This is a genomic window from Clostridium celatum (assembly GCF_021412605.1).
GTDB classification, from domain to species: Bacteria; Bacillota; Clostridia; order Clostridiales; family Clostridiaceae; genus Clostridium; species Clostridium celatum.
Genome location: NZ_JAJKGM010000026.1, coordinates 1 through 51,190 on the forward strand (window position 1 = coordinate 1; position 51,190 = coordinate 51,190).

Sequence of the window (51,190 nt, forward strand, 5' to 3'; positions counted from 1 at the left end):
TAATATTAAATTTTATCCACAACTAATAATAGAAAAACCCTCTGTTTTTAAACAGGGGGTTTTTCAACAAACTGATATATATTTGTATAATAAACAAATATATATATACTCTATTTTTAATTGTGATTAACAATCATAATCATTTTCTTTTTCAGTAGGAGCTTCGATTAAAGTTGCAAAGATAAATCTATGATGGTGTCCATCTACTGTTGTGGTATATCCAGTAACTAGATGAACATGCTTGCCTTTTCCTACATATATTGCAGGACCAGTAACAGCATAAATTCTATGATGATGGTCTACAAAATCAGTATTAGTAGCTAATTTATGAACATGAGAGTTACCGTACCTTATAGCCTCGCCTGTAACTCCAGCAAAACGATGATTGTGTTTATCATCACATTCTTCTGCAAACATTGTTGAGCCAAGGAATTCATGAACGTGCTTCATAATAGTTGTATTTGAATTTTCTTCATATTCATCAAAAAGATTTCCATAATTATCATATCTATTTTTCATAACAATACTACTCCTTATTTATTTATATAATATATGTTATGAAAGTAAGGTGAGATTTGACATAACTTTTGATATATTTTTAATAAATAATTAATATAGTTTTTTTCTTTGAAGCATAACAATAGAAGAACTAATACTCAGGATTTGTTCCATAATCTAGCCAAGAATTTAAAGTATTACTTGTAAGTTTAGCGTCTTCTTCAGAATTATAAGGAATGGCAATAGAGTCTATTATTCCATCTTTTTTTTCGTAATATATAACAACATAATTTGATGAAGAATTCTTATTTTGACCTTTAGTATTAATTATGATATCTAAATTATCCTTAACATATTTTCCGGTTTCTATAAGATTAATAGAATCTTTAAAAATCATTTTATCTTTAAACGTAAGAAAAGTATCATTAATTTCCAAATTACCAGCAGTACTGTATATAATCATAAGTACCTCCTAAAATATATTTATAATAATATAAAAACTTAATAATATGTATACGAAAAAATTTTAAAATTATGATATATTCTTTTAATATTATATAAATGATATAATATAATGATAATTTAATGAGATATTGTATAAATAAATATTGAGAGTTTTATTAGAAAATGAATTGCATTAAGGAATGATAAAAGATGAACAGTAAAATAGATTATAAAAGATTAAATTTTAAAGTTGCTAGAGAGATTTTACAAGGAAAAAACATTGTTTTTACAGGAAGAGGATTTTTAGTTAGAGGGGAACTGATGAGGCTTGCAAGGCAAGCAGGTGCTAATGTAGATAGTGTTGTAACTAAAAAGTGTGATATTTTAATCGTTGGTGAAAAGCCGGGAAGTAAGCTTAGAAAAGCTAAAATTTTGGGATGTGAAATAATTACTACAGATGACTTTAAAGATATTTTAGAAGGAAAAATTCAGGAAAGTAAACTAGTAAATAATAATGAAGATATATTAGATTTTAATTTAATTAATGAAACTAATATTTTAAATATTGGTTTAGACAATAAAAATGAGGAAAGAATTAATATTGAAAACAAAAATATAGCAGTATTTATTAAAAATGAAATATTAAAGCAAAAGACTATACTAAATGTTAAAAAGTATGGAGGAAATCTTTTAGAAACATTAGATGAGGAAATTGTGGATTTGGTAGTATATCAACCACATTCAGATTTTGATTATTTAATAAAAAGAGCAGAAATGTTAAATATAAAGTTATTTACAGTAGGAAATTTTAATAAATTAATTATGGCGTAGTCTAGAGATTATATATAAATAAAATATGGTTTAGTATTATTATATGGTGTGTTTGAGTTTTATATAAGTTAAAAGTATTGGAGGAGTATATGAGAGGAAACCAATTTAAAAACATAACATTAGGGATTATAATAACAGCAAGTGTTATAAGTATTTATGGATGTACAGAAAATAAAAAAAGTAATAATCAAAATATTATAGAGGATACTAATCAAAATATAAATGAAGATGATAGTAATAAAAATATTATAACTGAGGAAGATAAAGAGATTAATATAGAGAAAACAGAAAATAAAGATTCTAATAAAGAGTATGAAATTTTTTCTATATATACTATAGATGTAAATACTGATGAAAAAGTTATTTTAAAAAATATAGAATTAGAAAAAAAATTAAGTGTAGAAGAAAAGTTAGTAGAGTTGGCAAATGAGGTAAGTAATGATTTATTTAATAGTTTACCTCTTGAGCTTATAGAGATAAAGGATATTGAAGAAAAGAGTATAGCTGTATTTAATTTTGAAGAGGTGGGAAAAAATGCAGAAAAAGCTACTTTATTTCAAGATTATGAAGGAGATAGTTGGTTTCAATGTTTTCAAGGATCTGCAGGTGGAAGGGTTACTGAATATACTTTGATAGAAACTTTATTACAAAGGAATTATGAAGGTGAATGGATTGATGGTATAAATTTTACGTATAAAGGTGGAAGTGTAGAATTTGAACATACGCCTAAGCTTTCAGAAATAGTATATAGATAAAAATATAGCTATTTTATAAATTGAAATTAAGTATAGCTTTTAACTAATATTTTTTATAAAATATTAAATAGGTTTCTTCATTAGTTAAAACTAATAACTAAAGGCTCTTAACTTATTTAAAGGTTGCTTTTATATTATAATTTAAGTAAAATTAATTTTGTTAGTAAAAATAAGAGGTGATAATAATGAGTAGTATAGCAGGACATGGTTGTGAAAGAATAGTACCGGAAGAAGCCAAAAAGACTCTTGAAGAAATAGAAAGAAGTATAGTTAAAAGATATAGAAAGCCAATTTGGTCAAAATTTATAAAAGCAGTAAAGGATTATGCTCTTATTGAAGAAGGAGATAAAATAGCTGTAGCTATATCAGGTGGGAAAGATTCATTGCTTATGGCTAAATTATTTCAAGAATTAAAAAAGCATGGACAAGTAAATTTTGATGTTGAATTTATTGCTATGGATCCTGGATATCATCCACAAATAAAAGAATTACTTATAGAAAACTGTGAGCATTTAAATATACCAGTACATATTTATGAATCAAAAATATTTGAAATAATAGATGAAAAAGCAAAGGAATATCCTTGTTATCTTTGTGCAAGAATGAGAAGAGGCTCTTTATATAATAAGGCAAGAGAACTTGGGTGTAATAAACTTGCACTTGGGCATCATTATAATGATGTTATTGAAACTACAATGTTAAACGTACTTTATGCAGGAAACTTTAAAACAATGTTACCTAAATTACAAGCAGATAACTTTGAGGGAATAGAACTTATAAGACCACTTTATTACATTGAAGAGGAAGCTATTAAAAGATTTATAAAATATACAGGATTGTGGCCTCTTAACTGTGCATGTATGGTTGCAGCAGAGAAAATCGGAAATAAAAGACATGAAATTAAGGCTATGATTGCTGAACTTAAAAAGACATTTAATGATGTTGATAAATCAATATTTAAATCAGCTACCAATGTAAATATGAACTCAATACTTGGGTGGGAAAAAGACGGAAAGAAATATTCATTCTTAGACCCTGAAAATGAAATAAAAAAATAATATATTTTTAGAAATTTTACCTAAAAAGGGACAGTATAAATACGGAGATATAACCAATACTAATGATGTAGATTAGTGGAGGTGATATTATGGCAAAAAAAGGCCAAAGAGCAACTTGGGAAAATGATCATTTTAAAGGTCCTAAAAAACCAGCAGCTGCAAGAGTACCAGAGGTAAACAATATAGGAAAAGATAAATAATAAAATTTGATTAAAATATTATGAAAAAATTAAGCTAAAGTGCAAAAATGTATGTACTTTAGCTTAATTTTATATAAAATATAATTATAAGAAAATTTTAGTAAAACTAAATTTAAAATTTTATTTCAGGTTTAATAAAGAGAAATAAATATTTTAAATAAAATTTAGAATAAGTTAATATGAAGATATATAATCCTTTAAATATAGATTATAAATGGCAAAGTGTTAGAGGAAATATATAATGGATAAATAACTATAAAAGTAAAAAATAATAGGAGGATAAAATGGATAAGGAAACATTGTTAAAAATGGACCCACATATATTAGTTAGTATGGTAAATATGAAGTTAAGGGATTTTTACGGAAGTTTAAATGCATATTGTGATGATTTAGGAATAAATAGAGATGAGATTGAAAGTAAATTATTATGTGCAGGTTATAAATACAATAATGAATTAAATCAATTTAAATAATATATAAAAATAAATTAATTTATATATTTTAGATTAGAAATATTTATGAATAAGGTAAGAGGTAGAGTGATGAAAAAAATAAAAGTAGGAAAATTAATAATATTAGCGACAGCTTCAGCGGCATTAGTTACAACTTTAATAAAGGATAAGAAAAATACTAAGGACAACTTAGAAAATTAGTAAGAGATTGTGGATATAAATAATTTTTTGAAAGAATGATATTACTTTTGTAATATCATATTTTTTGCTGTTTATACTTAAGAATATATATAATCATATGTTTTTATAATAAGTGATATAAAAAAAGCAATTTAATAATTTTAAAACACTACTAAAAAGTAAGTAAAGTGCGCTAAGTGATAAGAAAAGGGGAGGTAAAATGAAGAAAAAGGTTGATTTAGTTTCAGGGAATATTTTAAAAACGTTAGTAACATTATCATTACCTATATTAGGAACAGCTTTTATTCAAATGGCATATAGCCTAGTTGATATGATTTGGATCGGGAGGGCTGGAAGTGCTGCAGTTGCAGCAGTAGGAACAGCAGGATTTTTTTCTTGGTTTGGAAATTCGTTAGTAACCATAAGTAAGACGGGGGCAGAAGTTGGTGTTTCACAAGCTATAGGCAAAAATAATAGTAAAGAAAGAAATGAATATGTATATAGTAGTTTGTTTTTATGTATAACTATGGCAATTATATATGGAATACTATTAATAGTGTTTAGAGATGGATTGATTGGCTTTTTTAACTTGGGAGATGAAACAATAATAAGAATGTCTAAAGAATATCTTATAGTAATTGCACTTGGTATGATTTGTGCATTTATAAATCCGCAATTAACAGGGATTTTTACTGCATCAGGAAATAGTAAAACTCCGTTTATTGTGAATACCATAGGGCTTGTAATGAATATAGTTTTGGATCCGATTTTAATATTTGGGATGTTTAATATTAAACCATTAGGAGTTGTTGGAGCTGCGCTTGCTACGGTATTTTCACAATTAATAGTAAGTTTAATATTTATATATACTTTTATTAAGCATGGTTATAATATTAGTTTTAACAATAGAAAGTACATAAATAGAAAAATTATTAAGAGAGTATGTAAATATGGTGGGCCTACAGCTATTCAAAATTGTCTTTTTACATTTTTCTCAATGCTAATTGGAAGAGTAGTAGCTATGGCAGGACCAGTATCTATTGCAGTTCAAAAAGTTGGTTCACAAATAGAGTCTATTTCATGGATGACAGCAGGAGGATTTTCAAGTGCTTTAACTGCTTTTGTTGGACAAAACTATGGAGCAAAGAGAAATGATAGAGTTTTGAAAGGGTATGTAAGCACATTATTTATTTCTTGTTTAGTAGGAGTTTTTGCAACAGTTTTACTAGTTTTTGCTGGAGAACAGCTTTTTAGATTGTTTATAAATGAAAGTGAGGCAATTATTCAAGGAGCAGATTACTTAAGGATACTTGGATATTCACAACTTTTTATGTGTTTAGAAATAACTACAGCAGGAGCCTTTTATGGTATTGGAAAAACAATGACTCCTTCGCTTATAAGTATTATATTTACAGGTCTTAGAGTACCAGTGGCTATAATTTTATTTAAACCTGAACTGCTTGGAATTAATGGAGTTTGGTGGAGTATTAGTGGAAGCAGCATTATTAAAGGAATAATTTTAGTAATATTATTTTATTTTATGTTCATAAAAAAATAAACAAATCTATAGCTTAAAAAAGAAAAAATACAAAATTTTAACTACTTATATTTAAATAAAAATGTACTCTATAGAATAGATAATCTAATATTCTATAGAGTAAATTTTATTACTTTATAAAAGATTTTTATTAAATTTTATGTTTGTAATTATAATTTGTAAATATAATTTAATACTTACAGATTATAAAATAATAAAGTTTATTTTCTTGTAACTTTATAAATCTCAGGAGTATCAATTGTTATTTTTTTGAAGGTATAGCCTTGGCTTTTATAATATTTAATTATACTTAAAAGTGCAGAGGCAGTATTTTTATTGGCAGGAGCATTATGCATTAATACAACAACATTATCTTGTGTTGAAATAGCTCTATTTAAAATTATATCTGGTGAGGAATGGGGATTAGCTCCATCTAAAGTATCTTGTGTCCAATCATATATTTTAAAATTATTAGCATGAACAGTATCTACCATTTCTTGAGTTAATCTATAGGTACTATTATTAGATCCAAAAGGAAATCTTAATATATAGTAATTTTCGCCAGTAACATCATAAAGAGCCTGTTGAGTCTTTTTCATTTCACAAATAAAATCAGAACTAGAACCATAAAGTTTGGATCTTTCATGAGTAAAACTATGAAGTCCAATAGCATGACCTTCATTTTTCATTCTTAAGATAATATCTTCTTGTCCTTTAATTTGTTGACCTATAATAAAAAATGTTGCAGGAACTCCTTCTGATTTTAAAATATCTAAAGTTTTTGATGTAGTATCACCACCAGGTCCATCATCAAAAGTTAAATAAACAACTTTTTCTGGAGTAGCATTATCATTAAAGGTAGAGCATCTAACCTTTGTACCGCTAGGAGAAAGTAAAAATATACACATAAAAAATAAGAAGAATCTTGAAAAAATTTTGTTCATATTAACAAGTTCTCTCCTTTCTTAAAAATTATAGTAGCTTTGAACACTAAATATAGTATGTACATATATTAAAATTAATATTAATACATAAAATGACAATGTAAATTTTTAATATATATGAGATGTAAAATATAATTTTTTAAACTTTAAAAAATTACGTATTGAAATTGTACTATTATTGATATATAATAGCTAAGAGCTTTAAATCGAATCAGAGAGTTCGGTAAGTAAAATAATGATGATATTAATATAGAATATAGTTAGTATATATTATCATTAAAGATTATAAGAAGTTTATAGTCTCTTACCGAGTGTAAGAGGCTTTTTTATTTACCTTTAATAACAGTCCAGAGAGGCTGAAAAGGGAGAAAGTTAAGTTTCTCCTTAATAAAAATTTAGGAGGATGTATTATGACACAATTTACAGGAAGTTTATCTCAAGAAAAAACTTCAACAAGAGCAATTAAATCAGGGATTTTAAAGGGAGTTTTAGCACTTCAACATTTGATTGCTATGTTTGGTGCAACAGTATTAGTTCCAATCCTTACAGGATTAGACCCATCAGTAGCTTTATTTTCAGCAGGTGCGGGTACATTAATATTCCATTTATGTACTAAAGGTAAGGTGCCAGTATTCTTAGGTTCATCATTTGCATTTATTCCTGTTATAACTGCAGTTGCTACTCAGTATGGAGATTTAAGATATGCACAGGGTGGAATAATGGTAGTAGGTGTCATTTATGTTGCAGTATCATTTTTAATTAAAAAGATTGGATTAGACAAAATAAAAAAGGTATTACCAGCACAAGTTGTTGGACCAATGATAATAGTTATAGGATTAAATTTAATTCCAACAGCATTAGATATGGCAGGAGTTAACGCATTATTTGCAGGAACAGAAGGTGCTATATTAAATGTAGGTATAGCTTTAATAACCTTAACAATTGCATTAGTGATAAAGAAGTTTGGTAAGGGATTTTTATCACAAGTTTCAATACTTATAGCAGTAGTTGTTGGATATTTAATAAGTTTAGCAAGTGGATTAGTTTCAATATCTGAAATACAAAGTGCAAGTTTAGTTGCAATACCACACTTCACACTTCCAAAATTTGATATGGGAGCAATTATGATAATAGCACCTGTAGTATTGGCAGTATTTATGGAACATGTTGGAGATATTACAACAAATGGTGAAGTAGTAGGTAAGAACTTTATTGAGGATCCAGGTTTAAATAGAACATTATTAGGAGATGGACTAGCTACATTAATAGCAGGATTTGTAGGTGGACCAGCCAATACAACATATGGTGAAAACACAGGTGTTTTAGCAATGACTAAAAATTATAATCCAGCAATATTAAGAATTACAGCTGTATTTGCGATTATATTAAGTTTTATTGCAAAATTTGGTGCTACAATTAGAACTATACCACAATGTGTTATGGGTGGAATAAGTTTAATATTATTCTCAATGATAGCATTAGTAGGGTTTCAAACTATCAAAAGAGAAAAGGTTAAGTTTAATATAGTAAATACATTAGTAATAGCAACAATATTATTTATAGGATTATCAGGCAATTTTTTTAACAATCCAATAGGAATAAAAATAACAGAGACAGTTAGTATTTCAGGATTAAGTTTAGCAGCACTTATAGGTGTAACTCTTAACATAGTATTAGGGTGGTTTGAAAATCTAATAAAAAATATAAGAAAATAAGAATATGATAGAATCATACTATTTAATTTTGTCAAATAGTATGATTTTTTTTATTTATTAATATAGTAAAATTTTCATAAAAATATGTTTAATTTTTCAAGATTATGATACAATTAATATATTATATAGGGAATTTTGGAGGAAATATTTAGTGGATAAATATTCAGAAGAACGATTAAAAAAATTAAGAACATCCATGAATATTTTTATTGTTGTTAATTTACTTATAATTTTATTTTTAAATAAATTAATAGTACTAAAAATTATGATAGCTATATATTTTGTTATATTTATTTTATTTTCAAAAGAAAACTATGATGAATACTTAAAAATTAATAAAGAACATAAATATAATGAAGATAGATATATATCTTCCATAGAAGCTATGAACGGTAGTGTATGGGAATGGAATGAAAAAAATAATACTATCCACATTTCTAATAAAATTAGAAATAGATTAGGAATTGAAAAGAATGAATTAACTTTAGATGAATGGTATAGCTATATTCACGAAGATGATAATAATAGGGTAAAAAATTATTTTAATGATATATGTTTAAATAAGGTTTGTGGTAATGCTAATATTGAATATTCAGTTATTAATACAAAAGGAGAAAAATTATATTTAAGATATAGCGGTAGGGGAATAATTAGAGATGATATATATCATTTGGCTGGAATTATTAAAGATATAACAAAAGAGAAGCAAAATGAGTTAAAGATTCATTTTATGAATTATTATGATAATATAACAGGTGTACCAAATAGAAGAATGTTTAGTGAAAAATTTGGTGAACTAATAGAAACCAATAAGAAAGAGCAAACAAAGCTTGCATTAGCTTTTTTTGATATTGATAACTTTAAGAATATTAATGATACATATGGACATGAAATTGGTGATAATATATTAATGAAAATTTGTGAAAGAGTTTATGAAGCCTTAGACGAAAGATGTGCTTTTGCAAGGTTTGGTGGAGATGAATTTGTTATTGCTGTTTCAGATGTAGTTGATGAATTAGAGATAAAGATATTTTTAGAAAATATTTTAAATAATATAAGAAAGCCATTTGCTATAAATGATAAAATAATTTATAGTTCAATTAGTATGGGGGTAAGTGTTTATCCAAACGATTCAGAAAATTTAAATACATTGCTAAAAACAGCAGACATGGCTATGCATAGTGCAAAAGAAGAGGGAAAAAATAGATATAAATTTTTTGATGAAGAAATATCAAAAATGTTGAAGAGACAATATGATATAGAAAAATCACTTAGAATAGCCTTAGAAAAAAAAGAGATATTTATGGTGTTTCAACCCAAAGTAACAATAGATGGTGAAAATGTACAAGGGTTTGAAGCTTTAGTAAGATGGATAAGTGAGGATTTAGGATTTGTATCACCTGCAGAATTTATTCCAATAGCAGAGTCTTCAGGGCTTATAATAGATTTAGGGAAATATATTATTGAAGAAAGCTTTAAAAAATGTAAGGAATTAAAAGAATTAACAGATAAAAAGTTTAATATTGCAATAAATATATCAGATATTCAATTAAGAGAAAATGGATTTATTGATTTTATTAAAGAGTCACTAGAAAAGTATGATATATCACCAGAATATATTCAGTTTGAAATAACTGAAGGTGTTATAATGCAATCTGTAGCTCGTAATATAGAACTATTATTAGAATTGAAAAAGTTAGGGGTAACTATAGCATTAGATGATTTTGGAACAGGATATTCATCTTTAAGTTATTTAAAAAGGTTACCAATAGATGTTTTAAAAATAGATAAAAGCTTTGTAGATGGTATTGGTGTAGATGAAAAAAGTGAGTGTATTGCAGAAAGTATAATTAAATTATCACATAATCTAAATTTAAAAGTTGTTGCAGAAGGGGTAGAAACTAAGGCTCAACTAGGATATTTAGAAAAAATGAAATGTGATATAGCACAAGGATATTATTTTAGTAAGCCAGAAAAATTTGAATTTATAAAAGAAATGATATAATTATAAAAAAATTATCACAAAAAACCGCTTGAATCATATTATGTAAATATATGATTTTTGGAGGTTTTTTATGCGTATTAGAATAGATGATCAATTTGATGATAAAACAGAGTTAGAGTATGATACAGTAGATAATGATTCTATTATAGGTAATGGTGTATTAGGAAATGATTGTAGTATTATAGAAGTTAAAGACTTTAAAGAAGTCAAAGAGGAGAATAATGATTCTATACATGAAGATAATAAGTATAATGTCGTTATTGAAGGTGGAACATTTGTAGATGGAAGTTCTGATGATATTGTTAAGGTTGAAAAAAACAAAACTAATATAAAGGGTAAAAATAAAGAAAATAAAAAAATTAATGGTAAAATTATTGTAACTTCAAGGCTTGGTGGAGAAAATGGAACTGTGATATCATCAGCAAGAATAAATTTATACGCTTTAAATGGAATATCCCCTAAACTTATACATTCTAAATTGACTGATACAAATGGTATTGTTATATTTGATAACTTATCAAAAGGAAGTTATAGAGTAATAGCTATTGTTGATAGAAAATATTTTGAAAAGCCAACATATATAGAATGGAATGAAGTAACTATTAATGAAGATTTAACAGAAGAAAATATAACTGTTATAAATAAAATAAAAGGTTTTTCAAATAAATAAAATATGGGATAAATAATAAAAAATTATGATATAACCTATTAATACCTAAAATGTTATATCATAATTTTTTTTATTTAACTTCAAATTTATTTAATGGACATAGATACGTATTTAAGAAATATATGCTAAAATAGTAAAGTTGAAAATAATAAAAATGGAGGTATTTTATGAATACATATGATTTAAAAATAGTTAAAATACATGAGGATGCAATAATACCTAATTATGCCCATGAAGGAGATGCTGGATTAGATGTATATTCTGTTGAAGAAAAGACACTAGAACCTGGGGAAAGAGCTTTAATTAAAACAGGAATAAAAATTCAATTACCAAAGGGAACAGAAGCTCAAATGAGACCAAGAAGTGGATTAGCAATAAAAAATGGTATTTCTTTAGTAAATAGTCCTGGAACTATAGATGAAGGATATAGAGGTGAAATAGGGGTTATTGTTATAAATCATGGTCAAGAAACATTTAAAGTTGAAAAGGGAATGAAAATATGTCAAATGGTTATTAAGCCAGTTTGGAGAGTTAATGTAGAAGAGGTATCTGAACTTGATGATACAGAGAGAGGAACAGGAGGGTTTGGATCAACGGGTGTTTAATTTTTAGAAAATAAAAGGCAAAAATATGTTAATGAACTTATTGTAATTAAATGTAATTTGTGGTAAAATAAACAATATAGAAGGGGTTAAATGCACTATTTATGGAAAGAGTGGGGAACATATGAAATATATTGATTTATCACATGAAATAAAAAATGAAATGCCAATTTATCCAGGCGATGTTGAAGTCAATTTAGAACAAGTAAATAAGTATGAAGAAGATGGTTATAATGGATATTCTTTATTTACTGGAATGCACGCAGGGACTCACATTGATGCACCAAAGCATATTTTACAAACAGATAAATATATATCAGATTATCCTATAGAAAGATTTGTAGGTAATGCTATACTTTTAGATGTAAGAGGAGAAAGTATAATTGAAGTTAAAGATGAATACTATAGGTCTATTAAAGAGAATGATATAGTACTTTTATTTACAGGTCATGATAAAATTTATGGCACAGAAAACTATTATACAGATCATCCGGTAGTTAGTGAGGAGTTAGCAGATTTATTAGTTAAAAAGAAGATAAAAATACTAGGGATTGATGCACCATCACCTGATAAAAATCCTTATAATGTTCATAAAAAATTACTTGAAAATGATATTTTTATATTGGAAAATTTAACGAATTTGAAAGAGCTATTATATAATGAAGGTATTCAAATCTTTGCTCAACCTCTAAAAATTCAAGGAGAGGGTAGTTTAGTAAGAGCAATTGCTTTGTATCAAGGTTATTAAAATTCTATAAAAATTATAATTTAAAGTTAAAAGAGATATACGTATAAAAATTTAATAAAAATATAGATGCCTAATAGGGAAATAGAGTCCTATTAGGTATTTTTTATTGAAAATATAAGAATGGATTTTCTGATTTATATAATTTATTTTTACTTAAAAGTAGAAGAAAGTAAATTATTATGGTAAAATATAACAATGTGTAAAGCGAAAAAAATAATTTAATAGTAATCTATATTATAAGAGGGAAAATAATGAGAGAATCAGAAATAATTAAGCAAACTAAAATACCAAATACGGTTAAATCTATAAGCGAAGGATTAAGAAAGATAGGGGTTAAAGAAGGGGATGTAATAATTGTACATTCATCACTATCTAGTTTTGGATGGGTTTGTGGGGGCGCACAAGCAATTGTAGAAAGCTTGTTTAATGTTGTTGGAAAAAATGGAACAATAGTAATGCCATCACAAAGTGGAGATTTGAGTGATCCTATAAATTGGTGCAATCCGCCTGTACCTAAAGAATGGATTGACACAATATATAAGAACATGCCAGCATTTAATAAAGAAATGACTCCAAGTAGGTCTATGGGGAAGGTTGTAGAATGTTTTAGAGCATTAAAGTCAACAGAAAGATCAGAACACCCTCAAGTTTCTTTTGTTGCAAATGGAGTTTTAGCTAAAAGGATTACAGAAAGTCATCCATTAACACCACAGTTTGGAATAAACTCACCTTTAGGCAAGCTATATAATTTAAATGCAAAAGTGCTTTTACTTGGAGTTGGATATAATAATTGCACAAGCTTCCATCTTGCAGAATCATTAATTGATAATATGCCTAAAAATAAGGTAGGTACTTCTATTATGGAAAATGGTGAAAGGGTCTTTAAATATTTTTATGATTATGAATATGATTCAGATGATTTTGATTTAATAGGTGAAGAGTTCGAAATTAGATATAATATTAATAAGATGCAAATTGGAAATGCTCAATGTAGATTTTTTAATATGAAATTAGGTGTAGATTTTGCAAGAGATTGGATTTTAAGGAATAGATTTTGCAAATATAAAATAAATATTAATTAAGTAATAAATAACTTTGGGGGAAGTTATGAATAATAGAAGTGATGAAAATAAAATCATAAGAATAATTTTATTAATTATATTAAGCATATATAGTGTTTTTTTTATTTTATTAGTACCTGAATTTTATAAAGTTGGTGGAATAAAATTAATTTTAATTATAATTGCTATGATTTTAAGTATAATTGCCATAATTACTATAATTAATGATTTTAATATTAATAAAAAACTACATAAAAAGAAGAAATAGCTAATATTGTAATATTATAATTAAAGTGATAGAATTAAATAGAAAATAAAGCTGAATTTTGTAGAGAAATACAAAATACAGTTTTTTTATTGTATTTAATAATGAAAAAATAAGGTATAGAGGGAAAATTTATGTTACAAAAGATAATTAAGAGAATATATATTGTAATATTTATAATTGGGTTATTAATATCAAATTATAGTATTAAAGTAGAGGCAAAGGAACCAATAAATTTTAAAAATATTACTATAGAGGATGGATTAACACAGGGAACTGTAGAGGCATTGTTTCAAGATAGTAAGGGGTATATATGGATTGGAACTAATGATGGCTTAAATAGGTTTAATGGATATAAGTTTAAAGTTTATAGTGTGGAAGAGAATGAGAAAAATAGTATAGTGAATAATTATATATTAGACATAAAAGAAGATGCAGAGGGAAATATATGGGTTGCAACAGCTAATGGTTTAAGTAAAATCTTAAATGATGGATATTCAATTACTAATTATATAGAAGGAATAGATAAAGGGAATTTAACTAATTCAAACACAACTAGTATTCTTATAACAAAAGAAAATAATATACTGGTAGCAACAGCAGAAGGGTTGAATATTTATAATAAGAAAACAGATAGCTTTGAAAAAATGCCTAATCAAGGTATTCTAGCTACACAATATATTAATTCAATTACAGAAGATGATAAAGGGAATATATGGGCAGGGTGTAAAGAAGGCCTATATAAACTAAACATGAATTCTTTAGAAATAAAGCAAATTTTATCCAGTGATGAAATAGAGAAATATGAAGTATACAAGGTTTATTATGATAAGGACGGTTATATTTGGGCAGGAACCTATGGGAAAGGCGCCTATAAGATAGATATAAAAACAGAATAATTTACAAGATACTATAATGAGAAAAATAATGAAGAAGAAATAGGTGGAAATTATATAAAGAATTTCTTGAGAGATTCTTCAGGAGTCTTTTGGATTGCAACTGAAGGTGGATTATCAAAATATGATGAGAAAAATAACACATTTATAACATATAGAAATAAAATTTATGATAGAAATTCATTAGTAGATAATAATATATACTCTATGATTGAGGATAGAACAGGATTAATATGGTTAGGAACTTATGCGGGTATTAGTCTTTTTAATCCTAAAATAGCAATTCAGCATTTTAAAAATGATCCTTTTGATGAAAGAACTATTAATGATAATATGATTTCAGCGTTATATGAAGATAAAGATGAGTTAATATGGATAGGAACTAGAAATAATGGAGTAAATATATTTGATAGAAAGACAGATGAAGTTATACATATTATTACAGATGATGAAGAGATTATTGAAAGTGATGATATATTAGATATAACCGGAAATGAAGAATCTATATTTATAGCAACAGCTAGTGGGGTTAGTATAATAAACAAGAAAGAAAAAACTATAAGAAATTATAATGAAGATGATGGAATAGCAAATAATATAGTAAGATCATTATTATATGATGAGTTGGGGTGTTTATGGATAGGAACAACTAATGGACTAGTTATACTAAATTTAGAGACAAGTGAGATAATTGACTTAACATACTTATTAGATAAATATTTACCTAAAGATAGATATATAGGTGAAATTTATAAGGATAAAGATGGAGAGTATTGGATAGGAAGCTTTGTAAAAGGTGGATTATTGAGAATAAACCCTAAATTAAATAAAATCACTGTATATAAAAATAAAGAAGGTGATGAGAACTCTATAAGCAATGATTCTATAAGATGTATAGTAGAGGGACAATCAGGTGAAATATGGATAGGGACAAGTTTTGGACTTAACAAATTTAATAAAGAAGATGAAAGTTTTATAAGCTATACTACAAAAGATGGAATTGCAAATAATACTATATATGGTATATTAATAGATTCTTATGGTAATCCTTGGTTTAGTAGTAATATGGGAATTTCTAAATTAAATTTAAAAACTGATACTATAATAAATTTTGATTTAACTGATGGATTACAAAGTAATGAATTTAATGGAAATTCATATTTTAAAAATAAAAATGGAGAATTTCTATTTGGAGGGATAAATGGATTTAATATAATAAATCCAGAAAGTATAACAAAAGATGAGTATAAAGAAAAAGTAGTATTTGATAGGTTTGAAATAAATGGTAATGAAGTTGGAGAACTAGAATCTAAGAAGTTACAGTATTTTGAAAATAATATATACATAGAAGTTTTTGTGCCAATCTATAAAAATACAAAAAACATACAATATTATTATTTACTTGAAGGTGGATCAGATGAGTGGCAGCTTATGAATAGTAATTCTATAACTTTGAGCAATCTTTCTTCAGGCAAATATACTTTTAGAGTTAAAGCTAGAAGTAATAATGGAACTTTTATTGATGAAGCGGTGGTTAATTTCACTATAAAACCTCCAGTGTGGTTTAGTAATATTGCATTTTTAGTTTACATAATAGCAATACTGTTATTAGTTATACATAATAAAAATAAAATGAGAAAATTAGATAGAATGGTTAATTTAAGAACAAAAGAATTAAATGAAGAAATGGAACGAAATACTGAATTATTTGATAAGGTAATTAAGCTGGAACGAAGAAAAAACAATTATTTAATTAATTTATCTCACGAGCTTAGAACTCCACTTAATGTTATTTATTCAACAGAACAACTAATTAGAGAGCTTAATAAAGGTAAAAAAGGTTTAGATAAAGATAATATAGAGAAGTATATGCTTATTATAAGAAATAACACAAAAAGGTTATTAAAGATAATAAATGACTTAATAGATACATCAAAGATAGAGCATGGAAGTTATAAAATGAATATAAAAGAAATAAATATAGTCTATGTTGTTGAAGAAGCAGCTCTTTCTTTAAGGCAATACATAGAAAGTAAAGGTATTACACTTATTATAGATCCAGATATAGAAGAAAAAATAATAGAAGCTGATGAAAATGAAATTGAAAGATGTATAGTAAATATAGTAAATAATGCATATAAGTTTACTAATTATGGTGGATATATCAAAGTAGAAATTAAAGATTTAGATGATGAAGTAAAAATTGAAATTTCAGATAATGGTATTGGAATTGATAAGGAGAATTATGAAGTTATATTTAATAGATTTAATCAAATTGTAGATCCAAATTCAGAGATTAAAAAGGGAAGTGGATTAGGACTAACAATAACTAAAAAAATAATAGATCTTCATCAAGGGAAAATATATGTTGAAAGTCAAGTAGGAAAGGGAAGTAAATTTATTATAATACTACCAACTAAACAAAATAATAATATATAAAAATAAAATTTTAGGCTAAACATTTTTTTGTTTAGCCTAAAATTTTATGATCTAATTACTTCTACTTTGTAACCATCTGGATCTGTAACGAAGTAATATTTAGGAGGTTCCCCAGGAAGACCTTTAAGATCTGTAACTTCGTATCCCATTTCTATATGTTTTTCTCTTAAACTTTCAATATCAGTATGTCCTATAGCAATATGGCTAAAGCCATTACCAAGCTCATAAGGAACTTCAGGATTATAGTTATAAGTAAGTTCAATTTCATATCCATTAGGAGTATTTGATAAATAAACTAAAGTAAATTTATGCTCTGGAAAATCCTTTCTTCTTGTTTCAACTAATCCTAAGGCATCTTTATAAAATTTTAATGATTTTTCTAAATCCATAACTCTTATACAAGTATGTAACATTGTAACTGACATAATATACCTCCAATATAATTTGTTAGATAAATTATATCAGATACATAAAATTAATACAATAATATGGAAAGATATGAATAAATTTAAAATATAAATAAACTTATTTTGACTATAGTTAAATAGTAGTTATATTTAGTAATATTTTTCTATTTAATGATATAATAAGTATAAATATAATATATAGTAAAATATATATGAGATGAATATTTAAAATAATAAAAGGTTATAGCAACACAATATAAAATTTTTAAAAATATTTTATATAATAAATATAGTTGGGAAAGAGAGTGGTTTAGATGAATTTATGGGAGGAGTTTATGTTACATAATATTGATTTAATGGAGTATAGTGAATATTTAATTAAAGCAAAAGAAGAGGAGTTGCAATTTATAAATAAATTATATAATCAAGGGATATTATTAGAGGACGGAAAAGAAATAATAAAAAATATAGATGATGAAAAAAATGTACTTGTAATAACTGCAACTAGATGTAAAGATTCAGCAACTATTTTACCGTTTTTATTGAAACTTGCAGAATTAAATGAAAATATAAAAATAAAGTTTTTATTAAGAAAAGAAAATAGAGAACTTTTAGAACAGCTTTCAGGAGAACTTAAGGTACCTACAATGATGATTTTAGATAATAATGGACAAGTAATTAGAAAGTTTATAGAGTTTCCCAAGGGAGTAAAGGAAATTTTAATTTCAAATTCAAAAGAAAAAAGTCAGGAAGTAATTGATGAAATGAGAAATGGAAAATATAATTCTTTAATTCAAGAGGATTTAATAAAATTTTTAACTGGAGATGAATATGAGTATATAAGCTTTAATAGATTAGATAATTAGTATATAATGCATGTTTTAAATTATATTATAACATGGTATAAAATCGAATTAAAAAAAGTAAAAATGGCAAGCAAAATTAATAAATAAAACAGAGTAAATATTACTATAATTAGAAAAATAATTTTTAATTGCCATTTTTATTATAATAAAATTAACTATTACTCTTCGATAATAGTTAATTTTAAGTTATTACGTCTATTATCAAGTGGATTATGATTTATATGTTCTGTTTTTTCATTTTCAGCTGGAGACATAAGTAAATCATGAAGATATAATCTACCATTTGGAGTATTAGCAACTACTGAAACTTTACCGTGAGTTTTATAAAGTACCCAACTATAGTGATCATTAATTACACAATTTAGGTCCTCTTTTGATATTAAGGCTACCCCTTCTTTTTTGCCAAGCTTATCCTTAAGTATAATAGCAATAGTATCATTTTCTTGTTCTTCATACTCATTTGTAGTATTTCTTTCTACTATTTCCAAATTACATTTTCTATTATCTAAAGTATCACCATTTTTATATTTTATTGGAGCCTTGGGATTAACATTTAAAATTACACTCTGAAGACTTTGTTTTAATGGTTTAGATTTTTTATTTTTTTTAGTGGAGCTAATGTTTTGTGCAATATAACTATTATAATCCTTATTCCATTCAGCAAACCAAGTTCCCATATTAGTAATAGTATCTAAGTAAGAAACATCAAACTTTGTTATAAGCTTGGTACCATCTTTTTTTAGTATTACCATATTAACAACATTTTCTTTAATTTCATATGTATTACCTACATTTTTATAAATAGTATTCATTTAAATACACCTCATTATTTTTATTGTTTAGAAGAGTATAACAAAGTATAGTATTTTATGCAAAAAAATAATAACCATATCTTCTTTAGGGAAAAGCTTAGTAGTCTTTATTAAATGGTATATCTATTTAAAAAAAAGTTGATATAATGATATAAGAATCTATAGCATATGAAATATTATATTACAATAAAATATAGATAAATAAAATTAAGTATAGGTTGTTCATATAAAAAGGAGAATGCGGAAATGACAAGATTTAAAAAGGTATATATAGAAATAACAAATGTATGTAATTTAAGCTGCAATTTTTGTCCAAAGACAAATAGAAAATATAAGTTTATGGGAAAAGAAGAATTTTTACATATTTTAAAGGAAGTAAAACCATTTACAGATCACATATATTTTCACTTAATGGGAGAGCCCTTACTTAATGAAAATATAGATTATTTTTTAGAGGAAAGTTATAAAAATCATTTAAAAGTGAATTTAACTACAAATGGAACATTATTAAAAAAAGTAGAGGATAAGCTTATAAATTCAAAAGCATTAAGACAAATTAATATTTCGCTTCATAGTTTTGAAGCTAATGAAAAAACTGTTGAGCTTGAGGATTATATAAATAATGTTACAGATTTTATTACAAAAGCTAGATCTAATAGTGATATAATTTGTGCCATAAGATTGTGGAATATGGATAACAATGATTTAAAAGGAGCCAATGGCCTTAATAGTGATATTCTAAAAATGCTAGAAGAAAACTTAGAGTTAGATTTTTCAATAGGTGAAAAATTACAGGAGACTAATAGAATTAAACTAAAAGATAAGGTTTATTTAAATATGGCAGAAAAGTTTGAATGGCCAGATATTCAAATAGATAGTCTAGGAGAAGAAGTATTTTGCCATGGTCTTAGAAATCAAATTGGAATATTAGTAGATGGAACAGTAGTTCCATGTTGTTTAGATAGCGAGGGAAATATAAATTTAGGCAATATTTTTGAAAAGTCGCTGAAAGATATAGTAGAAGATAAAAGGGCAAGAGATATTTATGATGGTTTTTCAAGAAGAAGAGCTGTTGAAGAATTATGTAAGAAGTGTGGTTATGCAACTAGATTTAAAAAATAAAAATTATTAATAATGAAAAAGAGGCTAAATCAAAATTAAGAATAATAGATTCCGAAAACTTATTTCAAAATTAGGAGTTTATAAATATTTTGATTTAGTCTAAATAAAATTTAATGTTTCTACATAATAATATTTAAGATGAATATAAAACTATAATTTTACAAGGATATATTAATATAAAATTTAGTAATTCAGCATAGTCATAATATTAATTTTTACTAATAAATTTTAAGATAGTTGGCATATAAGTTTTTAGAAGGTTATAATTTTCAGCTAGTTCCTTTCTAATATAAAAAAGATAGCTATAATTATGATGATATGAATGACAGTGATTACTACATGCTTCATACTTAGCCTTCCAAACTTCACAACCTTGGAATGGATTAGCTGTTCCGATATAAAGATCATTTGATGAATTTACATATAATAAACGACCTCCATAATTATATTTATTACAGAATCCGTTTAATAACACTGGAGTAAAGTGTATACCATCAGTTGACTCATAAAGATCAAATCCGAATGGATATTTTGATTCATTTAATAATTCAACAATATTTTTATATATTTTTATAATAGTATTAGTTGCAAGCTTGCCAATTAAATTTTGAATTTCTATTTTATTGTAGAGAAGAGTATCTAAAATAACCTCCATGTTTATAGAATCATCAAAGGTTGAAATTAATAATTTATCATTATATTGCTTTATTTGCCATGCATACACATTAAATGGATTATTAAATCCAGAGTATAATCCAGATAAGCTTTTATTTCTAACACCTTTTGTTGGTATAGAAGGAATCAAAGCTGGACCACCGACAACTAAATCCCATCTATCAGTTTTTGAAATTCTTATAATATCACAACCAAGTGGAATTAACCAAGCAAGTGGTAATTGTTTAGTTCCACTTACATAAAGATAATTTTTATAAACACCAATACTTAAGATATACTTGTTAGCTGCATCTCCAAATCCTTTATCTACTATTAATGTCCAGTCATTTAATTTTGGTTCAGGACCATTTGTTCTCCAAACAGCAGCACCGTCAGAGCTACTAGTAGCAACATAAATTTTATTATTGAATATAGCCATATTACTAATTGAGCCAGAAGGATTTAAAGAAGGATTAAAATTAGGTGCTGTATTATCTATAACAGGTTCCCATGAATAATATTGAGGATCAACACTTCTATAAAGTTGAGGATAAGGGCTTGGATTAGCCTCATCAATAGTAGCTATATAAAGCTTGCCAAGATGGGTTAACATAGCTCTTGAAGAAGTACCTTTAAGAACTGTATCAGTTAATGGAAACCAGTTTACACCATTGGTAGATTTAAATACTATAACATTAGGTCCGCCATAACTAGCTGCATAAAGAAAAGTGTCTCTATTAAAAGGCTTGTGAGTAATCATATATCTAAAGCCAGATATATTGGTAAAGTCAGGGGCAGTATATACTTTTTCCAAAGGTAAAGAGCAATTTTTACGATATCTCCAGATTTCCGGTAAATTATCTACTGGATTAGGAGTAATAGAGTTAGGAGGAATTATAGAAGAGTTAATTGATTTTAAAATATTATATGGGATATTACGTCCAGTACCAATATAAATATATTTGTCTAACTCACTTATAGACCATGCATAATTATTTTGTTGTGCATTATTTAAATTGCTTCTGTCAAAACCATTAGTAAGAGTAGTATTTTTAAAGTTATACATCAAAAGGCTCCTCCTTTGTTATTTAATATATAAAGGATGTTGACTTATGATATATTATATGTATGATATGTTAAGGAGTTACAATATGTTAAATATAATAGTAAAAATAAGATATTTTGTAGATGAAAATAGATTATTTAGATATTATGTTAAAAAGTATTTATATTAAAAGCTACTATAATTGTTGACTTTAAAGAAAAATTTGTTAGAATATTTATGTATAAAAACACAGAAATTAAGTATAAATTTTAATAATTATAAATTTAACTTGATAGTGTAATTAAATATTCGGGTAAAGATAGAGGTTGCAATATTAAAGAGTAATATTATGGAGTTAAGCACGATGAATTAATATAAAAGGTAGTATTGCCGAAGTATATAGAGGATGCTTTAAATCTATATGCTGGGGTTGCATAAAATATATGCAAAACTGTCACAATAATAATTGTGGAGAGCTATCTTTGTGTTTGTTTATGTGTAAGTACAAGCTCAAAGATTAGCCTTTTGGGCTTATTTTTTTACCCCAAACTAAGGAGGAAAAAATGGAAAACAAAAGTTTAAAACGAGAAATTAGCCTTTTCATGGCTACTATGCTTGTTTGCGGTAACATGATTGGTTCTGGTGTATTTATGCTACCATCAACACTTGCTCAAGTGTCAGGACCAGGAGCTACAATAATAGCATGGATTTTAACTACAATAGGTTCAATTTTTATTGCAATATCATTTGCAAATATGGGTACTAAATATCCATCAACAGGTGGAGCGTATTGTTACACTAAAGAGGCATTTGGGGATTTTGCAGGATTTTTAAGTGCGTGGCTTTATTGGAATGGTTCATGGATTGGAAATGCAGCAATAATAGTTGCAGTTACAAGTTATGCATCAGCAGTATTTCCACAACTAAATAATCCAATAGTATCAATAATATTCTCAAGTTCAATTTTATGGATATTTACATTTATAAATGTAGCAGGAGTAAAGAAAGCAGGTAAAATTCAGGCTTTTACAACAGTATTTAAAATAGTATTTTTTGCATTATTTGTTATAGTCGCATTTTTAAATTTTGATTCAGCAAATATATTTCCTATGTATCCAGAAGGAAAGGGATTAAGTACAGTTCCACTTGCAGCCACATCAACTTTATGGGCATTTATAGGACTTGAAAGTGCAACAGTTACAGCTGGAGAACTTAAAGATCCCGAAAAGAATGTAAGAAAAAGCACAATTTACGGATTGATTATTGCGGCTATTATATACTTAGCAATAAGTATAGCAAGTATGGGGGCAATGGATAATGTTTCACTAGCTCAAAGTACAGCACCACTTACTGATATACTTACTAATGCTTTAGGAAGTAATATTGGAAAGATATTAACAATTGCAGTAGTTATTTGTATTTTAGGAACAGTAGTAGGATGGCTTTTATCAACAGCTAGAGTTGCTTATGCAGCAGGTGAAGATGGAGTATTCCCTAAGTTTTTTGGAAAGATTAGTGAAAAAACAGGCACTCCTGTAAATTCATTAATATTTGGTTCTATATTAGTTAATATTTTATTGATTATGAATTTCCAAAAAGGGATGGTAGATGCATTTACATTTATAACTATCCTTGCAACGTTATCATATTTACCAGTTTATCTTTTAAGTGTTTCTGCAGAAATAATGCTTACATTTAAAGAAGAAAAAGAATTTAACTTTAAGTTATTTATTAAAAAATCAATATTACCACTATTAGCATTTATATATTTAATATGGACTATATACGGTTCAGGAGCAGAAACTGTAATGTGGGGCTTTATATTAATGTTAATAGGAATTCCAGTATATATATATAATCATCATAAAAATAAGATAGATTAATATAAAATAAATTTATAGGTAAAAATGGCAAATAACATAATTAATGTTATTTGCCATTTTTTTATATTAAAAATTATTAAGATATACTATAATACAAGAGAAATATATGGAAATATAAAAAGTAGGAGAAGAATTAAATTATGTTTTATGATGATATAAAAAGGGGAGATATGGAAAATAATATAGTTATAAGGTTAATAGGAGATAGTATTACAGCAGGAGCAGGGAGTTTAGATGATAATAGGAATGGAGAAGTAATTATAAATATAGATGGTATTTGCTACAAAAGACAATTAGGAGAAAAATGCTGGGCATCACTTTTTAAAAAATATATTAATGAAAGATTTAAATATAGTAAAGTAATAAACAATGGATGTAGTGGAATAAATTCTAGTCAAGTAAAAGATAATTTAAATAAGTTATATGATATAAATGACAATATAATAATTTTAATGATTGGAGCTAATGATAGAAAGGTAAACAATGGAATGAAAATATTACATAGCAATCTAATAAGCATTGTTGAAAATCTATTAGAAAAAGATAAAAAAATAATATTAATGACACCAAATCCAGTTACAGCCCAAGATGACAATTATGATAATCGTTTATATAAAATGAATGAAGTTGTAAATGTTATTAGAGAAGTAAGTAAATATAAAGGAATAAAGTGCATAGATAATTATGAGTACATTAATATGTATTTAAAAAATAGAGGACAAACTATAGAAGAATTAATGAATTTAGAAAATGGAGATGGGTTACATCCAACAGATACTATCCACAAATTAATATTTAAGAATATAATTAGAAATTATTTTTGAAATTTTAACAAATAGAGTTATAAAAATATGATAAAATAAGAAATATTAGTTTATGAACTATATTTTGAAAAATATAAAGTAAATGGAGGAGAAAAATGAAAATAGATTGGAATAATAGATATGCTACTATAGCAATTTATGCATTTTTTGTTATTTGTGCAAGTATACTGCTGTATTTAGGTATGTCACAAATAAGTGAAATAAAAGCAAGCATAAGTAGCATGATAGGAACATTGCAACCATTTATTATAGGTGGCACATTAGCGTATATTTTAAATTTTATTTTGAAATTTTATGAGGAGAAGGTTTTATCTCATGAATATTTTAAAAATGTTAAAGAAAAGGCAAAAAGAGGTATAGCATTAGTATTTACATATATTACAGCAGGAATAATAACATACCTATTCATACAATTTGTTTTACCACAATTAGTAGAAAGTATAGTAGGTCTTGCAAATAATATACCTCAATATGTTAATGATGCAAGCAACTTTGTTAACGATCTTATGCAAAATTTAAATTTGCAACCTGAGTATTTAAATCTTTTATCAAATAAGTTTGATGAAATGGTAAGTTATATTATAACAATAGTAACTAATATGGTTCCTGTAATAGGAAATTTAGTTGTTACTATAACTTCAAGTATTTTAAATATAATAATAGGAATAATAGTTTCAATATATATTTTAATAGATAAAGAAAAATTTATGGCTTTAGGAAGAAAAATTACATGTGCAATATTCTCTGAAAGTAAGGCAAAATTTATATTAAGACTTGCTACTCAAAGTAATAGAACATTTAGTAGATTTTTAGGTGGTAAGATATTAGACTCATTTATAATAGGAATATTAACATTTGTAATATTAACTATATTTAAAATGCCATATATATTACTTATTTCTGTAATTGTTGGTGTTACTAATATAATTCCTTTCTTTGGACCATTTATCGGAGGAATTCCTGCAGCTATTATAATTTTATTTGTTTCTCCAATACAAGCTTTATGGTTCATTTTAATAATAGTAGTTATACAACAAATAGATGGTAATATAATAGGACCTAAGATTCTTGGAGATTCTATTGGAATATCAGCATTTTGGATATTATTCTCACTACTTGTTGCAACTAAATTTATGGGCTTTGCTGGAATGGTTATAGGTGTTCCGTTATTTGCAATATTCTATTCAATAATAAAAGAGTTAATAGAAGATAAACTTGCTAAGAAGGGATTACCTATAGAAACTGAAGAGTATGGTAAAAAATTTATTAAATAAAAAGTATAAAAACATGTATATTATTTTAAATAGTGCTAATAATACTATATGTAAAGCACGAAAGGAATAAAATAAGAACTAAGTATTTTAAGTTATCTTTGTTTATTATTTTGGGTAACCTTTCATCGGATATGGAGGAATTGCAATGTCAGAAAAAACATTAACATGTAGAGATTGTGGAACAGAATTTGTTTTCACAGAAGGAGAACAAGAATTCTACAAGGAAAAAGGTTTCGAAAATGAACCAACTAGATGCCCAGCTTGTAGAAAAGCTAAGAAACAACAAAATAATAGAAGATAATTATAAGGTATGTTTCTTAAGAGTTATAGAGTTTATCTATAACTCTTTTAATTTTATTAATAATATATTTAAGACAATATTATACTTTAGTTAAAGATTTAAATATAACTCTATTATAGGCTTGCTCTATATCTTCGAACTTTACTAAAGTTATAAGAGATTGGTTTAAATTCTGAGCTTTTTCTAAAAGTTCTTTAGCTTTATCAAAGTTATTATTTTTCGTTTCGATTAAACCTAAGTAATAAAAAGGTTCAACAAATTTTATATCTTCATTAATAAGATTATAAAAGATTTTAGAAGCTTCATCATAATTACCTTCTTTAAATTTAATTTCTCCATTATTAGATTTCAAAATGTTACTATCCTTATTAAAAGCTAAAGCAGTGGATAATACACTTTTTGCTTCTTGAATATTTCCATTACATATTAAAATTGATGTTAATGTTTCATAAAGAAAGGCGTTTTTATTTTTCTCTAAAAGATTTCTTAATAAGGAAATAGATTCTTGCCTATTATTATTTTTCCATAAAACTATTGATTCTGTAATTTTTAAATTTAATAAATCATTAGGTTTAAAATTTCTTTTTGTAAAAATTTCTTCTATATATTCATTTGCAATGGATGCTTTTCCATATTTAAGCTCACAAACTAAATAATCTATTATTATATTTACGCTACACCATGGTGAAATAATAGCACTTCTATAATAATCTAACGCTTTACTATAATTTTCAGATTTATAAGCTTTTGCACCCTTATACACTTTAATCATATAGAGATTTGTTGCTAAAATGTATATGAATAATAAAGTAAGTAATGTTGTTATTCCAAATTTGAAATTAACAAATATTGATGATAATAAAGAAATAATAACTATAACACATAGAAATAAAGTTTTTTTGTCTAAAGTTTTTTTCATAAGTTTCCCTCCCATACCTTTTTAAAATAAATTAAAAATATAAATGTAATAAATAACATATTGTAGATAAATATACTATTATTATACAATATAACATTAAATAGACAAGTAATTAATAATAAATTGGTAGTTTAAACTTATTTTTAAAAGGAGTATAATTAATAAAAAGTAAATTTAGTACATGAGGAGAATGACAATGAGAGTTATGTCTTTTAATTTAAGAAGTGATTTTATTTTAGACTTCAAAAATAGATGGGATAATAGAAGAGAATTAGTGTATGATATTATAAAGAAGTATCAATGTGATATTATTGGAGTACAAGAAGTAACAAATAAAATGTTTGAAGATATAACTGGAAATGTAAAGGATTATTATATTATTGGAAGTGCAAGAAGTAAGAGGTTTTTTTCTGAAAGAAATAATTTATTTATATCCAAAAAACATGATATAGAAGAACATAAAACTTTCTGGTTATCTAAAAGCCCCGATAAAGTGGGAAGTCAACTTTGGTACTCTTTATATCCTAGAATATGTACAACAGCAGTTATACAATTAGAAGATAATAGAAGAGTTAGAGTCTATAATACACACTTAGATTGTTTATTGCCACAAGCTAGAGATTTTGGATTAAAAAAACTTGGGCAATTTATTGAGAAAAATCGTAAAGTAGAAAATTTACCTGTAATTGTAATGGGAGATTTTAATGCAACTCCTAATAGTAAAGTAATAAAAAAGTTTGCTGCAGGAGAATATAGCACAAGTAGATTTGTAGCAGTTCAAGAAATAAAAAAAGAGCTTTATGAAAAATCTACTATGAGTAGTTTTAAAGGTAAAGAAAATGGGCTTCATATAGATTATATATTTGTAAGTGAAGAATTAGAAATTGTTGATGTAGATATAGTGAAAGACAATATAAATGGAAAGTACCCATCAGATCATTATCCGTTAATTGCAGATATAAGAATAAAAAAATAACGTTAAATAATATTTTAATATAGTGATGTTAATGTAAAAGGTGTGTTCAAATTATTACATTAACATTACTTTTTTTATTATATTTATTTAATAAAATGTGAATTTTTTTTAAACATAAAAATATAAAGAAAAAAGTTGTTTAGGAAAATAGCTAGTTCCTTGATGTAAAATTTAAACATTAAAGATAAATAAAGGATAATAAACTTTGTTAGAGTATACTAAATCTAATTTGATTATAAGATAAATTTATAAATTAAAAAACAAAAAAAGCCTTAAAACGGACTTTGTAAAAAAAATATAAAAATATTAATATTGAAGGAGTTGAAAGAGGGGGGAAATAAAAATGAGGGGTATATCACAAAAAATAGCTCAAAGTAGAATAGTAATATTAATTATAGCATTTATATTATTAATACCATCAGTAATTGGTTATTTTAATACAAAAGTAAATTATGATATATTGAGCTATTTGCCTAATGATTTAGAAACAAGGCAAGCACAAGCAATTTTAAAAGATCAATTTGATTGTGGATCTTTAGCTATGTTGATTGTAGAAAATATGGAAAGTAAAGATGTAGCTAAATTAAAGGAAAAAGTAGAAGAGATTGAGGGAGTAAATGAAGTTATATGGACTAATGATGTACTTGATATATCAGTTCCAGATCAAATATTACCAGAAAGTATACGAGATATGCTTTATTCAGATAATTCAACATTAATGATAATTAAGTTAAAGGAAAGTGATGCAGATATTCAGACTGAAGAGGCAATTTCTGAAATTAGGAAGGTAGCAGGAAAACAAGCATTTTTGAGTGGGATTGCAGGAGTAATTAAAGATACAAAAGATTTAGCTGATAAGGAAACTCCTATTTATGTTTTAATAGCAGTTATTTTATCAGTTATAGTCTTAAGCCTAACAATGGAATCATTTATAATACCATTAATATTCCTTGCAAGTATAGGTATAGCTATTATTTACAATATGGGAACCAATATTATTTTTGGAGATATTTCTTATATAACAAAAGCATTATCTGCAGTTCTGCAATTAGGGGTTACAATGGATTATTCAATCTTCTTGCTTCATAGATATGATGAAGAGAGGGAAGTAGTAAATAATAAGACAGATGCCATGGCTACAGCTATAGAAAAAACAATAGAGTCTATTTCAGGAAGTTCACTTACAACAATTGCTGGATTTTTAGCTTTATGTATTATGGATTTAGCTTTAGGAAAAGATATAGGACTTGTAATGGCTAAAGGAGTAGTTTTAGGAGTAATTTGTACAATAACAGTACTACCAGCTTTGATATTAACATTTGATAAAGTAATTCATAAATTTAATCACAAAACATTATTACCTAAGTTTGAAAAAAGTTCAGATTTTATAATAAAACATCATAAGATTTTTGTATTAATAGCCATGTTAGCATTAATACCGGCTATTATTGGATATAACAAGACAGAAGTTTATTACAATTTAGATGAATCACTACCTAAAGATTTACCTTCAATAGTATCTAGTGAAAAGCTTAAAACCGATTATGATATGATGTCTACCAATATTATATTAGTTAGTGATGAGTTAGAAAGCTATAAAGTCAATGAGATGATTGATGAATTAAAAGAAATTGATGGTGTAACATCTGTAATTGGTCTTGAAGATATATTAGGTTCAAGAATACCTCAAAGCTTTATACCAAGTAGTTTATTAGAAAAGATAAAAAGTGGTGGATATGAAGAAATAATGCTTAATTCAAAATATAAAGCAGCATCAGATGAAGTTGCCAAACAATTAGATGAAATAAATTCAATAGTGAAAAAGTATGATTCGGAAGGTTTAGTTGGAGGAGAAGCACCTTTAACTAATGATTTAATTGATATAGCTGATAATGATTTTAAAAGGGTAAGTGTAGCTTCAATATTAGCGATATTTTTAATAATATTAATCATCTTTAAATCACCAATAGTACCAATATTATTAGTTTTAGCTATAGAGCTTGCAATTTATATAAATCTTGGAATTCCATTTTATATGGGAACTAGTATTCCATTTATATCTTCCATAGTAATTGGAACTATTCAATTAGGAGCAACAGTTGACTACGCAATTTTATTGACATCAAGATTTAAAGAAGAATTAGCAAAGACATCTGATAAGATAGAAGCAATGAGAATAGCACTTAAAAGTTCATCAAGATCTATAGTTACAAGTGCATTGACATTTTTTGCTGCAACTGCAGGTGTTGGAATAGTATCGGATATGGAAATGATAAGTTCATTATGTACTCTTATGGCAAGAGGTGCAATTATAAGTATGTTTGTAATTTTATTTGTGTTACCAGGTATATTGCTAATTTTTGGAAGATTAGTAGTTAAAACTAGTAAAACATTTGTTGAATGTGGTGAAGGGGGAAATAATAATGAATAAAGCATTATCAAAAAAGCTTATATGCTTAGTTGCGTTAATTACAACTACAACATCTACAGTAGCATTTGGACAAGATATTAAAAAGGATGAAACAGTTTATGTTATATTAGACGAAAATGGCAATCCTACTGAACAGATAGTAAGTGATTGGATTAGTGGTGATAAGGTATTAGGTGAGTTTAAAGATAATTCTAATTTGAAGGATATAAAGAATGTAAAAGGTGATGAAGAGCCTTCAATATCAGGTAATGAATTAACTTGGAATATAAGTTCAGAAAATCTTTATTATGAAGGAACAAGTAATAAGGACTTACCATTAAGCTTATCAGTAAATTATGAGTTTAATGGAAAAAAGGTAAATCCTAGGGATGTAATTGGAGAAGAAGGAAGTTTTAAAATTACTTTAACTGTTAAAAATAATGAAAGTAAAGTGAAAAATATTAATGGAAAGTCTAGAAAGTTATATGTACCATTTTTAAGTGCAATAGAATTAACACTATCAAATGATAATTTTAAAAATATAAAGGTAAGCTCTGGTAAAGTTTTAAATGATGGAAATAACTCACTTATAACTTTTATAGCACTTCCAGGACTTAAGGAATCTTTAAATTTAGATGATGTTTTAGGAGAGTTATTAAGTGATAGCAGTATCAATTTAGAAGATACAATTGAAATTACGGGAGACACAACAAGTTTTGAAGTTCCTGCTATAATTATGATTGCAACTACAGCTAATGAAGAACTTGAAGAATTAAAGGGTACAGATAAAATAAGTGATTTAAAAAAATCATTAAACGAATTACAAAGTGGAGGAGAAGAATTATTAAGTGGTAGTAAAGAATTATTAGATGGACAAACTGAATTAGCTACAAATTATATAAAGTTTGATGATGGAGTTAATAGCTTAAGTAGTGGAGCAAATACGTTAAGAGATGGTATAAATACTTTAAGGGATAATGTACCTACATTAATGAATGGTGCAAATCAATTAAATAGTGGAGCAGGTCAAATAAAAGATAATTATGCTATTTTTGACAAAGGAGTATCATCTTTAGCTGGTGGAGCAAATACGTTAAATAATGGAATAAATAAATTAAATAATAGTGTTCCAGAACTAGCAAGTGGAGCAAATGAATTAAATACTGGATTGGGACAAGTAAAAGAAAATTATACTGTTTTTGATGAAGGAATATCTTCATTAGCAGATGGAGCAACTAGTTTAAATAGTGGTATAAGTATTTTAAGTAGTAATGCACCTAATTTGATAAATGGAGCAAATGAATTAAATAATGGATTAGAAAAAGTAAAAGAAAATTATACTGCTTTTGATGAAGGAGTATCGTCATTAACTAATGGAGCTAGTACTTTAAATGATGGAATAAATACTTTAAAAAATAGTGCTCCTAGCTTAAGTGAAGGTGCAAATACTTTAAATAGTGGACTTCAAGCTTTAAGTAATTCCCAAGCTCAATTTACATCAGGAGTTCAAGCATTTATAAGTAATACTGAAAACATTAGGGCAGGATATGCTAATTTAGATGGAGGAATAGATTCTGCATTAGCTGGAGCAACTGAGTTAAATAATGAGTTAGCTAATGGTAGTGGAGCTGTTAATGAACTTTTAAATTCGGCAGTTAATCTAGAGTCAATTGCTAGTAATCTTGATGTAATAGCTGGTATATTAGCAGCTAGTGATGATGAAACAAGTAAAGCTCAATCTACAGAAATTTATAATCTAAGCCAAAGTATCAAAGATATTTCATCAGCACAACAAGGTGGAATTAGTAGCTTATCAGATTCAGTGAACTCAGCAGCTAATGGAGCAGCTTTATTACAACAAGGCTTAACAAGTACATCATCAGGATCAAAGGAGTTATTAGGAAACGTTGATGCTTTAATATCTGCAGGATCAGACTTATCTAATGGGTCAATTCAAATAGGTGATGCAATAAATGCATTATATGGAGGAAGTACAGAACTTGTAAATGGAGCAAAGCAATTAACTACTGGCATTGATAGTTTAGCAAATGGAAGCAGTACATTATTAAATGGAGCAAATGAGTTAAATGAAAATTCAAAGAAAATAAATTCAGCAGTAGGGTTATTATATGAAGGAAGTACAAAATTATCAAAAGGAACAAGTGATTTAAGTGAAGGAACAAGCGTATTAGCACAGGGAAGTAATACATTAGTAAATGGAGCAAATGAATTAAATACAAACTCAAAGAAAATAGATTCAGCTGTGAGCAAATTATATGAAGGAACTTTAGCTTTAGTAAGTGGTGGAGAAACATTAAGTAGTGGTGTTGAAGAACTTGCCAATGGTGGAAATGAATTAGCAGATGGAGCAAGTACTTTAAGTGAAAATTCAGCTAAAATATTGGAAGGAACAGAGCAGTTAGAAAATGGAACAAATGAGCTATATGATGGAGTTACAAAACTTAAGGAAGAAGGTTTAGATAAATTAAATGAAGAAGGAAATAAAGCTATAGATGATATTGATGGATTAGTGGAAGTTAAAGATGAATTAGTAGAAATGGCAAAAGAGTATGGTGTATATTCAGGATTATCAGATAATATGACAGGTACTGTCAAATTTATAATGAGAAGCGATGCTATTAAGAGCACAAAAGAAGAAATCAAATCAAAAGATGAAAAAGAAACAGAAGTTTCAGGGGTTAAAAAGGAAAGTAAATCAATATTTAATAAAATAAAGGAATGGTTTAATTTAGAATAAGGATATATAATAAATTAAATAGCTTAGAATAGATAAGAGAAAATAGCATATTAAAAAGGGAGTTTATGATATAACTTAAGTGAAATAGTAGATTTTAACTGAAATTTTAAAGTTATTATTTAGTTAAATTTAAATACAATAAATTTAAGAATATTATAAGATCCCTTTTTATTTTTTATAAAGAAAGACTACATAAGAATAAGGAGAGAGAAAAATGAATTTTGGATATTTTAATTCGCCTATAGGAACTATAAAAATTGAAGCAGATGATGAATATATTACAGCAGTCTATTTTATTGATAAAAATAGTACTTTAAATACAGACGTAGAAGAGGTAAATGATAGCATAATTATCTGTAAGAAGCAGCTACAAGAATATTTTAATGGTATAAGAAAGTGCTTTGATATAAAGCTTAAATTTTTAAAAGCAACAGAATTTCAAAAAAAGGTATGGAAAGAACTACAAAAAATCCCGTATGGTCAAACTGCTTCTTATAAGGAAATAGCTGAAAGAATTAATAATCCTAAAGGATGCAGAGCTGTAGGAAATGCAAACAATAAAAATCCTATAGCTATCATAGTTCCATGTCATAGAATTGTTGGATCAAATGGAAAAATGGTAGGTTATGCTGGAGGAATAGATAAAAAAGAGTTTCTTTTAAGTTTGGAATGTGAAAATTAATTATAAATGGCAAAATAGAGGATATATTATAACAATTTAATCTCATATTTGCCATTTATAAAATGTTTATATATTAATTTTCATATAGTTATATTTTTAAAATAAATATTATACTTTTTTATTCTTTTTCATTAACTTTAAAGCATTAGTTAATTTTATAGGATTCCCATACATTAAAGTACCAAGTCTGTAAATTTTAGCTGCACCTAAAGCGATTAATATGGTGGATATAGCTAGTATTATAAAGGAAATAATTATTTCAATATTAGCTACAGTCCCCATAGCTACTCTTATTAGCATTGTCATACATGAACTAAAAGGTATAAATGATGCTATTTTGATAAGAGGGCTATCACTATTACTTAAACCAAACATACTGATAAAGAATACAACAACAAAAATCATAGTAATAGGACCAATACTTGAACTAATTTCTTCAGTTTTAGAAACAAGAGCTCCTAAAGCACCGAATATAAATGCATAGAATAGGAAACCGATTCCTCCAAATAAAGCAAAAGTAATTAAAAGGTTACTAGGAATGTTAAATACACTATCCAATAAACCATTCCAAGCATTTCTGTTTATAGAATAAGTAACTAATCCAGAGGTAAGAATAATTCCAACTTGAATAAATATGGAAATGCTAGCTGCTAGTACTTTACCGAAAATAAGACTATTGCTACTAGCACTTGTTATTAATACTTCAATAGCACGATTGCTTTTTTCAGATGTTACAGAAACAGCAATAAGTTGACCATATAATAAAATTAACATATATAATGCAAAAATAAGTATATAAACATAGAAAAAGTTACTAGCTTTATCTTCGCCTAATACTGTTACATCTGATTCTACAGGTGAATTAATTATTGATTGTAATTCATCAAAATTTAAGTTGTTAGTATCTGCATAAGATTTTTGATTTAAGGTTGTTAATATATTTTCAAAAACCATCTGATTGTGGTCAGCAAAGTTAGAATTATTAACTAAATATGTGTATTTGCTTAAGCTATAAACAATAAATCCAGCTTTAGCATCACCATTTTTTATTAGATTTTCACACTCTTCAGTTGTATCAACCTTATTCCAAGAAGAATTAGGAAAAGAAAGTTCAAGTATAGATAAATCTTCAAATATATTTTCATTATCTATAATAATAAAAGTTTCTTTATCTTCTTTTTCAGAAATATCGTTAGTATCTATAGTATCACTTATATTGCTATTATTACTTAAACCAGGAATAATATTAGACATATCAAAAAATGATGGGATTGATAATCCGATTATAAGTAATGCTGAAACAAGAATTGTTGTAATTAAATATCCTTTAGATTTAAAGTAATTAGTTATTTCAAAGCTTAATACGGCTAAAAATTGTTTCATTATTCATCACCTGCCTTTAATACAAATATATCTGTTAATGTAGGTTCATAAACTCCAAAATTTTCTATATCAATATCAGAATTTATGATTGCACTTAAAAAATCATTTTTTGAGCAATTTTCACATAGTTCTAATATTAAAAAATCTTTTTTTACTTCATAAACTTTCACAAAATCAGAAAAATTGTTTATACAAATATCATTAAGTTCTTTTAGTGAATAATTATTTGCACTTAATATAAGTCTATTTTTCCCAAATTCCTTTTTTATGTCTTTTAAATTACCTGATAAAGTGATATTTCCTTTATTTATAATAGCTATATCTTCACAAAACTCTTCTACATAACTCATTTGGTGGCTTGAGAATATTACTAATTTGTTATCAGCAATTAATTCATTAACAACATCTTTTAGAATTTGAGAATTTACAGGATCTAAACCACTAAAAGGTTCATCTAAAATTATTATTTCAGGATTGCAGACTAAAGTTTGAGCTAATTGGACTTTTTGTTGATTACCTTTAGAAAGTGTATCAAGTTTTCGATTTTCATATTCGTCAATACCTAATCTTTTAAGCCATTTTTTCAAGTTTTCTTTCGCTTCTTTTTTACTAATACCTCTTAAACTAGCAAGATATAAGATTTGTTCACTTACTTTCTTTTTAGGATATAACCCTCGTTCTTCAGGTAAATAACCTATTTGATGATTTATAGGCTTAAATGGATTACCATCAATTAGTATTTCACCACTATCTCCATTAAAAACATTCATTAATATACGTATAGTAGTAGTTTTACCAGCCCCATTTCTACCTAATAAGCCTAAGGCTTTTCCACTTTCTACAGAAAAAGAAATTCCGTGTAGAACTTCATTTCCAGAGAAGCTTTTACGTAGATTTTTTACTTCTAGCTTCATAAAATAAATCCCCCTAACAAATATAGATATTATTACCGTGAAAAAAGTTAAAAACAAAAATAATAAACGGTAATTTATAACTTATTATAAAGTAAATTATATAGAAATGCAATATTTGGTTAATAAAAAAACAATAAATTGTTAAAAGTACTATTAATATACTAAAGTTTTAATATATAATTTCTTTTATAGTGTAAAATATAAAATGAACACTAAAAGGGAGGGTGAAGTAAATGAAATATGAATTAATTTTATTTGATGCAGATGAAACTTTATTTGATTTTAAAAAATCAGAAAGATATGCTTTTATGGAGTCTTTAAGTGATTTTAAAATAAATTACGATAAAGAAGAGTGTATGAAAATATATAGTGAAATTAATACAGCAATATGGAAAGAATTTGAGAAAGGAACTATAACTTCAGATAAGCTTAAAGTTGAAAGATTTAATAGATTATTTAAAAGGTTAAGTGTAGATAAAGATGCTGAAAAATTTAGCAAAGCATATATGAATCATTTATCGGAAGCGAGCTTTATTTATAATGAAGCATTTGAAATTTTAGATTATTTAAAAGATAAATATAGATTAGCTATAATAACTAATGGACTTTTAGATGTTCAAAATAAGAGAATAAGAGAATCAAAGATAGAACATTATTTCCAAGAGATAATAATATCTGATGAGATAAAAATTGCAAAACCAATGGCGAAAATATTTGATTATACATTAGAAAAATTAAACTTCAAGGATAAAAGTAAGGTGTTAATGATTGGAGATAGTTTAACTTCAGATATTCAAGGTGGAATAAATGCAGAAATAGATACATGCTGGTTTAATGTTAATAATAAAGAAAAACCAAAAGATATGGATATAACATATGTTATTAACAATATATTAGAGCTTAAAAATATTTTATAACAAAAATAAAAAAAAGGTTCAAAGCTTTAATAAATAAAAAATATTAAAATATAAATACAAAGTTAATAATTTTAACGTATGATAGAAAATTATTTAATAAATAAGCATTAAGATAAATTTAGGAGGCAGATATGAATATTTGTATTATAGGGGCAGGAAATATTGGAACGTATTTAGCGGCATATATTTCAATGAATAAAAATAATAAAGTTTATTTACATACTTCAAAGCCTGAAGTTTTTAAGGAAACTATTGCTTTAATTGAAGAAGAAAAAAATATAACACATGATGTAAAAGTTCATTGTGTTACTGCAAGTTATGAAGAAGCTGTAAAGGAAGCAGATTATATTTTAATAACATATCCTTCATTTATGATGGAGAAAACGATAAATACTATAATTCCATTTTTAAAGAAAGGAGCAGTTGTTGGAGCTATTCCTGGATTTGGAGGAAAAGAATATTTAATAGATGAATTACTTAAAAAAGAGTGTATATTCTTTGGAAGTCAGAGAGTTCCTTCAATAATTAGATTGGAGAAGTATGGAGAATCGGTTCTTCTTAAACAAAAGAATGAGTTTATGAAGATAAGGGTAATTCCAGATAAATATTCAGAAAAAGTTTCAAAAGATATGACTAGCTTTATAGATATTCCATGTATTCCATTAAGTAATTACCTAGCAATAACTTTATCTCCATCAAACCCAACTATGCATCCTTCAAGATTATATGAATTATTTCATGATTATATTGAAGGAGAAAAAGTTTATGATAGGAATCCATATTTCTATGAAGAATGGGGAACTATGGCATCATTACAGCTTTTAAAACTAGATGAAGAGTTAGAGTTAATATTTAATGCTTTTAATGAAAATAATGACTTTGATGCAAGTGACATTGAAAAAATTAAAACTAGATATAATATAGAAACACCAGAGCAATTATGTAAAAAAATAAATACTGCACCAGGATTCCAAGGAATAGATTCTCCAATGGTAAAAGTAGAAGGTGGATATGTCCCAGATAAAAATTCAAGATATTTTGTTGAAGATATACAGTTTGGATTATGCATATTAAAATCTTTTGCAGAAATTTTAAATGTGAAAACACCTGAGATAGATAAGATTGCAACCTGGGGACAAAAATTTCTAGGAAAAGAATATTTAGTTGATGGAAAACTGAATGGTAAAGATGTAGAGGAGCTTACAATACCTCAAAATAGAGGAATTACTACAAAAGTACAGTTGATTAATTACTATAAAGGGTTGTAAAAAGTTATAGGAGAACTTATTTGTCATTTAATACTTATAAATAAAATAATATCTTGGAATAATAAGAGTAAAGCAAAAAGAGAGGTGTTATTATTATGAGTAAAGATGAAGGTAATATTAGTTATAGTAATGGGATTATTGATGGGGTTATTCCCTGTGAAGAGGAAGAAAGAAAGCTAAGACATGATAGAAAGCCAAGGTCAAAGTTAGCTGTTGGTGGAATGTTTAAATTTCCAGATTTAAACGAATAGATATTAAAATTACTAAAAATATTTTAAGTATGTTAGTACAATAAATTATAATTTAATAGAGATTAAAAAAATTAGTGAAATAGGCAGTAATAAATTTAAAATAATAATATTACTGCCTATTAATATAAAAATTATTTATCGAATAATCCACCACCGTTACCAGTTCTAGCGCCCTTTGAAACTTTACCAATACTTTTTTGAGGTTTTATTCCTTTGTTAGAATTAGTACCTTTACTTTTTTTTTCTTCAATAAGTTTTTTCATAATCTCAATATTTTTATTCATTTTAAGCACCTCATATTTAGTAATTTTAAAATATAAATAATATTATATTTATGTTAATGATATATATATTTAACTATTTAATCTTTTATATAAGTTTATATAAAAATAGATTATACCATATTTTAAATGAATAATATGAAAAAAGTAAAAAAATATACTATGAAAAAATAGAAAAACAATATATAATAAGAACCTAAGTTCGATATAGGCTAAATAAAGCAATATTTATATTATTGTAAATAATTTAGGAGGAAGACAAATGATAAATAAAATAGGTAAAATAACGATTTATGTTAATAATCAAGAAGAAGCTAAAGAATTTTGGACTAAAAAATTAAATTTTATTGTTAAATTTGAGCAAGCAATGGGTCCTAATATGAAGTGGATAGAAGTTGGACCAAGTGACGATGAATTTACTACTTTTGTTTTATATGATAAAAATATGATGAAGATGCAAAATCCAAATGCTAGTGTAGATCACCCTAACGTAATACTGAGCACTAGTGATATAGAATCAACCTATAAGGAGATGCAAGAAAATAAAGTTGAAGTTGAAGATATAATGAAAATGCCGTATGGAAGTATGTTTTCATTTAAAGATATGGATGGAAATAAATATTTAGTTAGAGAAGATAAATACTAATAAAATATTGAAAATGAAGTATAAAATCTAGAATTAAGAAATTATTTTTGAGTTTTCAAATAAATAATACCCAATAAGAATTAATTATTCATATTGGGTATTTATATTTTCTACTATATCGTATTTAATTTTATTATAAAAGTAGTTTTTATTTTTAGAACTATATATTTTAAGATAAGTTCTGTAATATTTTTAATTATGATGAAACTACGTTATCTATTATGCTTTCATCAGAGTAGAAAACTTTTTCGTCAAATTCGCCTTCTTGCTTTGCAACGATAGTAGTACAAATAGCATCGCCTGTAACATTTACTGCAGTTCTAGTCATATCAAGTATTCTATCAATACCCATAATTATACCAATACCTTCAATTGGTAATCCTACAGAGTTAAGAACCATAGATAATGTTATAAGTCCAACACCAGGAACCCCAGCAGTTCCAATAGACGCCAATGTTGCTGTTAATATAACTGTAAGATAAGCATTTAACCCAAGTTCTATTCCAAAGGCTTGTGAAATAAATACAACAGCTACTCCTTGCATTATTGCAGTACCATCCATATTTATTGTTGCTCCTAATGGAATTGTAAAAGATGATATTTTTTCTGAAACACCAATTTCATCATCAAGAGTTTCTATACTTAATGGGATTGTTGCATTTGATGATGCAGTTGAAAATGCAAAGCTCATAACTGGTATAAACTTCTTTAAGAATTTTATTGGACTAAGGTTAGTAAATCCTTTAAGCATTGCCATATATGTTACTAAACATTGAATTACTAATGCTAACATTACTGCAAAAATGTATTTAAGCATTGGAGTAAAAGCACTCCAACCTATAGTTGAAAATGTAGTTGCTATTAAGCAAAATACACCAATTGGAGCTACCTTCATAACTATCATTGTCATTTTCATCATAATTTCATTAAATTGACTAAAGAATGTAGCAACAACAGTTCCCTTTTCTTTAAGCATTGCTAAAATTACTCCAATTAATATAGCAAAAACAATTATTTGAAGCATATTTCCATTTGCTAAAGCAGATATTGGATTGGTTGGAATTATATCTAAAAGCACATCGCTTAATGCTTTAGACTCACTTACTGTAGTTTCTGCAATTTGAATACTACTCATATCTAGGCCGATTCCAGGATTTATAATTTTACCAATTAGAATTGCTAAAGTTATGGCTATAGCTGTAGTTATAAGATAAAAAATCATTGTTTTAACTCCAACCCTACCCAGTTTTTTCGTATCACCAATTGCCATACTACCGCAAACAAGTGAACAAAATACTAATGGAACAACAAGCATTTGCATAGCTCGTAAGAAACCTTTACCTATAACTTTAAATACACCATTAATTAAGAAATCATCTCTAAAGAATCCAGATGGAACAAATCTATAAAGGATAATACCACAAATTGCCCCAAGTAGTAATCCAATAAAGATTTTTGTTGTTAAACCTAATTTTTTTTTCATAATAATGCCCCCTTTTTATTGTTTGAAAAATGCATTAAAAAAAATAAAACTTGCATTTAATTTTATATTTTACCATAGTATATAAAAAAATACAATAGGGCTATCTAATGGAAGTGCTTATTTTCAAAGGAGAAGAGTGAAAGCGTTTTAAAAGTAAAAAAATAAAAAGAATTATTATGAATAAAAAATAAAAAAACTTTCATTTTTATAAAAGTTAAATTTGAAAATATAAAGAAATATAATTATTAATAGAAATTACTATATGAGAATATTTTAATGAATAAAAATAAGACATGATCTTTGAAGGCGTATAAAGAAATGCAAAACGGCAAATAAAAGTAAAATAATATTATAATTATCTTTATTTGCCGTTTGTGTTTATAAATGAATTTATTTGTTATTATTTTTTATATGAGAAAGAAAAGCTAGTTACTAAATAATTCATAATTAATTTTACTTTTATCTACACCTAGTTCAAGTAAAGTATTTTCAAGAGCTTTCATAAATGGAGGTGGTCCACAAAGATAAAAATCTGAGTTTAAATTGATATTTTTTTCAAAGAAATCTTTATTTACATAACCAGTAAAGTTATAGTCAATGCCTTCCTTATCAGTATCTAAAGGATTAGAATAAAAAACAGTATTTTCAACTCCTCTAATTTTAGCAATAGATTCTATATCCTCTTTAAATGGATGTAGGCTAGAATTTTGTACAGCTTGAATAAAGTGAATATTATTTCTTATAGACGATTCTTCATAAAGCATTGATAATAAAGGTGTAATACCTATACCACCTGAAATTAAAACTATATCATTATTTTTATTATTAATAGTAAATAACCCTGTAGGGATCATTGCTTCGATAGAGTCTCCGATATTAAGATTTTCGTGTAAGTAAGTACTAATTAAGCCACCATCAACTTTTTTAACACTTATTCTATAAATATCTTCATTAGGAAACATTGATAGACTATAGGTTCTAATTACATCTTTATATTTTGGATCATCTGTTTTAATTTTAAAAGGTAAAAATTGACCAGCTTTATGCTTTACAAGCTTGCCTCCATCTTTTGCTTTAAAATAAAAAGAAATTATACTAGGACATACGTCTACTTTATCTACTAGTACTAACTCTCTAAAACCTTTCCAAGAATTATTTAAATTATTATTCATAAAAACCTCCATAAAACTATTTGTTTATTAACTAATAATAATTATCTACTAATAATAAAAGAAAGTCAATATTTATATGAAGAGATTTCCAAAATTATTTACGTATAGTAGCTATCATTAATATTATATAAAGTATAATAAAATATATTTCGATTATAGAGATAATATATCAAGTTTTTAATTTACATTTAAGATAGTAAATAAAATTTTTTATTTTAAATTAGTGATTAAATATAAATGCTAAAGGAATAATAAATATTAATAACTTTAAATATTTTAAGTTTAGGAGGAATATTATGAGTAAAGATATATTGGATAAGTTAGAACTAAAAAATTATGAAAATTTATCAAGCAATAGAATCAATAACGATGAAATTAATATAAGTAGAGATTTAGAAAACTTTAAAATAGATGATGATTTTTCAAATGATGAATTTGTTGAGGATGAATTCAATATTATTGAAAATAATTCTTATATTGATCTATCTGATGTAGTAGGGGAGGATGGAGATACTGATAATAAGTAATTAGGTAAAAAATAAAATGGTTTATTAAGAGAATAAGGTAGTGATTATTTTCAAATTTTAATAAGCAAAAAATGTCTAATGAGATTTTATTATTCTTATTAGACGTTTTATTTTGTAGTAGTATTATTTTAATAAAGTATAATAAAATTTATTTTATATCTGAAGTAAATGTGAATTATTAATTTAATATAAGTAAACGTATTGATTATTACTATGAAATAATAATATACTATAAATATGTACTTATTGTAAAATTATACATTAGATTATAAGTTAATTAAGATAATGTATAAAAAACTATAAATAATTATGACAAAAATAAAGTGCAAATGGTAAAAATAAATTAAGCAGGGTATTTATGACGAGGGGATGAAAAAATGAATAGAAAAAAAATCATTGCATTAATAAGTGCGGTATTTATTAGTGTATCAGTAACAATGGTAGGATGTAGTACAAGCGTTATTGAAGAAAATAAAAACTTAGTAATATCAAAAGAAAATGTAAGTAGTAAAAGTGATTTAAAAATTGAAGAAACAACAGAAATTGTTTTTGAAACTGCTTTAGTTGATAATCAATATTCATTAAAAATAGATGAAAATGGAGATTTAGTAGTAGAACAAATAGAACCTAATATAGATAAAAATCTAGCTCTTTATGGTTTAGTTAATGTAGAAGAAAATACTGCTAACCTTGAATATTTAATTAGCAAAAGATATGAGGATTTAGGAAATTCAAGTATTCAGTTTTATGTAGAAAGTATAAGTGAAAATGAAGATAAAGTTATAATAAGAAATTATCTTAGTGAAGAAGGATATGAAATTGAGCGTACACTTATAGGAAATGGAAGTAATAAATATACCTTAGCAGAAAATATACTATTTGAACAAGTTATTAATGATGAAGGAGTGGTTACAAATATTATATGGCACAATCTTACTAATGAAACTGAAGGTAGTATAGAAGTTCCAGAAGAATATAAGGCTATTAGCGGAATAAATTTATTAGGAGATAAGGCTATATTATCAGCTTTACCAAATATAGATAGTGCGACATTACCAACAACCTTATTAATTGCTAATTTGGATAACGGTAGTATAGAAAAAGAAAGAGAAATAGGTGATTTTGGGTTTGTTTTACCAATAGATGAAGAAAGAGTTATATTATTAGGAGCTTTAGGAGAAGGAACTAGTGTTGATATATATAATGTTAATACTGAAGAAAAAAGTCAGTTATTTGAATATATATCTTATGAGTCTGAAGAAGAAGATTCACTTAATATTAGTTATATAGGCTTATTTCCAAGTAAAGATAAGATTTATTATTGTGAATATACTAATAAAATGGCATATATAAAAGTAGCTAAAATTAATGGTATGGGAATAGAAAAGCCTTTAACATTATGTGAATTAAACATTGAAGAGGAGTATATAGGTGAACCCCCAACAGTTGTTATAGGAAAAGATGAAAAAGAAGTTATAGTATATACTCAAAATTCACTTATTGGGGGAATAGAAAAATTCTATAAGATAAAATTAAATAAATAATAATTATAAGACCACAACCTTGAGAAAATACTTAAGGTGTGGTGCTTTTTTATTTTCATTTAAATCCATACAATAAAAATAAATAGTAAAAAAGAGGAGTGGATTTTTATGAGAATAGGAGTAATAATGGGTGGGGTATCAACTGAAAGAGAAATAAGCTTAAAGTCAGGAGAACAGGTAATAAAAAATTTAAATAAAGAAAATTATGAAGATATAATTCCTATAATAATAAACTCAAAAGACGAAGTAATAGAAAAAGTAAAGGAAATAGATTTTGCATTTTTAGCATTGCATGGTAGGTTTGGAGAGGATGGAACTATACAAGGAGTTTTAGAAACAATGGGTATTCCTTATAGTGGGTGTGGTGTGCTATGTAGTGCAATTTGTATGAATAAAGCGCTAACAAAAAGAATAGTAAGTACTATAAGAGTTCCTACAGCTCCATGGTTCACAGTGAAATCAATAGATGACATTAATTATGAAAAGATAAATGAGTTTAAATATCCAGTATTTATAAAACCTAATAATGGGGGTTCTAGTGTTGCAACATTTTTGGTGAAAAATAAAGAAGAAGTAGAGAATTCTGTAAGAGAAGGGTTAAAATATGATAAAGAAATAATTATAGAAAAGTATATTAGTGGTTATGAGATAACTTCTTTTATTTTAAATGGTGAGGTTTTTCCAACGGTAGTTATAAAAGCAAATAAGGGAGAGTTTTTTGATTATACTTCTAAATATAATGAAAGTGGAGCCAGTGAAGAAATAATATTTTTAGAGGCAGAGCTTCAAAAGAAGGTAGATGAAATTTCTAAAAATGTTTGGAATGTTTTAGGTTGCAAGAGCTATGCACGAGTTGATATGATAGTAAGTAATAATATTCCTTATATGCTTGAAGTAAATACACTTCCAGGAATGACAAAATCAAGTTTAATTCCTAAAAGTGCAAATGCAAGGGGATTAAGTTTTAGTGAATTGTTAGATAAAATAATTGAATATTCATTAGTTTAGGAGTTGAAAAGGTTGATATTTTCTAGTATAGATTTTAATGAAGATGAACCTATCTATTTACAAATTGAAAATTATATAAAAAATATGATAAATAATAATATGGTTGTGGCTAATGGAAAGCTACCTGCAACAAGAGAACTTTCTAGAATATTAGGTGTAAGTCGTAATTCTATAATAACAGCTTATGAAAATCTTGAAGATGAAGGAGTAGTATATACTGTTAAAGGCAAGGGAACATTTATATCTCCTAGTAAGTCAAAAACTGAAGAGGGCTGGCAGATTTCTTGGAATGACAAGGTAAATAATTATGGTAAATTGGCATTGGAGCTTGATATAGTTAAAAGTGAGATACCATGGGAAAAAAATTTAATATCTTTTAAAAGTATATCTCCAGATGGGGAATTATTTGATATGGAAGAGTTTAAAAAAGCATTTTTAAATAGAATTTCTATAGAAGGACATAAGCTTTTGAATTATGGTTATGCAAAAGGATATAAACCTCTTATGGAATATCTTTTAGAGTATATGAAAAGCAAAGGTGTTGATATAGAAGGTAAAGATATAATTATAACTAATGGATTTACTGAAGGGCTTGAAATGTTATGTGAAGCATATACAAGTCCAGGAGATAAGATTATTTGTGAAAATCCAACTCATAATACTTCGATTAAAATCATGAAGGTGCATGGAATTGAAGTTGTTGGAGTTAAAATGAATGAAGATGGTATAGATATTCTTGAACTTGAAGAAAAGCTTAAAGATAATAAGATTAAATTTGGATATTTAATACCATCATACCATAATCCAACTGGAATTGTGCTTAAAGGTGAAAAACGCTTTGAAGTGTACAATTTATTTAAGAAATATAATGTACCTATAATAGAAGATGGGTTCAATGAAGAACTTTTATACAATAGTACTCACGTTAGTCCTATTGCAGCATTAGATAAAGGTGGAAGCGGTGTTGTTTATATAGGAAGTTTTTCTAAAATATTATTTCCGGGAATAAGAGTAGGATGGTTGCTTGCAGATAAAGAAGTTATAAATATATTAGAAAGTGTAAAGAGATGTAAAAATATTCACACCTCTTTTTTAGATCAAGGTATACTTTATGAATATTTACGTTCAGGTGCTTTTGAAAAACAAATTAAAAAAGTAAGAAAATCATATAAAGAAAGATATGAGTTTGCATTAAAGTGTATAAATAAATATGTTAATCCTAAATTTATTTGGGGAGAAGGTGGGCTTCATATTTATATTGGAATAGAGGGAATAACTGGAAGAGAACTATTAAATCGATGCTATAAAAAAGGAGTAATATTTACTCCAGGAGATGTTTTTTCTATGGATAATGCTGGAGATTATACATTAAGATTAGGGTTATCTAGATTATCATTAAAGGAAATAGAAAAAGGAATTAAAATAATAGGGGAAGAATTAAAAAATTAGGTAATTTAAAAATAAGGTTATTTTAAAAATTTTTAATTTGAATATTAGGGGCTCATTATGTTTTAAATGTAGCCCTTTTTTATTTTAAAATTAATATTTAATTTCCTTTGCAATATTAATTAAAAAATGATATTGTATTAAATTGAGAAATGAAAATAGGGGGTAGAAAAAATAGTGGGACATGATAAAACTAATGATATGACTAAAGGTAATCCAGTTAAATTAATTTTAATGTTCTCAATACCATTATTAATAGGTAACATATTTCAACAATTTTATAGCATGGTTGATACAATAATAGTTGGTAGGTTTGTAGGAGTAGAAGCACTTGCAGCTGTTGGTTCTACAGGATCAATGGTGTTTTTAGTTAATGGATTTGTAACAGGTTTAACTAGTGGATTTGCAGTTTTAGTTTCCCAAAGATTTGGAGCAAAGGATGAAAAGGGACTTAAAAAAGCTGTAGGAAGCGCTATCATATTAACAGCTATTTCTGTAATTGTAGTTACTTTGGTAAGTGTAATTTCAGCTAAGCCATTATTAAGATTAATGAATACTCCTGAAAATATTATGAAAGATGCTACTACATATATCATAATTATTTATGCAGGATGTATTGCTACAGTTGCTTATAACATGATTGCAAGTATATTAAGATCTTTAGGTGATAGTAAGACACCTCTATACTTTTTAATTGTTTCATCAGTATTAAATATAGTGTTAGATCTAGTATTTATAATTAACTTTAAAATGGGCGTAGCTGGAGCGGCATATGCAACGATTATATCACAAGGCGTTTCCGCAATATTATGTTTTATATATACATATAAGAAATTTACTATATTGAGACTTAGAAAAGAAGATTTTAAAGTTAAAAAGAGATATTATCATAAACATTTAAAAGTAGGAATTCCTATGGCACTTCAATTTTCAATAACTGCAATTGGAATTATGACAGTTCAAGCTGCATTAAATGTATTTGGATCAACAGTTATTGCAGCGTATACAGCAGCTTCAAAGGTACTTCAACTTGTAATGCAACCAGCAATTACATTTGGTGTTGCTATGGCTACTTATTGTGGACAAAACTTAGGAGCTAAAAATTATAAGCGTATAAAAGATGGCGTTAAAGCATGTACTAAGATTTCAATAATAACAAGTATTATCGCAGGGGCAGTATTAATATTTCTAGGGAAATATTTTGTTATGATGTTTATAAGTAACCCAGATGCAGAAATACTAAAATATGCTCAAGAGGTACTTAATATATCAGCGATTTTCTTTATACCACTTGGATTAATATTTATTTATCGAAATGCTCTTCAAGGTATGGGCGAATCATTTGTACCAATGATGGCAGGAGTATATGAACTTGTGGCTAGAGCTATAGTTGCATTTACTTTACCAAGATATTTAGAGTTTACAGGAATATGTTTAGCTGATCCAGTGGCATGGTTTGCAGCAGTTATTCCACTAGGATTTACTTATTTTAAGAGAATGAAGCACTTAGTATATGAAGATAAAGAAGAGTTAAATATTAAAAAAGCAGAAGCATAAATATATAAATACTTCAATGTGAATTAAAAACATATTGAAGTATTTTTATATATTAAAAAATATAAATTGACCTTAAATGGGAGATTTATTTATAATTAATACAAATGAAAATTGAAGAAAGAGGTAGAATGATGAATTCATATAAAAGTATAAATAGTGAACAAGCAAAAAAATTAATAAAGGAAAATAAAGAACTATTAATTATAGATGTAAGAAGGTTTAGTGAGTATAAAACAGGGAAAATACATAATGCTATAAATATTCCTGTTGAAGAATTAGAATGGGAAATTGAAGATTTAAAAGAGCATCAAGATGATCCTATACTTGTATATTGTAAAGCAGGACATAAAAGTGCACTTGCTTGCGAGATGTTAAGTGAAGAAGGATTTAGTAATTTATATAATTTAGGGCAAGGTATATTGGGGTTTGATGGTGAACTAGAATAAAAGATAAGTAAAAAGTCTTTAAAATATAATAGTTGTCTTTGACATAGGGGGATACAATGACAAAAGCAAAAAAGATTATTAGAAATATAATTATAATGGTTGGAGTAGTAATTTTATTAGTTTTTTTAGGAAGTAGGATACAACAAAATAAAATTTTAAGAACTGAATTTACTGATAAAGTTAATCCTTATGAACAGACATTAGAAGAAATTTTGTATAATTCAAAGAAAATTACAATGAAGAAAAGGTTATTTTCATTTAGAAAGCATTACTATATATTGAGTGATGGAGTTTTAATAGGAGAAGTTACAGGGAAGTTATTTCCTGTTTTTGGGGACACTTTAAAATTAAAGGATGTTAATGGAGCTGTTATTAAAGAGGAAAGTCAAATAAAAAGATTAGGATTTACACAGGAAAAATTATTTAATATATCTATTAATAGATTAGGTAAAGTAGAGGATTCTAATGGTAATACAACAGGATATATTGGTGAAGAAAAGTTGCAGGATTTTTGGAAGTTAAAGCATATATTATATTTTTATGATGAAAACTATAATAAGTTAGGGAAGGGAATAGAGGAAAATCTATTTTTTAATAAGGATTATAATATTTTAGATAATAATAAAAATGTGGATTATATAATTGATGGTAAACATTTTAGTTTAACTGATGATACTACTATTGAAATTATAGATAGTTCAGATATTCCTATAGAAGATGCTATATTTTATACTATAATTGAGAAATCAATAAGTTCTAGTAAAACTAAAAGTTCAAGTTCGAATTCAGGTAAAAGCAATAAAAAATAATAATGATGGTAATGAAGATACTTTTAAGATTGAAATAAAGTAGCTTTAAAAATAGAGACTATTAACAGTTGATTTAATAGTCTCTATCTATTTTTAAGGAAATGTAACGAAAAAAAGAAAAATGTCATATCATGGGAATATAACAGTTATTGTATAAGGAATAAGAAAATGAGTAATTGGAATACATCATGTAGTTTAGATGATATTATTAGAAACTTAGATGAAGATGATTTGAATGAATATTGCTGTAACAATACAAGCGATACTGGGAATGTTAGTGATGTTGACGATACATTTTACTATTGTGAACTTCTAAACTTATTTCAGTGTTATACATCGCAATATATGAATTTAATATTTATAGTATTGTTTATGTATTGGTGGAATAATCAAGCAATGAACAGTTATTTAATGAACACAAATTGTCAATTAACTAATGCTGTAAGTGATTTATTACAAGATTGTTTTGAATGTAATTGTTGTAGTAAAAAATAAAAAAGAATAACAGAAATTTACTCAATTTAAATTTCTGTTATTCTTTTTTTGTTTTAACTATTTATAATAGAAGATAGAGAGATAAAATTTAGGCAATCTATTGTACATTGCAAGATAGGTGAAAAATTAATAATTTGACATAAATATAAAAAGATATTTTATTGTGTGTATTGTAAATATAGTTTCTAGGAATGAAATTTACTGATATAAAGTTTGTAAAAAAACTTGTAATTAATCAATTTGAAGATAGAAGTTTGAATTTAATAAAAATTAAATGTAAGAATAAATATATAATAATAGTATTATTTTAGAAGTACGTACTATTAATTAGAATGGAATTTAAAGGAGGAATAGATAGTAGCAAATCATGACTTTGGAGTAATAGATTATTTTGAAGAAAACAAATGGTATAGTGATTATGAACCAGAAAAGTATAATTGTATATCCATTAGTGATGAATTAATAGATGAGGTAATGAAAGGATACTTAGAAGAACTAGGTAATTTAAAAACGTATTTTCATGTAAAAAAACATCCAGCATTAGGATTAGATTATTGTGGAACTACAATCATACCTCCAAGGTCATTAAAAGAATTTAAAAAAATTATTATTAGTGCAAACAAACAATTTAAATCTAATGAATTGGATGAATTAATTAAGAAAATTGATGGTGCAATAAAGGAAAATAAGCATATAATTCATTACGGAATATAAAACTTAACCTATGGTTAAGTTTTTTCAGACTGCTGACAAAGTGTCAGTAGTCTTTAATTTTATACAAATATGTAATATAATTTAAAATATATTAAT

The 51,190-nt window shown here is 26.1% G+C and carries 49 protein-coding genes and 1 riboswitch; of the genes, 37 read left to right on the plus strand and 12 right to left on the minus strand.

Annotated elements, in window-relative coordinates; genetic code table 11:
* Nucleotides 1–126: 126 nt before the first annotated feature.
* Together LPC13_RS11160 and LPC13_RS11165 are read right to left on the minus strand one after the other, a co-directional pair.
* Complete coding sequence (locus LPC13_RS11160) at nucleotides 127–450, minus strand: YmaF family protein (RefSeq protein WP_040419203.1); 324 nt, start codon at nucleotides 448–450, stop codon at nucleotides 127–129.
* Between the two features lie 199 nt (nucleotides 451–649).
* Entirely contained in the window at nucleotides 650–961 is a 312-nt protein-coding gene (locus LPC13_RS11165; protein ID WP_005212657.1) for a hypothetical protein, read from the minus strand.
* Between the two features lie 191 nt (nucleotides 962–1,152).
* Here LPC13_RS11165 and LPC13_RS11170 point away from each other — a divergent pair, with 191 nt between their 5' ends.
* From LPC13_RS11170 to LPC13_RS11190, 5 genes are all read left to right on the plus strand, one after another.
* Nucleotides 1,153–1,773, plus strand: a complete 621-nt coding sequence (locus tag LPC13_RS11170; RefSeq protein ID WP_005212672.1) for a BRCT domain-containing protein — start codon at nucleotides 1,153–1,155, stop codon at nucleotides 1,771–1,773.
* 89 nt (nucleotides 1,774–1,862) lie between these two features.
* Entirely contained in the window at nucleotides 1,863–2,528 is a 666-nt protein-coding gene (locus tag LPC13_RS11175) for a hypothetical protein (protein ID WP_005212674.1), read from the plus strand.
* Nucleotides 2,529–2,713: 185 nt separating this feature from the next.
* Nucleotides 2,714–3,586, plus strand: coding sequence for a tRNA 2-thiocytidine biosynthesis TtcA family protein (locus tag LPC13_RS11180; RefSeq protein ID WP_005212675.1), 873 nt, complete (start codon nucleotides 2,714–2,716; stop codon nucleotides 3,584–3,586).
* Between the two features lie 484 nt (nucleotides 3,587–4,070).
* Nucleotides 4,071–4,259 carry a DUF4250 domain-containing protein gene (locus LPC13_RS11185; RefSeq protein ID WP_005212676.1) on the plus strand — a complete coding sequence of 63 codons (189 nt, stop codon included), beginning with the start codon at nucleotides 4,071–4,073 and terminating at the stop codon, nucleotides 4,257–4,259.
* 379 nt (nucleotides 4,260–4,638) lie between these two features.
* Entirely contained in the window at nucleotides 4,639–5,976 is a 1,338-nt protein-coding gene (locus tag LPC13_RS11190; RefSeq protein ID WP_234088810.1) for an MATE family efflux transporter, read from the plus strand.
* Nucleotides 5,977–6,176: 200 nt separating this feature from the next.
* Here the strand turns inward: LPC13_RS11190 and LPC13_RS11195 are convergent, their stop codons facing one another.
* Complete coding sequence (locus LPC13_RS11195) at nucleotides 6,177–6,899, minus strand: polysaccharide deacetylase family protein (RefSeq protein ID WP_234088811.1); 723 nt, start codon at nucleotides 6,897–6,899, stop codon at nucleotides 6,177–6,179.
* 410 nt (nucleotides 6,900–7,309) lie between these two features.
* Between LPC13_RS11195 and LPC13_RS11200 the strand changes: the two genes are divergently transcribed.
* From LPC13_RS11200 to LPC13_RS11240, 9 genes are all read left to right on the plus strand, one after another.
* Nucleotides 7,310–8,614 (plus strand): uracil-xanthine permease family protein, encoded by a 1,305-nt coding sequence (locus tag LPC13_RS11200; protein WP_005212680.1) that lies wholly within the window; start codon nucleotides 7,310–7,312, stop codon nucleotides 8,612–8,614.
* Between the two features lie 151 nt (nucleotides 8,615–8,765).
* Entirely contained in the window at nucleotides 8,766–10,619 is a 1,854-nt protein-coding gene (locus LPC13_RS11205; protein WP_234088812.1) for an EAL domain-containing protein, read from the plus strand.
* 70 nt (nucleotides 10,620–10,689) lie between these two features.
* Nucleotides 10,690–11,289, plus strand: a complete 600-nt coding sequence (locus LPC13_RS11210) for a hypothetical protein (RefSeq protein ID WP_005212682.1) — start codon at nucleotides 10,690–10,692, stop codon at nucleotides 11,287–11,289.
* Between the two features lie 167 nt (nucleotides 11,290–11,456).
* A complete protein-coding gene (gene dut / locus LPC13_RS11215) occupies nucleotides 11,457–11,894 on the plus strand; it encodes a dUTP diphosphatase (protein WP_005212685.1) in 438 nt (145 codons plus the stop codon).
* Nucleotides 11,895–12,015: 121 nt separating this feature from the next.
* Entirely contained in the window at nucleotides 12,016–12,639 is a 624-nt protein-coding gene (locus LPC13_RS11220; RefSeq protein ID WP_005212687.1) for a cyclase family protein, read from the plus strand.
* A 251-nt stretch (nucleotides 12,640–12,890) separates the two neighbouring features.
* Nucleotides 12,891–13,721 carry an aminoglycoside N(3)-acetyltransferase gene (locus LPC13_RS11225; RefSeq protein WP_234088813.1) on the plus strand — a complete coding sequence of 277 codons (831 nt, stop codon included), beginning with the start codon at nucleotides 12,891–12,893 and terminating at the stop codon, nucleotides 13,719–13,721.
* Between the two features lie 25 nt (nucleotides 13,722–13,746).
* Nucleotides 13,747–13,968 (plus strand): hypothetical protein, encoded by a 222-nt coding sequence (locus LPC13_RS11230; protein WP_040419180.1) that lies wholly within the window; start codon nucleotides 13,747–13,749, stop codon nucleotides 13,966–13,968.
* A gap of 131 nt (nucleotides 13,969–14,099) precedes the next feature.
* The gene (locus LPC13_RS11235; RefSeq protein ID WP_005212694.1) at nucleotides 14,100–14,864 is read left to right on the plus strand and encodes a ligand-binding sensor domain-containing protein; all 765 of its coding nucleotides are present in this window, start codon (nucleotides 14,100–14,102) and stop codon (nucleotides 14,862–14,864) included.
* Nucleotides 14,865–14,930: 66 nt separating this feature from the next.
* Nucleotides 14,931–17,300 (plus strand): sensor histidine kinase, encoded by a 2,370-nt coding sequence (locus tag LPC13_RS11240; RefSeq protein ID WP_234088814.1) that lies wholly within the window; start codon nucleotides 14,931–14,933, stop codon nucleotides 17,298–17,300.
* A gap of 44 nt (nucleotides 17,301–17,344) precedes the next feature.
* Here LPC13_RS11240 and gloA read toward each other — a convergent pair whose 3' ends face one another.
* Complete coding sequence (gloA, locus tag LPC13_RS11245) at nucleotides 17,345–17,725, minus strand: lactoylglutathione lyase (RefSeq protein WP_005212696.1); 381 nt, start codon at nucleotides 17,723–17,725, stop codon at nucleotides 17,345–17,347.
* A 317-nt stretch (nucleotides 17,726–18,042) separates the two neighbouring features.
* Between gloA and LPC13_RS11250 the strand changes: the two genes are divergently transcribed.
* Entirely contained in the window at nucleotides 18,043–18,573 is a 531-nt protein-coding gene (locus LPC13_RS11250; protein WP_040419183.1) for a thioredoxin family protein, read from the plus strand.
* A gap of 158 nt (nucleotides 18,574–18,731) precedes the next feature.
* Here LPC13_RS11250 and LPC13_RS11255 read toward each other — a convergent pair whose 3' ends face one another.
* Nucleotides 18,732–19,385: a hypothetical protein gene (locus LPC13_RS11255; RefSeq protein WP_005212698.1), complete on the minus strand. Its 654-nt coding sequence runs from the start codon at nucleotides 19,383–19,385 to the stop codon at nucleotides 18,732–18,734.
* A 246-nt stretch (nucleotides 19,386–19,631) separates the two neighbouring features.
* Here LPC13_RS11255 and LPC13_RS11260 point away from each other — a divergent pair, with 246 nt between their 5' ends.
* On the plus strand, nucleotides 19,632–20,507 hold the full coding sequence (locus LPC13_RS11260; protein WP_040419186.1) for a radical SAM/SPASM domain-containing protein: 876 nt from the start codon (nucleotides 19,632–19,634) through the stop codon (nucleotides 20,505–20,507).
* A gap of 208 nt (nucleotides 20,508–20,715) precedes the next feature.
* On the opposite strand, the gene LPC13_RS11265 is transcribed toward LPC13_RS11260, so the two are convergent.
* Nucleotides 20,716–22,227 (minus strand): hypothetical protein, encoded by a 1,512-nt coding sequence (locus tag LPC13_RS11265; RefSeq protein WP_005212700.1) that lies wholly within the window; start codon nucleotides 22,225–22,227, stop codon nucleotides 20,716–20,718.
* A 291-nt stretch (nucleotides 22,228–22,518) separates the two neighbouring features.
* Nucleotides 22,519–22,693: riboswitch (Lysine riboswitch) on the plus strand.
* Nucleotides 22,694–22,769: 76 nt separating this feature from the next.
* On the opposite strand from LPC13_RS11265, the gene LPC13_RS11270 reads away from it, so the two are divergent.
* The 4 genes from LPC13_RS11270 to LPC13_RS11285 all read left to right on the plus strand — a co-directional run bounded on the left by LPC13_RS11270 (nucleotide 22,770) and on the right by LPC13_RS11285 (nucleotide 26,488).
* A complete protein-coding gene (locus tag LPC13_RS11270; RefSeq protein ID WP_005212702.1) occupies nucleotides 22,770–24,089 on the plus strand; it encodes an APC family permease in 1,320 nt (439 codons plus the stop codon).
* 140 nt (nucleotides 24,090–24,229) lie between these two features.
* Complete coding sequence (locus tag LPC13_RS11275) at nucleotides 24,230–24,913, plus strand: SGNH/GDSL hydrolase family protein (RefSeq protein WP_005212703.1); 684 nt, start codon at nucleotides 24,230–24,232, stop codon at nucleotides 24,911–24,913.
* A gap of 95 nt (nucleotides 24,914–25,008) precedes the next feature.
* Entirely contained in the window at nucleotides 25,009–26,187 is a 1,179-nt protein-coding gene (locus LPC13_RS11280) for an AI-2E family transporter (RefSeq protein WP_005212704.1), read from the plus strand.
* Nucleotides 26,188–26,332: 145 nt separating this feature from the next.
* Nucleotides 26,333–26,488 (plus strand): zinc-ribbon domain-containing protein, encoded by a 156-nt coding sequence (locus LPC13_RS11285; protein ID WP_005212705.1) that lies wholly within the window; start codon nucleotides 26,333–26,335, stop codon nucleotides 26,486–26,488.
* Nucleotides 26,489–26,567: 79 nt separating this feature from the next.
* Here LPC13_RS11285 and LPC13_RS11290 read toward each other — a convergent pair whose 3' ends face one another.
* Nucleotides 26,568–27,407 (minus strand): tetratricopeptide repeat protein, encoded by an 840-nt coding sequence (locus LPC13_RS11290; protein WP_234088815.1) that lies wholly within the window; start codon nucleotides 27,405–27,407, stop codon nucleotides 26,568–26,570.
* Nucleotides 27,408–27,603: 196 nt separating this feature from the next.
* Between LPC13_RS11290 and LPC13_RS11295 the strand changes: the two genes are divergently transcribed.
* From LPC13_RS11295 to LPC13_RS11310, 4 genes are all read left to right on the plus strand, one after another.
* Nucleotides 27,604–28,383: an endonuclease/exonuclease/phosphatase family protein gene (locus tag LPC13_RS11295; RefSeq protein ID WP_040419191.1), complete on the plus strand. Its 780-nt coding sequence runs from the start codon at nucleotides 27,604–27,606 to the stop codon at nucleotides 28,381–28,383.
* 343 nt (nucleotides 28,384–28,726) lie between these two features.
* Nucleotides 28,727–30,814: an efflux RND transporter permease subunit gene (locus LPC13_RS11300; protein ID WP_005212710.1), complete on the plus strand. Its 2,088-nt coding sequence runs from the start codon at nucleotides 28,727–28,729 to the stop codon at nucleotides 30,812–30,814.
* Nucleotides 30,807–33,551 carry a YhgE/Pip domain-containing protein gene (locus tag LPC13_RS11305; RefSeq protein ID WP_005212712.1) on the plus strand — a complete coding sequence of 915 codons (2,745 nt, stop codon included), beginning with the start codon at nucleotides 30,807–30,809 and terminating at the stop codon, nucleotides 33,549–33,551. The genes LPC13_RS11300 and LPC13_RS11305 overlap by 8 nt, the downstream gene beginning before the upstream one ends.
* A gap of 214 nt (nucleotides 33,552–33,765) precedes the next feature.
* Nucleotides 33,766–34,233: a methylated-DNA--[protein]-cysteine S-methyltransferase gene (locus tag LPC13_RS11310; protein WP_195244497.1), complete on the plus strand. Its 468-nt coding sequence runs from the start codon at nucleotides 33,766–33,768 to the stop codon at nucleotides 34,231–34,233.
* Between the two features lie 108 nt (nucleotides 34,234–34,341).
* On the opposite strand, the gene LPC13_RS11315 is transcribed toward LPC13_RS11310, so the two are convergent.
* Complete coding sequence (locus LPC13_RS11315) at nucleotides 34,342–35,616, minus strand: ABC transporter permease (RefSeq protein ID WP_234088816.1); 1,275 nt, start codon at nucleotides 35,614–35,616, stop codon at nucleotides 34,342–34,344.
* Nucleotides 35,616–36,530, minus strand: coding sequence for an ABC transporter ATP-binding protein (locus LPC13_RS11320; protein ID WP_005212719.1), 915 nt, complete (start codon nucleotides 36,528–36,530; stop codon nucleotides 35,616–35,618). The genes LPC13_RS11315 and LPC13_RS11320 overlap by 1 nt, the downstream gene beginning before the upstream one ends.
* 233 nt (nucleotides 36,531–36,763) lie before the next feature.
* Between LPC13_RS11320 and LPC13_RS11325 the strand changes: the two genes are divergently transcribed.
* The 3 genes from LPC13_RS11325 to LPC13_RS11335 all read left to right on the plus strand — a co-directional run bounded on the left by LPC13_RS11325 (nucleotide 36,764) and on the right by LPC13_RS11335 (nucleotide 38,966).
* The gene (locus LPC13_RS11325) at nucleotides 36,764–37,447 is read left to right on the plus strand and encodes a YjjG family noncanonical pyrimidine nucleotidase (protein WP_005212722.1); all 684 of its coding nucleotides are present in this window, start codon (nucleotides 36,764–36,766) and stop codon (nucleotides 37,445–37,447) included.
* A 131-nt stretch (nucleotides 37,448–37,578) separates the two neighbouring features.
* Nucleotides 37,579–38,715, plus strand: coding sequence for an NAD/NADP octopine/nopaline dehydrogenase family protein (locus LPC13_RS11330; RefSeq protein WP_005212724.1), 1,137 nt, complete (start codon nucleotides 37,579–37,581; stop codon nucleotides 38,713–38,715).
* 95 nt (nucleotides 38,716–38,810) lie between these two features.
* Nucleotides 38,811–38,966: a hypothetical protein gene (locus LPC13_RS11335; RefSeq protein WP_005212726.1), complete on the plus strand. Its 156-nt coding sequence runs from the start codon at nucleotides 38,811–38,813 to the stop codon at nucleotides 38,964–38,966.
* A gap of 131 nt (nucleotides 38,967–39,097) precedes the next feature.
* Here the strand turns inward: LPC13_RS11335 and LPC13_RS11340 are convergent, their stop codons facing one another.
* Entirely contained in the window at nucleotides 39,098–39,250 is a 153-nt protein-coding gene (locus tag LPC13_RS11340) for a hypothetical protein (protein ID WP_005212727.1), read from the minus strand.
* 259 nt (nucleotides 39,251–39,509) lie between these two features.
* On the opposite strand from LPC13_RS11340, the gene LPC13_RS11345 reads away from it, so the two are divergent.
* Nucleotides 39,510–39,893: a VOC family protein gene (locus tag LPC13_RS11345; RefSeq protein ID WP_005212729.1), complete on the plus strand. Its 384-nt coding sequence runs from the start codon at nucleotides 39,510–39,512 to the stop codon at nucleotides 39,891–39,893.
* Between the two features lie 196 nt (nucleotides 39,894–40,089).
* Here the strand turns inward: LPC13_RS11345 and LPC13_RS11350 are convergent, their stop codons facing one another.
* Together LPC13_RS11350 and LPC13_RS11355 are read right to left on the minus strand one after the other, a co-directional pair.
* On the minus strand, nucleotides 40,090–41,376 hold the full coding sequence (locus LPC13_RS11350; RefSeq protein ID WP_195244493.1) for a dicarboxylate/amino acid:cation symporter: 1,287 nt from the start codon (nucleotides 41,374–41,376) through the stop codon (nucleotides 40,090–40,092).
* A 425-nt stretch (nucleotides 41,377–41,801) separates the two neighbouring features.
* The gene (locus LPC13_RS11355; protein ID WP_040419193.1) at nucleotides 41,802–42,548 is read right to left on the minus strand and encodes an FAD-binding oxidoreductase; all 747 of its coding nucleotides are present in this window, start codon (nucleotides 42,546–42,548) and stop codon (nucleotides 41,802–41,804) included.
* A gap of 296 nt (nucleotides 42,549–42,844) precedes the next feature.
* Between LPC13_RS11355 and LPC13_RS11360 the strand changes: the two genes are divergently transcribed.
* From LPC13_RS11360 to LPC13_RS11400, 9 genes are all read left to right on the plus strand, one after another.
* The gene (locus LPC13_RS11360; RefSeq protein WP_005212735.1) at nucleotides 42,845–43,075 is read left to right on the plus strand and encodes a hypothetical protein; all 231 of its coding nucleotides are present in this window, start codon (nucleotides 42,845–42,847) and stop codon (nucleotides 43,073–43,075) included.
* 377 nt (nucleotides 43,076–43,452) lie between these two features.
* Nucleotides 43,453–44,619: a hypothetical protein gene (locus LPC13_RS11365; protein WP_005212737.1), complete on the plus strand. Its 1,167-nt coding sequence runs from the start codon at nucleotides 43,453–43,455 to the stop codon at nucleotides 44,617–44,619.
* Nucleotides 44,620–44,727: 108 nt separating this feature from the next.
* Nucleotides 44,728–45,627, plus strand: coding sequence for a D-alanine--D-alanine ligase (locus LPC13_RS11370; RefSeq protein ID WP_005212739.1), 900 nt, complete (start codon nucleotides 44,728–44,730; stop codon nucleotides 45,625–45,627).
* Between the two features lie 15 nt (nucleotides 45,628–45,642).
* Nucleotides 45,643–47,076, plus strand: coding sequence for an aminotransferase-like domain-containing protein (locus tag LPC13_RS11375; RefSeq protein WP_394371328.1), 1,434 nt, complete (start codon nucleotides 45,643–45,645; stop codon nucleotides 47,074–47,076).
* Nucleotides 47,077–47,274: 198 nt separating this feature from the next.
* Nucleotides 47,275–48,630, plus strand: coding sequence for an MATE family efflux transporter (locus LPC13_RS11380; protein ID WP_234088817.1), 1,356 nt, complete (start codon nucleotides 47,275–47,277; stop codon nucleotides 48,628–48,630).
* Nucleotides 48,631–48,734: 104 nt separating this feature from the next.
* A complete protein-coding gene (locus LPC13_RS11385; protein ID WP_005212743.1) occupies nucleotides 48,735–49,076 on the plus strand; it encodes a rhodanese-like domain-containing protein in 342 nt (113 codons plus the stop codon).
* Between the two features lie 56 nt (nucleotides 49,077–49,132).
* Nucleotides 49,133–49,885, plus strand: a complete 753-nt coding sequence (locus tag LPC13_RS11390; protein ID WP_005212745.1) for a hypothetical protein — start codon at nucleotides 49,133–49,135, stop codon at nucleotides 49,883–49,885.
* Nucleotides 49,886–50,053: 168 nt separating this feature from the next.
* Nucleotides 50,054–50,380: a hypothetical protein gene (locus tag LPC13_RS11395; protein WP_005212747.1), complete on the plus strand. Its 327-nt coding sequence runs from the start codon at nucleotides 50,054–50,056 to the stop codon at nucleotides 50,378–50,380.
* 474 nt (nucleotides 50,381–50,854) lie between these two features.
* Complete coding sequence (locus LPC13_RS11400) at nucleotides 50,855–51,094, plus strand: hypothetical protein (RefSeq protein ID WP_005212751.1); 240 nt, start codon at nucleotides 50,855–50,857, stop codon at nucleotides 51,092–51,094.
* The last annotated feature ends 96 nt before the right edge of the window (nucleotides 51,095–51,190 follow it).

What these genes read in the sequence shown, in the direction of transcription:
- LPC13_RS11325 (WP_005212722.1), top strand. Translation starts at nt 36,764, where the DNA reads ATGAAATATGAATTAATTTTATTTGATGCAGATGAAACTTTATTTGAT.
- LPC13_RS11350 (WP_195244493.1), bottom strand. Translation starts at nt 41,376, where the DNA reads ATGAAAAAAAAATTAGGTTTAACAACAAAAATCTTTATTGGATTACTA.
- LPC13_RS11285 (WP_005212705.1), top strand. Translation starts at nt 26,333, where the DNA reads ATGTCAGAAAAAACATTAACATGTAGAGATTGTGGAACAGAATTTGTT.
- LPC13_RS11275 (WP_005212703.1), top strand. Translation starts at nt 24,230, where the DNA reads ATGTTTTATGATGATATAAAAAGGGGAGATATGGAAAATAATATAGTT.
- LPC13_RS11230 (WP_040419180.1), top strand. Translation starts at nt 13,747, where the DNA reads ATGAATAATAGAAGTGATGAAAATAAAATCATAAGAATAATTTTATTA.
- LPC13_RS11160 (WP_040419203.1), bottom strand. Translation starts at nt 450, where the DNA reads ATGAAGCACGTTCATGAATTCCTTGGCTCAACAATGTTTGCAGAAGAA.
- LPC13_RS11270 (WP_005212702.1), top strand. Translation starts at nt 22,770, where the DNA reads ATGGAAAACAAAAGTTTAAAACGAGAAATTAGCCTTTTCATGGCTACT.
- LPC13_RS11210 (WP_005212682.1), top strand. Translation starts at nt 10,690, where the DNA reads ATGCGTATTAGAATAGATGATCAATTTGATGATAAAACAGAGTTAGAG.
- LPC13_RS11180 (WP_005212675.1), top strand. Translation starts at nt 2,714, where the DNA reads ATGAGTAGTATAGCAGGACATGGTTGTGAAAGAATAGTACCGGAAGAA.
- LPC13_RS11255 (WP_005212698.1), bottom strand. Translation starts at nt 19,385, where the DNA reads ATGAATACTATTTATAAAAATGTAGGTAATACATATGAAATTAAAGAA.
- LPC13_RS11200 (WP_005212680.1), top strand. Translation starts at nt 7,310, where the DNA reads ATGACACAATTTACAGGAAGTTTATCTCAAGAAAAAACTTCAACAAGA.
- LPC13_RS11220 (WP_005212687.1), top strand. Translation starts at nt 12,016, where the DNA reads ATGAAATATATTGATTTATCACATGAAATAAAAAATGAAATGCCAATT.
- LPC13_RS11330 (WP_005212724.1), top strand. Translation starts at nt 37,579, where the DNA reads ATGAATATTTGTATTATAGGGGCAGGAAATATTGGAACGTATTTAGCG.
- LPC13_RS11320 (WP_005212719.1), bottom strand. Translation starts at nt 36,530, where the DNA reads ATGAAGCTAGAAGTAAAAAATCTACGTAAAAGCTTCTCTGGAAATGAA.
- LPC13_RS11345 (WP_005212729.1), top strand. Translation starts at nt 39,510, where the DNA reads ATGATAAATAAAATAGGTAAAATAACGATTTATGTTAATAATCAAGAA.
- LPC13_RS11260 (WP_040419186.1), top strand. Translation starts at nt 19,632, where the DNA reads ATGACAAGATTTAAAAAGGTATATATAGAAATAACAAATGTATGTAAT.
- gloA (WP_005212696.1), bottom strand. Translation starts at nt 17,725, where the DNA reads ATGTCAGTTACAATGTTACATACTTGTATAAGAGTTATGGATTTAGAA.
- LPC13_RS11340 (WP_005212727.1), bottom strand. Translation starts at nt 39,250, where the DNA reads ATGAATAAAAATATTGAGATTATGAAAAAACTTATTGAAGAAAAAAAA.
- LPC13_RS11310 (WP_195244497.1), top strand. Translation starts at nt 33,766, where the DNA reads ATGAATTTTGGATATTTTAATTCGCCTATAGGAACTATAAAAATTGAA.
- LPC13_RS11290 (WP_234088815.1), bottom strand. Translation starts at nt 27,407, where the DNA reads ATGAAAAAAACTTTAGACAAAAAAACTTTATTTCTATGTGTTATAGTT.
- LPC13_RS11175 (WP_005212674.1), top strand. Translation starts at nt 1,863, where the DNA reads ATGAGAGGAAACCAATTTAAAAACATAACATTAGGGATTATAATAACA.
- LPC13_RS11395 (WP_005212747.1), top strand. Translation starts at nt 50,054, where the DNA reads ATGAGTAATTGGAATACATCATGTAGTTTAGATGATATTATTAGAAAC.
- LPC13_RS11295 (WP_040419191.1), top strand. Translation starts at nt 27,604, where the DNA reads ATGAGAGTTATGTCTTTTAATTTAAGAAGTGATTTTATTTTAGACTTC.
- LPC13_RS11360 (WP_005212735.1), top strand. Translation starts at nt 42,845, where the DNA reads ATGAGTAAAGATATATTGGATAAGTTAGAACTAAAAAATTATGAAAAT.
- LPC13_RS11385 (WP_005212743.1), top strand. Translation starts at nt 48,735, where the DNA reads ATGAAAATTGAAGAAAGAGGTAGAATGATGAATTCATATAAAAGTATA.
- LPC13_RS11315 (WP_234088816.1), bottom strand. Translation starts at nt 35,616, where the DNA reads ATGAAACAATTTTTAGCCGTATTAAGCTTTGAAATAACTAATTACTTT.
- LPC13_RS11280 (WP_005212704.1), top strand. Translation starts at nt 25,009, where the DNA reads ATGAAAATAGATTGGAATAATAGATATGCTACTATAGCAATTTATGCA.
- LPC13_RS11390 (WP_005212745.1), top strand. Translation starts at nt 49,133, where the DNA reads ATGACAAAAGCAAAAAAGATTATTAGAAATATAATTATAATGGTTGGA.
- LPC13_RS11170 (WP_005212672.1), top strand. Translation starts at nt 1,153, where the DNA reads ATGAACAGTAAAATAGATTATAAAAGATTAAATTTTAAAGTTGCTAGA.
- LPC13_RS11400 (WP_005212751.1), top strand. Translation starts at nt 50,855, where the DNA reads ATGAAAGGATACTTAGAAGAACTAGGTAATTTAAAAACGTATTTTCAT.
- LPC13_RS11185 (WP_005212676.1), top strand. Translation starts at nt 4,071, where the DNA reads ATGGATAAGGAAACATTGTTAAAAATGGACCCACATATATTAGTTAGT.
- LPC13_RS11355 (WP_040419193.1), bottom strand. Translation starts at nt 42,548, where the DNA reads ATGAATAATAATTTAAATAATTCTTGGAAAGGTTTTAGAGAGTTAGTA.
- LPC13_RS11165 (WP_005212657.1), bottom strand. Translation starts at nt 961, where the DNA reads ATGATTATATACAGTACTGCTGGTAATTTGGAAATTAATGATACTTTT.
- LPC13_RS11380 (WP_234088817.1), top strand. Translation starts at nt 47,275, where the DNA reads ATGACTAAAGGTAATCCAGTTAAATTAATTTTAATGTTCTCAATACCA.
- LPC13_RS11195 (WP_234088811.1), bottom strand. Translation starts at nt 6,899, where the DNA reads ATGAACAAAATTTTTTCAAGATTCTTCTTATTTTTTATGTGTATATTT.
- LPC13_RS11305 (WP_005212712.1), top strand. Translation starts at nt 30,807, where the DNA reads ATGAATAAAGCATTATCAAAAAAGCTTATATGCTTAGTTGCGTTAATT.
- LPC13_RS11300 (WP_005212710.1), top strand. Translation starts at nt 28,727, where the DNA reads ATGAGGGGTATATCACAAAAAATAGCTCAAAGTAGAATAGTAATATTA.
- LPC13_RS11335 (WP_005212726.1), top strand. Translation starts at nt 38,811, where the DNA reads ATGAGTAAAGATGAAGGTAATATTAGTTATAGTAATGGGATTATTGAT.
- LPC13_RS11265 (WP_005212700.1), bottom strand. Translation starts at nt 22,227, where the DNA reads ATGTATAACTTTAAAAATACTACTCTTACTAATGGTTTTGACAGAAGC.
- LPC13_RS11250 (WP_040419183.1), top strand. Translation starts at nt 18,043, where the DNA reads ATGTTACATAATATTGATTTAATGGAGTATAGTGAATATTTAATTAAA.
- LPC13_RS11235 (WP_005212694.1), top strand. Translation starts at nt 14,100, where the DNA reads ATGTTACAAAAGATAATTAAGAGAATATATATTGTAATATTTATAATT.
- LPC13_RS11365 (WP_005212737.1), top strand. Translation starts at nt 43,453, where the DNA reads ATGAATAGAAAAAAAATCATTGCATTAATAAGTGCGGTATTTATTAGT.
- LPC13_RS11190 (WP_234088810.1), top strand. Translation starts at nt 4,639, where the DNA reads ATGAAGAAAAAGGTTGATTTAGTTTCAGGGAATATTTTAAAAACGTTA.
- LPC13_RS11370 (WP_005212739.1), top strand. Translation starts at nt 44,728, where the DNA reads ATGAGAATAGGAGTAATAATGGGTGGGGTATCAACTGAAAGAGAAATA.
- LPC13_RS11225 (WP_234088813.1), top strand. Translation starts at nt 12,891, where the DNA reads ATGAGAGAATCAGAAATAATTAAGCAAACTAAAATACCAAATACGGTT.
- dut (WP_005212685.1), top strand. Translation starts at nt 11,457, where the DNA reads ATGAATACATATGATTTAAAAATAGTTAAAATACATGAGGATGCAATA.